This is a genomic window from Paludibacterium purpuratum, assembly GCF_004363805.1.
Lineage (GTDB): Bacteria > Pseudomonadota > Gammaproteobacteria > Burkholderiales > Chromobacteriaceae > Paludibacterium > Paludibacterium purpuratum.
This window is the reverse complement of sequence record NZ_SNZP01000006.1, coordinates 57,672-112,740: the sequence shown is the minus strand read 5'-3', so window position 1 is coordinate 112,740 and position 55,069 is coordinate 57,672. Positions and strand designations below refer to the sequence as shown.

Below are 55,069 nucleotides of genomic sequence, written 5' to 3'. Positions count from 1 at the left end.
TGCGCGTTCGCGCGCAGAACGACTACACCTTGGTGCACTCGGTGGCGGTGAGCGCCATGATGGTCACTTTTTGCTATGCCCTCAATTGCGACCGTGCCACCTTGCATCAAGCGGGTGTCGGCGGTTTGCTGCACGATATCGGCAAGGTGCGGGTGCCGGTGGAGATTCTCAACAAACCGGGCCGCTATACCGAATACGAATACGATGTGATGAAACGCCACCCGAAGCACGGGCTGGAAATTTTGCAGATGCTGGAAGGCATTCCGCACGAGGCGCTGGATGTGGCGCTCAACCACCATGAGCGGCTAGACGGCAGCGGCTACCCGCATGGCCAGGGGCGCGAGACCATCAGCCGCATGGCGCGCATGGCGGCCATCGCCGACGTCTACGACGCCATCACTTCGGATCGTTGCTACCATACCGCCATGCCGCCGACCGCGGCGCTGAAAAAAATGTGGGAGTGGAGCCGTCATCATTTCGACCCCGATCTGATGCGCGCCTTCATGACCGCCATCGGCATCTACCCGGTCGGTACGCTGGTCAAGCTGGAGAGCGGGCGTATCGCCGTGGTGGTCGAGCCGCACGAGCACGAAGTACTCAAACCCAAGGTGCGAGCCTTCTTTTCCACTCACTCCAACCTGCACATTCCCACCCAGTTGATCGATTTGTCGCGTCCGTTCGGCGCTGGCGGCGGCGACCGCATCGTCGGCTACGAAGACCCGCGCAAGTGGAATCTCGATCCGACACGCTACTTGTCGGATGCGCCGTAAATGTCGAGACGATAGCGATCGTGTTGCCGGGGCTGTCGCGCCCCGGGTCGGCAATCAATACCAATAGACGAGATAATGCGTGGGGACCGCCAGCGGGTACATCCAGCCTTGGCGAACCACGCGGATATCGACCGCTTGGCCCGAGCGGCCCTGTTGTCGCAACCAGTCCGTTGCCTGCCGTTGGCAAGATAGATCATCCGGGCGGCAGAGCAGCGCCCCCGCTTGACCGCGCCAGTTGGCCACCGGCGTCACGCCGGCCGGCAGGCGATCCGGTACGCCCGGCACCACGCGCACCGAGGTATCGGCGAAGAACGGCACGATAGCCACTTCCGGCCAACTGCCTCCCACCCAGGCCGGCGGCTTGCCCGGTCGCGCGGCCAGGATGGCGCGCGCGGCATCGGCATCGTCGCGGTAGTGGCACGCCTTGCCGCTGAACGCCTGACCGGCGTTGAAAGCCGCCGCTAGCAGCAACAGTCCCAGCCAGACGGCCGGTAGGGCACGCAGTAGTTCGCGCGCACGGGCCGGCTGCCAGTCGGTGGCGCGAGTGAGCCAGAACAGCGGGAACAGGTAGGCTAGCGGAATCGACCAGTGCAATGCGATCTTGACGTAGCCGCTGAGCGCGAACAGCGCCGTAATGGCGAGCGGCGAGAGGGTCAACCAGAACAGGACGTCGTCGCCATCGGTATGCCGACGGTACGACGCGCGCGCCCGTTCGAGCAGCGATCCCCGGAAGCCGCAGGCAAGCAGTAACAGCCATGCCAGGCCACAGTAGCCAATCGGCGAGAGCAGGAAGCTGAACAGGTGTTTCCAGTCCACATGATGATCCGCCTTGCGACCGACGTACTGCACCGTCGATTCGCCATGACGCAGCTCCCACAGCGCATGCGGTAGCAGGCAGAGCGCAAAGACGGCCAACGCCAGCCATGGTGCCGGCGTCATCAGCCAGCGCCGGCCGCTGTGCGTCGCCAGCGCCGCAATCAGCATGCTGACCAGCAGCACGCCGGTGTAGTACTTGCCAAGCATGCCCAAAGCCGACAATATGCCCAGCCCTAGTGCATAGCCCCAGTGCCTGCCGCGCAGGGAACGCACGAACATCAGTGCCAGCCAGGGCCAAATCGGCAGCAGGATACTGTTGGCGTTGAACTTGTACGCCAATGTGCTGAACGGCATCGTCAGGCTGAGCGCCATCAGGACCAGCGTACGGCGGTCGCGGGGAATGAATTCGTCGGCGAGCCGCAAGGCGCCCAGCATGCCGATCAGCACGCCAATGCAGGAGAGCAGATAGAACGCCCAAACGGTATGCGGCATGAACGCGAACCAGGCCTTGGCCACCCAGCCGGTCAGCGGCGGATGCTTGAAGGTGCCGAGCTCCCAGTTGGGGGTGAAGACATAGGCTTCGATCATGTCGCCGTAGGTATCGAGATTGGTGAACGCCACTTGGCTGATCAGATACCAGACGATGACGCTCAACAGGCAAAACAACGCCGGTCGATCGATGACGCAATCGGCAAAACGCGCCGTCCCGGCCGACCATGCTTGGCCGGCTTGTTGCCGCAGCTGCCGCCATCGGCATAGTAGCGTGTGCGCACCGAACTTCGGGGCCGTCGCCTCGCATTGAGGGCAGTCTCGTCGATGGAGTAGGGTGGTCGTCAGCGGCGTTGGCATCGTGTATCGTCTTGTGTGAAATTGGGTGGGAATAATTCCCACGCTTGGTATGTTATCGCACGTCGATACGCGGCTCAAGGTTTCAGGACAATTTCAGGACAATGTTAAGTGAACGATGCTTAACATTTGCTCAAGAATGCAACACCGCATCGAAATCATTGCCCGACTTGCCACGAAGGGGCTCCGCCACATACAATCGCCAGTCTTCACACGCTGGCTCCAGGCTGGCGTCTCTCTGCCCGAGTGGTGAAATGGTAGACACAGCGGACTTAAAATCCGCCGGCGGGAAACTGCTGTACCGGTTCGAGTCCGGTCTCGGGCACCAACATGATTATCCCCTTTGCTTGCTCTCGCGCTGCCAGTGTACGTGCTGCATTGTTCACCGACATGATTTATGCTGGTGTCACAAAAGAGGCCGCTGCCGCGCCACCAAGACAGAAATAGCCTTGCCATCGGCACGGCGAGCATCTTTCCTATCGGCGCGTTCCCGGCGTTGCCTGTCATCAAACCAGCTTGAGGGTATCGGCAGTGACCACGGCTTGTGTATCGATCTTCATTGGCGGCATTTCGCGGCTGCCGGAGTCCGGCAGTCTGACCGGCATGTACAAGGCCTTGGCGACGGGGCCGCTCGAACTGGGCGTCGAGGGCTTCGCGGGCGATGTGCAAGCCGACCGGCGCTTTCATGGCGGGCCGGAGAAGGCGGTTCATCTCTATCCTGTCGGGCATTACGAAACGTTGGCCCGCCAATTTCCCGAGGCGGCGGCCAGCCTGGTTGCCGGTTCGCTGGGCGAAAACCTGTCCGCCGATCTCGATGAGAGGCAGGTTCGCATCGGCGATATCTGGCGACTGGGCGACACCTTGCTGCAGGTCTGCCAGCCGCGCAACCCTTGTTGGAAAATCGACGAACGCTTTGCCTGCGACGGCATGGCGGCTTATATCGCACAGACGCTCAAGACCGGCTGGTATTGGCGTGTGGTGCGTACCGGCCGCGTCACCCCCGGGGGTACGCTCGATCTGGTCGAGTCCAACGCCGATGCCCATACGCTTTATGAGGCCATGTCGGTTTGGCGCGAGCATCGGCCAGCGGTCGACGCGCTTCTGCGTTTAGCCGGAACGCCTGGGATTGCGAGCGGTTGGCGCGACAAGATCGTCCAGCGCATTGCTTTTCTGAAAACAATTCCCTAAATACCACGGCAATCGTGCCGTCTATATTCGATGGCCAAGCGATTTCCCCTTCAGCCCCGCCACCCGGAGCGCATCTGCTGGGGATGCGATAAGTATTGCCCGGCCGATTCCTTGCAGTGCGGCAACGGCTCGAACTGTACCCAGCATCCCTCGGAGATTCAGGGCGAGGACTGGTACAAATATGGCGATTGGGGGTTTGATGATCTGCCGGATGATGTTCCGGCAGCATAAGCAGATCCAGAGGGATGGTTAGTCCACCCGCTCCAGTGCTGCTTTGTACGCAGCATTGCGCTCTCGTTTCCCGACCGACAGCACCAGGACCAGGATGTGCTCGTCTTGCACTTGGTACACCAGTCGATAGCCCACGGTTCGCAATTTTATTTTGTATAGATCTTTTCCTCCGTTCACCCTTGCGTTCGGTACCCGGGGGACTTCCAGCCGCTCTTTCAACTTGGCCTTGAACTGCTCGGCCGTCGTACGATCCAGTTTCTTGAATTCGGCTAATGCCTTTGGGTGGAAGACCAGTTCATAGCTCATCCAGCGAAACCTTCACCGGCTTGTTGCCATCATTCAGGCGCTTGTTGGCTATGGCGGTCAGCTCGATGTCTTCCAGTCGATCCGCAATCGCCTCCCATACCTCAGGGCTGATGATGTATCCGGCAGGTTTGTTGCGGTTGAGAATAGCGACCGGCTCCTCCGCGGCGGCAGTGAGGATTGCCGCGGGGTTTGTCTTCAGCTCGCTGATGCCGACTACCTTGTTCGCCAGAATTTTGTGCATGACCGATACCTTTATTGACCTATTGCTTGAGCTAATTATAGGTCTTTAATTTGGTATTGGATAGCGATGGCGGAGATACGTCCCCATCGATTCGATGGGGACGGCGGCTCTGTTGGCTAGTTTGCAACGGCGGCGTCGACACCCTCGATCAGCAGCACGCGGTAGTCCGCGCCCTTTAGGCGGTGCGTCAAGGCATCCTGGTAGGCCGGGCTGTGGTACCAGGCGCGCGCTGCGGCCATGTCGGGAAAGCGCAGGATGACGGCGCCCTCGATCGGCGCGCCTTCCAGCACTTCGAATTCGCCATAGAAGGCTAGCGGAGTCAAATCGTGTCCTTCGCGTGCCGCCGGCGCCTTTTGCTTATAGCGATCCAGTTCGGCGGCGTCGGTGGTGCGTTCGCGGGTAAAAACGACGTATGCGGACATGTGGATTCCTTTCAGGCTAGCAGTTTGAGTAGCGCATGCGCCGTCGCTTCGGACGAACCTGGGTTCTGGCCGGTGATCAGCAAACCGTCGGTTTCGACATGCGGTAGCCAGTCTGGGCCCTTGGTGTAGTGGCCGCCATTTGCCTTGAGCATATCTTCCACCAGGAACGGCACGATGTCGGTCAGGCCGACGGCGGCTTCTTCGCTATTACTGAACCCGGTGACCGTTTTGCCGGCTACCAGTGGTTGGCCATCGGCGCCCTTGACGTGGCGCAGTACGCCGGGAGCATGGCAGACCACCGCGACCGGTTTGCCGGCCTGGATGCTTCGTTCGATGAGCGCGATCGAGACCGGGTCTTCGGCCAGATCCCACAATGGCCCGTGACCGCCGGGGTAGAACACCGCGTCGAAATCGGCGAAGGCGACATCGGAGAGTTTCTTGCTGTGCGCCAGGGCGTGGGTGGCGCTGGCATCCGCCTCGAAACGCAGCGTGGCTTCGGTGCGGAAGGCCGGTTCGTTGCTTTTCGGGTCGAGCGGCGGTTGGCCGCCCTTCACCGATGCCAGCGTCAGTTCGGCGCCGGCATCGGTGAAGGTGTAATAGGGGGCAGCCAGTTCTTCCAGCCAAAAGCCAGTTTTTTCGCCAGTGTCGCCGAGTTGATCGTGAGAAGTGAGGACAAGCAGGATTTTCATGAGTAATACCTTTTATCCGTGATGGAAATAGAGCGTGCTGACAGCAATATACTATCGAGTAGACCGGTCGTCTAGTTGTTGTTGTCATCCTGTGGCGAATTTGAACGAACCCGGCCGCGGCCAGCCAGCGATGGCGGCGGCAACCGGGTTCTGTCTCTGTCTGCGCGGTTTTTAGATCTGGAAGCGCTCGACACCCTGATGCAGCGACTGCGACAGCTGCTCCAGGTGCGCCACCTCTTGCGCGGCATGATCCATGGCGCGGCGGGTTTCCTGCACTACGTTGGCAATGCGTTCCACTTGCTGGGCGATGTCGGTGCTTGCCTGGCTTTGTTCTCGGGTCGAGTCGGCCACGTCGCGCACGCGTGTCAACGTCAGGTTCGAGTTGGCTCGCAACTGTTGCAGCAGTTCGGCGGTGGCTTCAGTCAGTTCGGCGCCATCGCGCGCCTGCGGTACGGCATGGCTCAGCAGGTCGACCGCGGAGCGGGTTTCTTCCTGTATGGCCTGAATCATTTGCTCGATTTCGACCGTGGCGTTGGCCGTGCGCTCCGCCAGGCCGCGCACTTCGTCTGCCACTACCGCGAAGCCGCGGCCTTGTTCGCCGGCGCGCGCAGCCTCGATGGCGGCGTTGAGCGCCAGCAGGTTGGTTTGCGCGGCGACTTCCTTGATCACCGAGGTAATGGTGCCGATCTCATTGGCGCGCGCGACCAGCCCGCTGACGCTGTCGGTGGCGCCCTGGGCGGTTTGTACCAGTTCCTGGATGCGAGCGACGGCTTTATGTGCTTGTTCGGCGCCATGCCCGGCCTGTTCCGCCGAGGCGCTTGAGTCCGCTTCGGTATCGCGGGCGTTGTCGGCGATGTGATTGATCGCCACCGTCATTTCTTCCATCGCTGCGGCCATGGCACTGGTGCCGTCCGCCTGTTCGCTGGCCATTTTCAGTACGTTGCTCGACGTAGTGGCGACCACTTTGGCGCTCTTCTCCAGGTCGGCCGATGCTTGGCGCACCTCCTGTGCCAGTCCGCCCAGCCCTTGCAGCATTTCCTTCAGACGGGCTAGTACGCTGTCGGTGCCGCCGCGTACCGGGAAATGGGTGCTGAGATCGCCGGCGGCGGCGCGCTGCATGATGGCCATCAGTTGCGTCGGTTCGCCGCCCAGTTGCCGCACGATGCTGCGCGCGACGCTAAGCCCGATGCCGCCGGCCAACAGCAGGGCCAGTACCACGGCGATGGCGTAGTTGATGGCGTGGTGCATCAGGATTTCGTTGACGTCGTCGATATAGACCCCGGTGCCAAGCGACCATTGCCACTCGGGGATGGCGGCGACGTAGCCCAGCTTGGGGATCGGGGTGTCGCTGCCGGCGCGCGGGAACCAGTAGATCTCCAGGTAACCGCCGCCTTCTTTGCCCAGGCGCACGATGTTGTCCCACAGCGGATAGCCCTTGGCATCGACTTTGCCGAGCATGTTCTTGCCTTCCAGCTTGGGATTGCCGACCACCAGCTGGGCCTGGCCGTCGAAGTTGTAGATGAAGAAGTAGTCGTTGTTGCCGAAACGCATGGCGCGCACCGCTTCTATGGCTTGTCGCTGTGCTTCGGGCGTGCTGAGCTTGCCGCTTTGCGCCAACTTGACATAGTTGTTGACCACGGCGGTCGCCAGGTCGGTCAAGTGATGGATACGCGTGCGGTGAGCCTGCATTTCCGCCTCGCGCAAATTGGAGAGGGCGAATATCGAGAGGCCGATGAGACAAGAGAATGCGACTGCCAAGACAATCGCCAAGCGTGTTTTGACATCCATCCGATATAGGCGAGACATAGAACGCTCCTCAGGAGGGTATCTGACTAATACCCACTTTTATAATAGTGTTATTGAAGTGTTTGTCCTTTTGTCACCAACTGTCAACAAAAAGCATGGATTGCCATGGTCGGCGAGCCGTGCGCGGATTTCTGCATGGGCATCACTCCGAGTGGCTGTATCTATTTGTCATTGACTGCCGTTGTGATTATGCTTGGTCTGCATAAACTTTAAGGTATTACATGATGATAGAAAATGAAATGGCAACGAGCGATGTCGTTCTCACGTTGGCGGCGGATGCCGATGAAGACGCGCGCAGACTGATCAGCGACCGCCTGGACGCCTTCAACGTCGAAGAGACCGGCATTGCCGACAACCAGCCGCTCGATGTCTTGGTGTCCGATCCTGTCTCCGGCCAATGTCTCGGTGGTCTGGTCGGGCGCACGTCGCTTGGCGTGTTGTTCGTCAATTATGTGTATTTGCCCGAATCGCTCCGCGGGCAGGGCTTGGGGGGGGGGCGTCTTCTCGCCATCGCCGAGTCGGAAGCCTGTCGGCGCGGTTGTCGCGAGGCGCTGCTGTTTACCATGGAGATCCAGGCCCCTGGGTTTTACCTCAAGCAGGGGTACCGCGAGTTCGGCCGGATCGAATGCCAACCGGCAGGCAATGCCCGAGTTTTTTTGCGCAAAACGTTGATCTGACGGTACTTGTCGCAGGCAGGAAGCACAAGCTTCGAGTATGGTGAAATGGGGGGGATCTGGATCGGCGAGGCGGCGATGCGACTCATTCTGAGGCAGTGTTTATTCTGGCGGAGGGTAGGTGTCGTGATGTCGGCGATGGCGTTGGCGCTGCCGGCGTGTGCCGCGCCACCGGCCCTGCATGTGCTGTTTGGTCTGAATAAACCGCCCTACATTATAGAAGGAGAGCGCCGCGGGCTGGAGTATGAGTTGATCGACATGATCGTCTCGGACATGGGCTATCGCCTTGAGCCGACGTTTGTGCCGCCGGCCCGCTTGATCTCGCTGGTCCGTATCGGCGAATTCGACGCGGCGGCGACGGTGCGCGAAACCAGCGGCTTGCCCGGGTATTATTCCTCGCCGTACATCCAGTACCAGAACGTGGCCATCGCGCTCGCCAAGCGGGGTGTTGCCCTGCATTCGATCGACGACTTGTCCGCGTACCGCGTGGTGGCTTTCCAGAACGCCCATCTTGTCTTGGGCGAGACCTTCCGCCACATGACCGAGCACAATGCCAGCTACCAGGAAGCCTCGCCGCAATGGATCGAGAACAATCTGTTGTTCAGCGGGCATGTCGATGTGGCGATCGCCGACTGGAAAATCTTCCGCTACTTCAATGGCATTGTCGCGGGCCACGTGAATACGCAGCAACCGGTCAGCCTGTTCGCGATATTTCCGCCGACCGATTATCAAATGGTGTTCCGCGACGCGCATTTGCGCGACGTGTTCGACAAGGCGCTCGAACACGCCAAACGCGACGGGCGCTATGAGAAAATCATGGTGCGCTATTAACCCCCGCTGGCTGGAAGGCGACACAAAGCCCTAGCGCCGACAAGCCGGGGTGGTCGTCGGGGCGGCGCCCCAATGGCCAGAAGAATTTGCGCTCCTCCGCCCTGATCGGCTGGTCGTTGATGCTGGCGAAACGATGCTGCATCAAACCGTCGGCATTGAATTCCCAATTTTCGTTACCGTAGCTGCGAAACCAGTTGCCGGCGTCGTCGTGCCATTCGTAGGCGAAACACACGGCGATACGGTTTGCCGAGAAAGCCCAGAGCTCCTTGATCAGCCGGTAGTCCAGTTCTCGTACCCATTTACGTTCGAGCAGTTGCCGTGCTTGCTCCCGCCCTTGCGGAAATTCCGCGCGGTTGCGCCAGTTGGTGTCCATTGTGTAGGCCAACGCGACTTTGGCCGGGTCGCGGCTGTTCCAGGCGTCTTCCGCCAAGCGCACCTTTTGGATGGCGGTTTCGAGAGTGAAGGGAGGAAGTGGGGGACGGGTTTCCATGGTGTGCTCCAGTCGGATGGTTTATGTAGACAGGTCTGTCTACATCGCTAATGTAGCCGAGGTGGACAGACTTGTCTACAATCGGGGCATGACGACCTCACCATCCCTCCGATACGCCGATTTGCCCGCCCGCGAGCGGATTCTGCGTACTGCGCACGATTTGTTTTACCGCGATGGCATACGTGCCACCGGCATCGACCGCGTGATCGCCGAGTCCGGCGTGACCAAGGTGACGTTCTATCGGCACTTCCCGAGCAAGAACGAATTGATCCGGGCGTATTTGGATGACCGGCACGAACGTTGGATGGCCTGGTTCAAAGCCGCGCTGCAGCGTCATGGCGCCGGCGGACTGGCGGCGCTGCCGCCAGCCTTGGCGGAGTGGCTGGACGAAGAGACCTATCGCGGCTGTGCGTTCATCAATGCCGCGGTGGAGCTGGGCGGTTCGCAGCCGGCGCTGCTAGACATCGTCAAACGCCACAAACAGGAAATGACCGCCGAGATCGAGACGTTGCTGCCTGACAACGAGCGACGCACGCAGATCGCACGCCTGGCGGCGATGGCGATCGACGGCGCCATCGTCCAGGCGCAGTTCGAGGCCTCGCCCGAGAGGGCCTTGGCCAATTTGCGGCTATTGGTCGAGTCGCTTGTTTGAGCATTGACCAGGTGGGGCGATGCGACAGGGATGGCGGAGTCGTGCCTGAAGGCGCGGTGAATCATCCAAGCCTCATTACTAAACATTTTTGCTAAGCCTATTGACATAAGTGGTGGCGGTGGTAGAATGCGAGCGTGAGTTAAGCTGTGCATAAGTTGTTAAAGCCACGTAGTCCCCCTTTCCAAGCGGTACTTCCTTAGTTTTAATCCCGTAAGCGCGTGCTGTCGAACCGATGGTCTTTATGTCGCGCTCTGCCTGTTTACCTCCATTCACGAAAATTTAAATAAAGAAATGGATATTCCTATGATGATGAAAATCAGCCAATTGCGTCCCGGCTTCCGGGTCGACGAACATCACGACGATGGCCAAGTGACCTCGTTTGAAGTGACGCAAGTCCGCGAACTGGGCCGCAAGGTCGAAGTGACCTTTCGTTCCATGTTGGGCCTGGAAAGCGCCGTCTACATGGCCGATGCCTACCTGAACGCCCGCCAGTAACTGTCACGAGGGCCTTGGCCCATCCTCCTTATTCTTCCAGATGCGCCAATGCTTGGCGCAGGCGAGCCCAGAAGCGTCGGTTGATGTCGGACCACTGTTCGCGTGCCAGCGGCGTCAGCGCCAGCCTGCCTCGCGCATCCGTCTCTAGCCAGCCCAGACTTTGTAGCTTGTGCAGTTTGCGGCGCACGGTGGCGCGCGGAATACCGGTGGCCAGCGAGAGATCGTGGCATTGGTTATGACGCGCCGACGGGATGCGTCGACCGGCGTTGGTGCGGCCCAGCTCGCCCAACACCAGGGCCAGCGATAGGTCGTGTTCGAGTAGGTGATAGAGCTCGCGCAACAACGGTACCGAAGCCTCGCCTAGTTGCTGGCTGAGCATCGACAGATCGAGACGGGCTTCTGGATGATTCACGATATTCCTCGCGCATCAGGGCAAAGTCGGCGTTGCCGATACTTTATCCTAGCCCCGGATTGTCCGATTGACTGCCGAACTTGCGTTTTATGCGCGCAGGACGTTGCCGCCTGCGCTGCATAGCGGCGCGAGTAAAGCCTCGTCGCATCCCGGCTCGACCAGGATGGTACTGGCCATTTCCAGTCCGCCGATACGGTAGCGCGAGGCGGTGTGGAGTTTTTCCGTCGACGCCAAGACGATGGTTTCGGCGGCATGCGCGGCCAAGGCGCGTTTCATGTAAGCCTCCTCCAGATCGCCGGTACTCAAACCGGCACTCGGGTGCACACCCGTCACCCCCATGAAGAACAGATCGGCGCGGATCGGCGCCAAGGCGTCGAGCGCCGCACTGCCGACGCTGACAATCGAATGTTTGAATAACTTGCCGCCAATCAGAATGACCTCGATGCCGGGGTGGTCGACCAAGGCCACGGCGACGCTGGGACTGTGCGTCGCGACGGTGGCGTTGAGGGTGGCCGGTAATTGCCGTGCCAGCGCCACGGCGGTGGTGCCGCCATCGATCAGTACGGTCTGGCCGCTGTCGATCATGCGCGCGGCGGCTGCGGCAACCGCGCGTTTGCTGGCCGACTCGATCGGCAACCTGTGCGCGAAGTCGGCCGCGGCTCGCGAGGCGGGCAGCGCGCCGCCGTGCACCCGCTGCAGTTTTCCCTCTGCCGCCAGTTCGCGCAGGTCGCGGCGCACGGTATCTTCCGAGACGCCATAGCGCAGGCTGAGCGCGCCTGAGAATACTTGGCCTTCTTTGCCTAACAAGGTGAGGATGTCTTGTTTGCGCTGCTCGGTCAGCATGGCGAATTTCCTTTTTGCACGAAAATGCTTGTTATTGCACGAACATGCATGATAAGTTTTTGCCGTATCAATGACAATGGGGTATGGCATGAAGTTGGCGACTTCCGAACGCGTGCGCATTCTAAAAAGCGAAATCCTCTCCGACGATTGGTATGTGCTGAAAAAGACCACCTTCGATTTTCTGCGCCAAGACGGCGTCTGGCAGCGACAAAGTCGCGAGACCTACGATCGCGGCAATGGTGCGGTGTTGCTGTTGCACGACCGGCGGCGCGACACGGTGGTGTTGGTGCGGCAGTTCCGTTTTCCCGTCTTCGTCAATGGCCATGACGGCATGTTGATCGAGGCGCCGGCAGGTTTGCTGGACGATGCTGCGCCGGAAGAGCGTATCCGGGCCGAAGTGGCGGAAGAAACCGGCTATCGGGTGCGCGACGTGGAAAAGGTGTTCGAGGCGTATATGAGCCCGGGCTCGGTGACGGAGAAACTCTATTTCTTTGTCGCCGATTACCAACCCGCCGACAGTGTCGAATGTGGCGGCGGGGTCGAGGAGGAGGGCGAGGACATCGAGGTGATCGAGTTGCCGCTCGCCACGGCGCTGGACATGGTGCGCACCGGCGAGATCGTCGACGGCAAGACCATCATGCTGCTGCAATATGTGGCGTTACGGCGTGGCCAGGCGGCATGAGAGACTGTTTTCCGTCTATCGCCCCTGTATAATCCGCGAAATATTCCCATGCCGATCAACTTGAGCCTGCGTGCGCACCCGATAAATGATCATTCTTAACCAACGGCAACAAGAACTCCTTGGCATGGTTCAGCGCGAAGGCCATGTCACGGTCGAGGCGCTGGCCAACCACTTTGGCGTCACCCACCAAACCATCCGGCGCGACATCACGCTGTTGGCCGACAATCGGCTGCTACAGCGCATTCACGGCGGTGCCAGCGCGCAATCCAGTGTTGAGAATGTGGCTTACAACACGCGCCAGGTGATGTGTATCGACGAGAAGCGACGCATCGCCAAATTGGTGGCCGAGCAAATTCCCAATCACGCTTCGTTGTTCATCAATCTGGGCACCACCACCGAGGAGGTGGCGAAAGCGCTGCACAATCATCACGGCCTGCATGTGATCACCAATAACCTCAACGTGGCGGCGATGATGTGCAACTACCCGGATTGCGAGGTGATCGTCGCCAGCGGTGTGATGCGGCCGCGCGATATGGGCATCATCGGCGAGTCCACCATCGAGTTCATCCGCAAGTTCAAGGTCGACTACGGCATCATCGGCATTTCCAGTATCGAGACCGACGGCACGCTGCGCGACTACGATATGCGCGAGGTACGCACCTCGGATGCCATCATCAATCAGTCCCGCAATGTCTTCCTGGTGGCCGACCATTCCAAGTTCGGCCGGCCATCGATGGTGGAGTTGGGGCCGCTGTCCCGGGTGACGGCCCTGTTCACCGACCAGGCGCCGCCGGAGGAAATGGCGGCCGTCATCAAAGAGGCGCACGTGGAGTTGTACATCGCGCCCTAGCGGTCAGCCCTTCTTTTTCAATGTGCTGGCGTCGATATGGGTAAACGGCCGCCCGTAGATGAAGAGATCGGTCTTTTGGGTGTAAGACAGCGAGCCGTCGCCGTTTAATTTCATGCTGATCTCGAAGGCGCGGGTTTGCGCGTTCTTGGCGGCAAAAGAAGCCTCGGCGGCGCGCAGCATGTTGACGGCGAATTCGCCGGGATGCTTCAGCGGGCCTTCCGCCGTGATACAGACACCGCGCGGGATACAAAACGAATCGATGAGCTTTTGGTTCTTCTTATCCCAAATCCAGTAGCCGATCTGGTCGTGAAACTGTTTTTGATCCGATTTGCGAAAGACCTGCTGGTGATAAGCCACCGACACCAAATCCTGTTCGCTGGCGTTGGTGGCGCTCGGACCGTCGGTGATGGTGATACGCTCAAAATACGGGCTGGTGGCCGCCGAGCCAGGCGGCAGTCCGGTCTTTTTCTGTGCCGGTGCGACGTCGATACCGGCATCGCCCTCCCACACGCCGATCAACGGGCTGAGCGGATTGGGCGGGGCCGACGCCTCCTCGGCCAAGGCCGGGGTAGACACGGTAAACAGCAAGGCCATCGTTAAAATCATGCGCATTTTCGATCTCCATGGGGTTATCGCAATGCGCGCCATTGCAGCACAAATAATCTTTGCGGCAACTGACCCAAGAGACAGTCGTTCGACCGTTATGCAGTTTTGTTGCGTTGCATCCAAACTGACGACGTTGTCATTGTGCAACAGATTTGTCACAATGCGCCCGACCTCGACAATGGGGTGGCGCCAGCCGTGACAAGGCTTGTGGCGTAGGGCTTTTGCTCTAAATCGTCGGATTTTTGGATGGTTGCATCGCCGTTCCTGGCGTTTCCTCTGAATGGTTTTTCGTTCTATGTCAGATTGTTTTTCTTAATCTTCGAAATATTTTCCTTTTATGAGCATTTTGCCCTGTGTAGAATCCAAACCAAACATAAAACAACATGCTCATGTCATTGTCCGGGTCGGGTTCCGGGTGAAACTTGGGCGAGGATAAGCCGCAGGCGCAGCTGCGCGGCGTAATGCAGCACACTAGGAGAATGGACAATGCAAAAACAGTACATCCTGGCGCTTGACCAGGGCACGACCAGCTCGCGCGCCATCGTTTTCGACCGCATGGGTAATATCGTTTCGGTCGCGCAGAAAGAGTTTACCCAGCACTATCCGCAACCAGGCTGGGTCGAGCATGACCCTCTGGAGATCTGGGGCGGGCAAGCCGGCGTGGCGGCGGAAGCGCTGGCCTATGCCGGATTGGAGAGCGGCAACGTTGCCGCCATCGGCATCACCAACCAACGTGAAACCACCGTGGTTTGGGATCGCGAAACCGGCCAGCCGGTCTACAACGCCATCGTCTGGCAAGACCGTCGCACCGCCGATTACTGCGACAGCCTGAAGGCCCAGGGCCTGGAGGCATCGATCCGCGCCAAGACCGGCCTGATGATCGATGCCTATTTCTCCGGCAGCAAGGTCAAGTGGATTCTCGATAATGTGCCGGGCGCTCGGGCGCGTGCCGATGCCGGCAAGCTGGCCTTCGGTACCATCGACAGCTGGCTGGTGTGGAACTTCACCCATGGCCAGGAGCACGTCACCGACGTCTCCAACGCCTCGCGCACCATGCTGTTCAATATCCATACCCTGAGCTGGGACGAGGATCTGCTCAAGCTGATGGACATTCCCGCCAGCATGCTGCCGCAGGTGCGCTCGTCGAGCGAAGTGTACGGCACGACCCAAGGGACGCAACTGGGCGCCGGCATTCCCATCGCCGGTATCGCCGGCGACCAGCAGGCCGCACTGTTCGGTCAGCTCTGTACCCGGCCGGGCATGGTCAAGAACACCTACGGCACTGGCTGCTTCCTGATGATGAACACCGGTACCCGACCGACCGAATCCAGCAACAAGCTGTTGACCACGGTGGCCTGGCAGGTGAAGGGGGAAACCCACTACGCGCTGGAAGGCTCGATCTTCATCGGCGGTTCGGTGGTCAAGTGGCTGCGCGACGGTTTGGGCATCATCAAGCACTCCGGCGATGTGGACGAACTGGCGCAACAAGTGCAGGACAGCGGCGATTTGTACCTGGTGCCGGCTTTCGCCGGTCTGGGGGCGCCGCATTGGAATCAGAGCGCGCGCGGTTCGCTGTTCGGCGCGACGCAAGGCACCACCGCCGCGCATGTGGCGCGCGCCGCACTCGAGAGTATCGCTTTCCAGACCATGGACGTCCTCAAGGCGATGGAAGCCGATGCCGGTATCGCCGTGCCGGAATTGCGCGTCGACGGCGGCGCCACGGTCAACAACCTGCTGATGCAGTTCCAGGCAGACATCCTCTCCATCGATGTGATCCGCCCCAAGGTGACCGAAACCACCGCGCTCGGCGCCGCCTATCTGGCTGGCCTGGCGGTCGGCTACTGGAACGGCCTGGACGACGTGCAGGGGCAATGGCAGCTGGATCGCCGCTTCAAGCCCGATATGTCGCCGGCCAAGGTCGAACACCTGGTCAACGGCTGGCACCGCGCCGTCAAGGCCGCGATTGCTTGGGCCGATGCCTGATTCCTCTATAGATAAAGGATAACAATATGACTCCCTTGATCGCCGAATTCATCGGCACCGCGCTATTGGTCCTGTTGGGCAACGGCGTGGTGGCCAACGTGATCCTGAAACAAACCAAGGGCCACAACGGCGGCCTGATCGTTATCGCTTTCGGCTGGGCCATGGCGGTGTTCGTGGCGGTGTTTTGCGTGGCGGCCTATAGCGGTGCGCATCTCAATCCGGCCGTGACGCTGGCGCTGGCGGTGGCCGGCAAGTTCGCCTGGGCGCGCGTGCCGGGCTATATGTGCGCCCAGATGCTGGGCGGCATGTTCGGCGCCTTCCTGGTCTGGGTGATGTATCGCCAGCATTTCGCCAGCACCGAATGCCCGGACACCAAGCTCGCGGTGTTCTGTACCGGTCCGGCGATCCGCAGCCTGCCGGGTAATCTGGCCTCCGAAGTGATCGCCACCTTTGTGCTGGTGTTCGCCGTGCTCAACATGGTGTCGCCCACCGCTTCGCTCGGCGCGCTCAATGCCTTGCCGGTCGGCTTGTTGGTATTGGGCATCGGCGTATCGCTCGGCGGCACGACGGGCTACGCCATGAGCCCGGCGCGCGATCTGGCGCCGCGCATCATGCATGCCATCTTGCCGATTCCGGGCAAGCGCGACAGCGATTGGGGTTATGCCTGGGTACCGGTGGTCGGTTCGCTGATCGGCGGCACGCTGGCGGCGCTGCTCTATAGCAAACAATTCATTTGATCTTGGATGGTGCGCGCTCCTCGCATGGAGCGCGCTTTTTTTGCGCTTTTGACGAACATTTTCGAAAATAAATACAACATAAAACAACATTAAATGTTGTATCGGCCATGAGTTGTGACTAAGATTTCGTCTGCAAGTAACGGAAAAATCAGAGGAAAGTAGCGTGGAGAATCAAACCTGGGACTTGGTGGTGGTCGGCGGCGGCATCAATGGCGCCGGCATCGCCCGCGATGCCGCCCTGCGCGGCTTGTCGGTGCTGCTGTGCGAACGGGACGACTTGGCGCAGCATACTTCGTCGGCCAGTACCAAGCTGATTCATGGCGGCTTGCGCTACCTCGAATACTACGAGTTCGGCCTGGTGCGCAAGGCGCTACAGGAGCGCGAGGTGTTGCTGCGGTTGGCGCCGCACATCATCTGGCCCTTGCGTTTCGTCATGCCGCACGACGCGAGCCAACGGCCGGCGTGGATGATCCGCTGCGGCTTGTTCCTATATGACCACCTAGCGCGGCGCGAATTGTTGCCGGGCTCGGTCGGGGTCGATTTCGCCCGCCACCCGTCGGGCAGCCCGCTCAAGCGCGGCTTTAAGCGTGGTTTCGAGTACTCGGACGGTTGGGTACAAGATGCGCGGCTGGTGGTGCTCAACGCGCTGGACGCCGCCGAACACGGCGCGACCGTATTGACCCGTACCGCCTGCATCGCGGCGACCCGTGAACAGGGGCTGTGGCGTTGCACGCTACGCGATGCGAGCGGGGCGGAGCGCACGGTCTCGGCGCGCGCGCTGGTCAATGCCGCCGGACCATGGGTCGATCGCTTCCTGCGCGAGCAGGCCAAGGTACGCGTCAGCCAGTCGGTGCGCTTGGTCAAAGGGAGTCACATCATCGTGCCGCGCATGTTCGAGCATAGCTACGCCTATATTTTCCAGAATCCGGACAAGCGCATCATCTTCGCCATTCCTTACGAGCGCGATTTCACCCTGATCGGCACCACCGATATCGAATACCGCGGCGACCCGGCGCAAGTGGGCATCGACGACGACGAGATCCGCTACTTGTGCACGATGAGCAATCGCTATTTCGAGCGCCAGATCGGCCCGGAGGATGTGGTGGCCACTTACTCGGGCGTGCGGCCGCTGCTGGACGACGAATCGGATAATGCCGCCAGCGTGACGCGCGATTACTTCCTGTCGCTCGACAGCGACGAGGGGGCGCCGCTGTTGTCGGTGTTCGGCGGCAAGATCACCACCTATCGCAAATTGGCCGAGCAGGCCGTCGATATGCTGGCGCCGCAGTTGGGTTGCACGCGGGCTTGCACGAGCGGCCATTCCCCCTTGCCGGGCGGCGACCTGCCGCAGGCCGACTTCGCCGCCTGGTTCGAGCGCATCAAGGCCAGTTACCCGTGGATGCCGCTCGAACTGCTGATGCGCTATGCGCGTGCCTACGGTACCAGGCTTGCGAAGGTGATCGGCGCGGCCACAAGTCTGGCGGAGTTGGGCGCCGAGATTGCCCCGGGGCTATATGAAGCCGAGGCGCGCTATCTGGTGGACGTGGAATGGGCCTGCGGCACCGACGACATGCTGTGGCGGCGCAGCAAGCTGAAGCTGCACCTTGACGCCGAGCAGGTGGCGTCCGTCGCAGCGTGGCTGGCCGCTTATCGGCCGGCGGTCAAGGCCCGAAAGATTGCCCTTGAGAATGGCGCACCGGCATGAAATCCGCGGCGGGCGTTGCTGGACTGTAGTAATACTACGACATTAGACCGCAACGCCTTTGCTTGGCGCAAAACTGGCAAAAAGGCCTGATTGGCTTGTCCTTATTGCATTATGGCCAGTGTGTTAGTGGCGGTGCTGTACTTGAGCTGAAGCAAACTTTTGCAAAATTACAGTGTTTTCTGTTGGATCGATGGCGCATATTCTGTGGGAATATGATTAAAATTTGCCAGTGGCATAGCAATGCAACGGAAGATTGCATGTGCCTTGCCACTCAGGCGTTCGTTACTCACAGAGGAAAATAAGATGTCTTCGATTACACTCGTCGCGCCCTTCAGCGGTTCTGTCGTTGCCCTGGCCAATGTGCCGGATCCGGTGTTTTCCGGTCTGATGATGGGCGACGGCCTGGGCCTCAATCCCACTTCCAATACCCTGATCGCCCCGTGTGACGGGACCATCACCCAAGTGGCGCGCACCGGCCACGCGCTGACGCTGACCGCCGCCAACGGCGCCGAAGTGCTGATGCACATCGGTATCGATACCGTGAAGCTGAACGGCCAGGGCTTCAAGCCGCTGGTTCGCCAAGGCCAGCAAGTGAAGAAAGGCGACAAACTGATCGATGTCGACTTCGCCGGCATCAAGGGCAAAGTGCCGTCGTTGACCAGCGTGGTGGTGATCGCCAACAGCGACGAATACACCCTGTCGGCCAAGGCGACCGGTTCGCTCAGCGCCGGCCAGTCGGCATTCATGACCGTGACCTCGCGCTAAGCGTTCACGCCGTTTCGTCCGAAAGGCCCTCCGGCGAGCGAAATGCTGCGGAGGGCCTTGTCGTATCCGGCCGTGGGCCGGAGCAGGCTTGAAGGAGAGGGCATGTCGATCAGGATTCAAGTGTTGCTGCTGCAGTTGCTTGGCACAGGCGCGATGGCCGGGCTGGCGCTGGCCGCCGGTGCCGGACAAGGTGTGTGGCTCGGCGCCGTGGCCGTGGTATTGCTGGTGTCGCTGGCGCTGGCCTTTTGGCTAGGCGGGCGATTCGAACGGCCGCAAGACCTGCTTGCGCAGCAAGTCGCCGCGTTGCAGGCCGAGTTGCGCGGTCTGGCCGATCAGGCGCGTCTCAGCGCGCAAGCGGCGACCGATGCCGCGCATGCGCTGGCCGGTATGACCGACCAGGTGGGCAGTAGCGTGCAGCAACAAGCCGACTCGACGCGCGAGGCGGCGGCCACCATTCAGCAGATGACCGTCAGCATCAATCAGGTGACCAACAGCTCCGGCAAGGCATCGCGCATGGCGCGCGAAGCGGGCGAGATCGCCAGCCAGCGGGTGCAGGAAGTCATGGCCTCCTCCGAGCAGATGCGCGCGGTGGCCGACAAAGTGCAGGCGACCTCGCATCGTATCGAGGCGTTGACCGGGCAGGTGGAGAAGATCGGCAATATCGTCGGCGTGATCGTCGATGTGGCCGAGCAGACCAATCTGTTGGCGCTAAATGCCGCCATCGAGGCGGCGCGCGCCGGCGAATTCGGCCGCGGTTTCGCCGTGGTGGCCGACGAGGTGCGCAAGCTGGCCGAACGCAGCGCGGTGTCGGCGCAGGAAATCACCACCATGATCCAGACCATCCAGCAGGAAGCCGGCTCGGTGGTCGACAGCATGCAACAGAGCCTGTCGAGCGTCTTGGAAGTCAGCCAGGGCGCGGCGCAAAGCGCCGAATCGATGCAGGGTATTCAGGAAAGCTCGCAGACAGTGGTGGGCTCGATCGAAACCATCAACGGCAGCTTGCGCGAACAGCGCATGGCCAGCATCGAACTGGCGCAGAAGGTGGCGTCCACGGCGCAACTGGCCGAATCCAATATCGAGGTGGTGTCGCAGCTCAAGAGCACCTCCGGCGCCTTGCTGCAATTGGCCGATCAGTTGTCGACGAGCGCCAGGGGGATCGCGCCGGTGGCCGAACCGGCGTAGTACCGCGCCCGCTGTCCGGCATGTCTGCTAACGAGGCCCTGAGGGGCCTCGTTTTGATTGGGGTCTAAAATACCTGTTCGTTTGGATGGGGCTGGTTGTTGATGACGCCTCTTGGGAGGGCGGTTTGGGGTTTGCCTGCAACAAGCGGGCCTGACCCTTTTCTCGGGCTGCAGGGCGAGATTAGCTTCTAAGATGAAAGCGCTAGTCGTCCAGTCAGGAGACTTTATGAAACGCATTCTCTGCGCTCTGCTTGTCGCCACCTTGCCGTTGGGTAACGCCCTCGCGGCGGAGTCGAAGAACGCCAAGGTGACGCTCGTCTACCAGCACGAGTTGCCGAACGTTCCCGGAAAAAGCATCAAGGGCGTGCTCGTGGAATACGGCCCGGGCGGCTATTCGCCGGGGCACATGCATGCAAAATCCGCCTTCATTTATGCGACGGTGCTGGAGGGGGCGATCAAGAGCCAAGTGAATGATGGGCCGGTGATTGTTTACCAGGTCGGACAGAATTTCGCCGAGATGCCCGGCGACCGCCATGCGGTCAGTGCCAATGCCAGTGAAACGCAACCCGCCAAGCTCCTCGCGGTGTTTGTGGTGGATACGAACGAGGCGACGCTGACGACCCCCCTCGCGAACTGAGATCCGCTCCCTCTAAAGGGTCAGGCGGATCATCACATTAGACCAGGCCCTCGACTTTGTAGCTTAAAGCTAAGAGCCGATGCAATCTATCCGGTCTGAACGGCACTCATCTCTGATTTGGCATAGCGCCCGGGGGGCATGCCCACGTACCGGGTGAACGCGACCCCGAAGGCACTGACCGAGCCGTAGCCGACGCGCTCGGCTATCTCGGCAATCTGGAATTCCCTCCGCCGCAGCAGCTGCTTAGCGATCGCCATCCGCCAGGCCAGCAGATATTCCATCGGAGCGACGCCCACGGCTCGACTGAAACGCTCAAAGAAGGCCGAGCGCGACATTGCCGCCTCGCGTGCCAGCTGTGCGATGCTCCACGGAGACGCGGGGCGCTCGTGCATGCGGCGCAGAGCCAGCGACAGCTTGGGATCGGATAAGCCACGTAGCAAGCCGGGCGACGCCGCAGTGCTGGCTGTCGAGCGAAGGGCTTCGATCAGCAGCACCTCGAGCAGACGGGCCGTGACGATTTCGCGTGCGGGCCGATCGGCGCGGGATTCTTCGCCGACCAGCTGGACCAGCGTCGACAGACGCTGCTCGCCGCGAACATGCACCCATTGCGGCAGCAGCGACACTAACAACGCGGCATCCGGCGATCCGAACTCGCAATTGCCGACGAGCATGCGTACATCCACCGCGCCGTCCGGGTCGCCGACTCGTGCGCCGCCAGGCATCGGCACGATGGGGGTAGAGATGGCCTCGCCCTCTAGAGGCGGCTGTCGGTCGAGGCTGGATGTCGCGACCCCGCGCGCGGCCGGAATCAGCACAAAGTCACCTTCATGCAGCGTGATCGTGTCGCTGTGCTCCGGGCTATCGACCGTCAGATGGCAGCCGCCCTCGAGCACGACGAAGTAGAACGGCCGGCCCATCTCGGCGCGTCGAACCGCCCAGGGGGCCGTCGCCACGACGAGCTTCGAGAACGGAGCGCTCGGCTGCAACAAGGAAACGACTTCGGCCAGCGGATCGGTCATTTCGGACTGTCTCTACAAAAACATGGACTTGGAATTATAGATGATCCTGATTCGGCGCTCTACCATGGGAACCGTCATTCAACACACAGGAGATTCCGATGTCCAACTCACCCACTGTCCTGATCACTGGCTGCTCGTCCGGTTTTGGCCTTGAGACCGCGCGGCTGTTTCTCGACAAAGGCTGGCGTGTCGTCGCGACGATGCGTACGCCGCGTGAAGATCTGTTGCCGCGTTCCGACCTGTTACGCGTTCTGCCGCTCGACGTCACCGACATCGAAAGCATCCGCCGCTGTGTCGAGGCGGCCGGGCCGATCGATGCGTTGGTCAACAACGCCGGCGTTGGTATGCTGAGGCCGTTGGAAGGCACCACGCTGGACAACGTTCGCGAGGTCTTCGAGACCAACATGCTCGGCACGATCGCGATGACGCAAGCCGTGTTGCCACAGTTCCGCCAGCGGCGGGCTGGTGTCGTCGTGAACGTCACGTCGACCGTGACGTTGAAGCCGCTGCCGCTATTGTCGGTCTACACGAGCAGCAAGGCGGCGGTGAACGCCTTCACCGAGTCGCTCGCCTTGGAACTGGCTGCGTTCGATGTCCGCGTTCGGCTGGTGCTGCCGGGGCGCGCGCCCAGCACGAGCTTTGGCAGCAACGCCCGCCGGTTGATGGGCGATACCGTGCCGGATGTCTATGCCGAATTCATGCAGCGCGAGTTCGCCGCCGTGCAGGACACGAATACGCCGGTCACGCATGCGCAGGATGTCGCCGAAGCCGTGTGGCAGGCGGTGACCGATCCGGCCGCGCCGATGCGGATTCCGGCGGGGGCAGATGCGGTCGCCCTGGCCGGCGCCTGATGGATGGGCGGCGGATTGGTATTGGTGAACGTGGCAAGTCCCCCTCGGCGGCCCGGCCTTTGCTAACGCGTCAACATGGCGTTTGACCGCATTGCCCCAACGCAAAAAACCGCACGGCGTGCGCGACGCCGTGCGGTTTTCGTTGCTGGCCCGCAGGGTTACTGCAGCTTGGGATTGCGTTTGATTTCTTCCACCAGTTTGGCCTCCAGATCATCCGCGGCGCGGTTGCCTGCCAAGCCAAAGTTGCTCTTGAACTCGGAGAACTCGGCGCTGCCGCTGCCGACGGTGCGGATCTGCGTCACCAGTTGCCCGGCGCCGTCAAAGACATTGACGGCCATTTCGATGCGGAATTTGGTCGGCGGCCAGGTAAACAGCGACGGCGACTCGGAGGTGGTGGTGATTTCCGGCACAAACACGTACGACACTTGGTGTGCCTTCAAGACTTCAAGATTGCCCTGCTTGTCGACGACGGTCACATCCTTATAGGCCACATGCAAGGCATCGCGAATGGCTTTTTCCAGGTCGCGGTAGGGGTAGTAACTGATTTTGTCGCCACCGCCTCCGGGGGTGATCACCTCTTTGCTGCGGTCGGCATCGCTCATGACATAGGCTACATTCTTGCCAATGGGGTTGGCAGACTGCGGGTGCATGGCGTTGCTGGGCGAAATCATAATCGGATGGGCACAACCGGTCAGCAGGCCAGCCAACAGTACCAAGACCGCACTTAGGAAGCGTTTTTTCATTATTTCACTGCACTTTGTTGAAGAACATCAATAAACTGGTGATCGCTGTAAATGGTGGATAACAGCTTTTTCACCAGGCCGGGGTAGGCGTTTTGGCCATTGGGAATGGCCAGGGCGGCGGCAAAGGACGAATCAAATTGCGAATGGGCCGAATACTTTTTGTCCAACACCACCTTGCCATGCTGAAGGACTTGCAGGTTCACGACCAGCACCCCGGTGCCGGTGGCGAAGCCGGCGACATTGATGTCGTTTTCCAGCAGTTCGATCACCAGCTTGGTATCCGCGTTGGGGTCATAGACCCCGGCTTCCGTCAGGTCGCTGGTGATGGCTTGCTGCAAGTAGCTGGCGAATGTGCCGCCTTCCACCGTCAGGTGGCTGCCGCGCAAGTTGATGTGATTGACATCCGCCGCCGGATCTTCCGGTTGGACGGTGTTCACCGCGACTTTGCCGATTTGAGCGGCTTTTAAGGCGTCGATGGCGTTGTAGTCGGGGGTGTAACTGGGCGTGTTGAAACTGGCACACCCGCTCATGGTTGCGGCGCAAGCCAGCGCGCAGAGGGTGGATTTGATGTTCATCTGGAGATGATCCTGCTTGGGTTCACAAAGTCGATACGATGTCTTGAGGATTTTCTTTTGGACGCGAGCTTTGCCGCGCCACGTCTAACCGGGGGCGATCCTCATCGCGGGGCGCAACGCCCACAACAGATGCCTTCTTAATACAATATAATAATATGTAATAAATGGTCAAATAACCGACTTGCCCAGGGTTAACCGGGCGCACCGCTTGTCACCCAAGCCTGATTTAGCGCAAGACATGCCAAGGCGGATGGCTGGCGCCAGCGCTGTGTTGTCGCCGCACGCGGACTGCACTGGGCTGGTGGCGCATGCAACAGAAAGACCTGATAAACATCTAGCCATAAATCGCCGACCTCCGTTCACAGGAGCTATTGTTTGGTTGCGAAACGAACAATTGCACCCACGAAGGAGGCCGACATGGAACTGTACGCCGGAATAGACCTGCACTCCAACAATAGCGTGCTGCTGGTTATGGATGAGCAAGATCGCACGCTTTTTGCTAAGCGGTTGCCCAATCAATTGGGCGGCATTATTGATGCACTACGCAGCTGCTCTGGAACGGTGCGCGGTGTCGCAGTCGAGTCGACCTACAACTGGTATTGGTTGGTGGATGGCTTGCAGGATGCCGGCTTTGCGGTAAGCCTGGTTAATACGGCCGCGGTAAAACAGTATGACGGCTTGAAGTACGGCGGTGACTTCAGTGATGCCCGTCACCTGGCCCACCTGTTACGGCTGGGCATTCTGCCGACCGGCTATATTTATCCGCGCGAGCAACGCGCCTTACGTGATTTGCTTCGCAAGCGTAGCCAATTGGTTAGCCAGCGCACTTCGCAGATACTCGGCATCCAGAATCTGCTAGCCCGCAACCTGGGCGTTCAGCTAAGCGGGAATACCATCAAACATTGGACAGAGAAAGAAATCGCCACCTTACCCCTGTTCGAAGAACAGGCCCAAGCGCTGCAGGCCAACTTGGCGGTGATGAATTGTATCGATAAGCAGATTACCGGTTTGGAACGAGGCATCCTCGCCAAAGCATCACAGAGGGAAGACTTTAGTGTGCTGCAGACCGTCTGTGGCATTGGCAAGATTCTGGCGCTGACCATCGCGCTTGAGGTCGGTGATATTAACCGCTTCGCCAATGCCGGCCACTTTGCCTCCTATGCGCGCACGGTCAACAGCCGACGCGAATCCAATGGCAAGAAGAAGGGCGAAGGCAATGCAAAATGCGGTAATCGATATCTGGCATGGGCCTTCATCGAAGCAGCACATTTTGCGGTGCGCTATGACCCGACGGTAAAGCGTTGGTATCAACGCAAGTGCACGTCAGCACTCTCGGTGGTAGCGATCAAGGCGGTGGCGCACAAACTGGCGCGAGCCTGTTATCACGTTATCAAAGATGGCGTGCCATTCGAGGTCCAGAGGGCTTTCGGATGAAAAATTGACGCTCAATGGGACGATGTCGGCAGCGTCGCTATGGGGTTGGCAAAACCACCAGACCTGATTGCGCGCCGACATCGATCCCGCCCGTCGTTGACGAGTTCGTTGCGTCCGCGTTGTGAACCAACTGGGGTTGGAGCGCCAAATTGGCGCAGCCATAGACCTGTGCGATTGCTGTCTTGATCGCCTGAATTGGGCGCGACGGGGAACAGAGGGTTTTCTGGGGCTGCACAGGCAGCCAGGGGCCGTGGGGTAAGCATCACTCCCTGACTGAGCCTTGATCCTGATGGGTGACTGGTGCGCAGCGGCGACACCAAAACATCGAGAACCAAGAATGCAGCGGCATTGACGGCAGGAAAGAATCACTGCAGCAAGAATGCGACGGACGATCGCAGGTATTTGACCGTCCCTATTGACGGAGGGGCTAATGGGTGACCCTTTTGCCTCAACGCGGCACTCTGCGTTGCACAGGATAAAAGGCGCAGCCGAGTTCTTATGGATTAGCGATTGTTTGCGAGAAAGTCGGCCAGAGCGGCCGCGACGACAGGTCGGCTGTGCAGGTTGCCTTGGGATAGATTGCAGCTCAGGCTTTTCAGGAATCTGAACTGTGCTTCGGTTTCAACCCCTTCAGCCAAGACCTGCATATGCAGGTTCTGTCCCAAGGCGATTATGGTCTTGGTGATCTCGATGGCGCTCTCGTCATGTGGGATATCGCGCATGAAACTCTGATCGATCTTGAGCGTATCGATTGGAAATCGCCGGAGATAAGCGAGCGAAGAGTAGCCCTTGCTGATCACGATGCCGACCGGGCTGGCCTGGAAAACCGTCGCGAACCGCTCCTCGCTGCTGCGCAACGCCATTTCTGCAAGCTTGCGCTCGGTGATAACGTCGAAAACGGCCACGAAGTGCTCAGGTTTTGGGCTGTAGATCGAAATCTCGAACCACATCTGGAGGGCTTCGACGTAAGTCTCGAAGGTCTCGGGTGGCCCTCCGCGCGCAACACGGCCATAGATTTCAAACAGCTCCGGGTCGGCCTCCCGAATGCCCGGGATGACCTCGCTCACCCGGTGGCCCACAACGTCCTGAAGGCCCGTCTGCGCACCGAATGCTTGGTTGACGCTCAGATAGATGAAATCGACCGGCCGATCCCCCTCATACAGCATCCGGCAGTACGCCAGACCATTGAGCATGTGATCGAACAAGGATGTGTAAAGCTGTTCGGATTCCGATGGAGCGCTGTTTGCGTCACTCGTGGAAGACGGCGGCCGCGGACGTGCTTCGTGTGTGGGAGCGGTGGAGTCTTCGATTGACATCAGTCTGAGGCTTTCGTGGCACAGGTTGCTTGGTTGCCACCGTTGAAATCGCATCGATGGCCCCTAATCAGCGAGACTTCGCTCACTATAGCGCAAGTAGAGTGACTGCTTTGGAGTACAGGGCCGCAATGGCGGCTCCTGGCCGATAGTAGACCTTCGCGACATCCAGAGGCATTGTCGGCAATGGCCAAACCGCCGCCCCCACACACAAATTTTCAGCCTTTTCCGACAGCCGCGCTCGGTTGTCTATTTGCGTCTTGCTGGCTAAGGTAGCGGGTGCGGCGTTCGCCGCGAAGAGGCGCGGGCCCAGGGTGCTGTCACACCGCTGGGCCCGCTAACCAAACCAACTCGCTTCAGGAGTCAGAATGGCTACTCAAGATGGTAATGCAACCCTCGTTTCTTTTCCAAACCCGGATTCCCGCCAACAGCAGTTACTTTCCCTGATTTCCGTGTTGTGCTTGCCGCGCGGCAGTCGTGCAAATTCCGACAAGTGCCGTTTGATTGTCGATAGCCGCTTGCCGTGGGCGTTCGAGCCGATCGATGCCAACACTTCGTGGTTGTATCTGCCCAAGGCTGCGCAAGCGCGTCATATGGCGGGTTGCCTGGTGCTAACGGCCGACTAAGGCCATCAACCGGAGGCGAGGGGCGTAGCCCCTCGGCCGGGTAGGAGCGGTTTTAACCGCGACCTCCCCAAACCCACCGATCAGAGAATCGCGACGCCGATCAGACGTTGGTGCAGCACCAGGATGAAGGTCAGCCACGCCACCACGCCGATGGCGCAAACCAGCAGGTCGCGGCTGAGGCGGCCCTCCGGGTATTGCACGCCAGCGGCGCGGTCGCGCCGAAGTGACACCACCGTCAGCGTCAGCGACCAGGCGAGGAATGCGCCGAACAGTACCAGCGCGGCCGGACGGCCGTTGAACAGCAGGTGCATGCTCGACCACAACACCAAGCCCAGACTCATTGGATGGCCCACGCGCTGCTTGATATGCGAGCCGGGAACCTGGCTGGCGGTCAGTAGAATGAACGACAGCAGCATCACCAGCAGCATGCCATGGCGGGCGGCAAAGGGCAGTTGCCAGTACACGCCGGGCAGTGCGCGCGCTTCGGCATAGCCTTTGACGATCAGCACCAGGCCAACGAGTGCCGCCAGCGAATGGATGGCTCGCCAGTAAAGCCAGCCCAGGCGGGTGATCTGCGCTCCGCGCCAGGCGGGTGCCCAGATGCGCACCGAGTGCATTCCGATGAAAACCAGCAAACCGAGCAGCAATAGCATCATGGTGGCGATTCCCCGTATGGTGTCAGGCCAAAGCCTTTGCCAGCGCGCGCGCCAAGGCGGCCGGTTGGTCGTGCGGGATCGAGTGGCCGCAGTTGGCGATGAGGCCACGCTCGACCCCCAGTTCCGGCAGGCGGTCGTATTGCGCGTCCGGCAAGGTCTGTTCGCCATACAGCACCGTGCGCGGCATCGGCAACGCCTTCAATTGCTCTCCCCAGCAGGGTTCAGCACCGGTAATCAGGCCCTCGGCCGAACGGTAGATCGCCAGCGGCGACGCGCATTGCATGGTGCCGGCCCATTGCGAGTTGTCGGCGACGCGGATCAGTTCTGCGTGGCCCTGGCTCAGGTAGCGTTCCAGCGGCTGGCCGGCGATGTGTTTGCTGAAGGTGCCGCCGCCGTTGGCCAGATTCGGTTCGGCCAGCACCAGCCGGCGGATGCGCGCCGGGTTGAGCCGGGCCAGTTCGATGGCGACCGCGCCGCCCATGCTGTGGCCGAACAGGTCGATTTGCGTCAGTGCCAGCGTATCGAGCAGGGTGCTCAGGGTGTCGGCGTGCGATGCCGGGCGGTAGTCGAAGTCGACGGGTTTGTCGCTATAGCCATGGCCGAGTAGGTCGATGAGCAGGCAGCGTCGGCCGGCCAGCGCCGGATCGGTAACCACGCGCGGAAAATCGCTCGAACCGGCGCAGCCGATGCCATGCACCAGCATCAGCGGCACACCGTCGCCCGGAATGTCGTGGTAACGCAGAAAAGCATCGGGGTGTTGCAGCTTCAAAACTTGCACTGAAGAGCTCCTGGATAGAGGTGTTATTGTGCCTTGAGCGTCAACAGGCCGGCGCCCATGGCGACGAACAGGCTGCCGGTCGCGCGGCGAAAGCGGGCGGATTGCATGGTGTTGACCATATTGCCGCCGACCAGCTGACCCGCCAGCGCATAGGTCATGAGCGCGCTGAACGACATGGCCATGAAGGTCAGCGATAGTAGGATCAACTGCGGCAACAGTGGCTGGTCGCGCACGATGAACTGCGGAAACAGGGCTGTGATGAACAGGATCGCCTTGGGGTTGGAGAGCGCCAGCAGCAGGCCCTCGCGGTACAGGCTCAGCGATGCAGGCGGGCTGTCGGGGCGGGCGGCGAGTTGCCGGGCCTTGGCGCCGCCGGCACGCCACTGCTTGATGCCCAGGTAAATCAGATAGCCGGCACCGCACAGTTTGAGCAGCAAGAACAAGGTGGCGGAGGTGCGCAGCAACGCGCCAAGTCCGATGGCGCTGGCGCTGATCAAGACCAGCAAACCGGAAATATTGCCCAGCGACGACAGCGCGGTGCGGCGCCAGCCGTAGAGGGTACTGTTTTGCAGCGCCAGCATGACGGCCGGGCCGGGCGTGAACACGGCGGCCAGGGCGGTGGCGCAAAAGAGTAGGTAAAGCGGGGTGTTCATGCGGTTGTCCTAACGTGTGGATAGCGACAGTCTACCGCCGAATAGTACATAGGTGTAGAGGCCAGCATTTGGAACCGGCCCAGCTCGTAACCAGCGGCTCGAAGGGGGCAGACAAACATGACGGCACTGTCGATTGAACGGCTTGGCACCATGACGCCTGACGAAGAGCGGCGCTTCTGGAAAATTTTCGAGAGCACGCTGGCGAACGATGACGGTCAGGCGGCCAAGATGCACCTGTCGGCCGGACGGCCGATCTACTACTGCGATGACTTCTACCCCGACGACTTCATTCGCAAGTGGCCCGACGGCCGCCGAGAGTTGGTTGCGGTGGATTGCGAAGGTAATGTTTCTGTGATCCGTCCGCTGTGAGACCACTGCTCTGGGGGCCGGCCTGTATGGCGCCGGCAAGAGCACGCTGACCGACCGCTACTTGATTGGCCGAGTGTCGGTTAGCAACCCCGACAACATCGTCTGTGAGAACCCTGTATCGGCGTGATCCAGGCAGGCAAGATCGCAATCTGGTTTCAGCTGCAGCATTGGGCTACGCGTGACAATTTTGTCTGGGAAACAACGTTATCCAGCCACCGTGAACTCATTCGTTGCTTCGCGAACGCACGCTGCCCGAAAGACATTTCCTTGGCGCTTGTTAGCTACTGCCACGCACCATCAGACGGAACCCAAGATCGAGGCTCTGCGGTTGATCCTGGCCATCGATCGCCGCGCGCAACATGCGCGCCGCCAGACGGCCGATGTCGTAGCGTGGCGTGGCGATGCTGGTTAGTGCCGGATGCGTCCAGGCCGAGGCCGGCAGGTCGTTGAAGCCGCCGATCGCCAGCCGGCCCGGCACGTCGATGCCGCGCCGCTGGCACTCGTACAGCATCCCTTGCGCCAGGTCGTCATTGCAGCAGAACACCGCATCGCAATCGGGGTGCTGATCCAGTAGCTGCGCGAGTAGTGCCGCGCCCAATCCCACCGACGAGGGGGTTGCCACCCAGATTTCTCGGCGCGATCCATCGAGCCCTGCGTCAGCCAGGGCCGTGCGATAGCCTTCGGCGCGCTGCAGGGTGCGCGGATCGGATTGCGCCGCCACATAAGCGATGCGGCGATAGCCGCGTTCGATTAGATGGCGGGTCATGGCCAGGCCTGCCGCGCTTTGCGACAAGCCGACCGAGCGGCTGTTCGGGGTGGCGTCCAATTCCATCATGGTGACGGTGGGGCGTTGGCTTTGCGCCAGCAGCGTGCGGGTGTGCGCGCTGTGGTCGATGCCGGTCAGCAGGATGCCGTCCGGGTTGTGGCCGAGGAAGGCTTCCAGTTGCCGCTCTTCTTCCTGCGCCGAGTAGTGGGTATTGCCGATCAGTATCTGCGTGCCGTGCGGCTGAAGTTCGTCGTGGATGCCGTCGAGCACGTCGACGAACACGGCATTGGTCAGCGAGGGAATCAGCACCAGCACGTTACCGGAACGGGCGGTGGCCAGCGCGCGTGCGGCGTGGTTGGGCCGGTAGCCGAGTTGGCGGACGGTCTGGTCGATACGTTCGCGCAGCGCCGGCGAGACCCGCTCCGGGGTCTTCAGGGCGCGCGAGACGGTGATGGCGCTGATGTCGAGGCGCTCTGCCACATCTTGCAGCGTGACGCGGCCCGTGGCGCTGTTTCGGGGTTTTCGTTCGGCCATGAGGCAGATTTTACTGGAATCGTCCCGGCTGGAACATCTTGTCGAAAAACCGCTTTGCAATTACCGATGTTAGCGCTAACATTTGGTCGAATATCTTTATGGAGACGCGGCACGATGACTTCGCAATGTCTGGTGGTGATGGGAGTTTGCGGCAGCGGCAAGAGCGAGATCGGCTCGCGCTTGGCGGCGAGCCTGGGCTGCCGCTTTATCGAAGGGGATGACTTCCACCCACAGGCCAACCGCGACAAGATGCACGCCGGCACGCCGCTTAACGACGACGACCGGCGCGATTGGCTGCTGAGCCTTGCCCACGAATTGGCCGCCGCCCGCGAGCAGGGCGAGAGCGTGGTGCTGGCTTGTTCGGCGCTTAAGCGCCGCTACCGCGATCTGTTGCGCCAGGGCGATGCCTCGCTACGGCTGGTGTATCTGCGCGCTACGCCGCATCAGGTTGCGACGCGCATGTTGGCCCGTCAGGGACATTTCATGCCGGTCGAACTGGTGGCCAGCCAGTTCGCCGATCTGGAGCCGCCGCAACACGACGAGCGGGCACTCAGTTGCTCGGTCGATGCGGCGCCGGCGCAGATCGTCGAGTCGATTATGGTGGCGTTGGCAGCCTGACAGCCGCGCCGGTTTCGCAGCACATGGGGGGAGAGAATATGCATCAGGGCAATCAGGCCGCGGTTCCACGACTGCGCTGGGGTATCGGCGCTTTGCTGGGCATGGGCGTATTGATCAACTATCTGGATCGCATCAGTGTTTCTGTCGCGGGGCCGCAACTGCAATCGGCATTCGGTTTGAGCAACCAGGAGCTTGGTCTGCTGTTCAGCGCCTTCTTCTGGACCTACGCCATGCTGCAAATCCCGGTTGGCATGGTGTTGGACAAGTTCGGCGTGACCCGCATCGGTCGCTGGGGGGCTTTTTTGTGGGTGGTGGCGTCGAGCATTACCGCACTGGCCGGCGGCTTTGGCGGGCTGTTCGCCGCGCGTGCCCTGTTGGGCATCGCCGAGGCGCCGGGTTTCCCGGCTAGCGCCAAGGCGACCGGTTACTGGTTTCCGCGCCGCGAGCGCGCGATGGCCACCGCGCTGTTCGATGCCGCGGCCAAGTTCTCCAGCGTGATCGGCGTGCCGCTGGTCGCCTATGCCGTGGTGACGCTGGGCTGGCGCTGGGGTTTCGGCGTGACGGCTTTGCTGAGCTTGGCTTACTTCCTGGCCTTCTGGGCGTTTTATCGCGATCCGAGCCACCATCCGCGTTTGTCCGCGGCCGAAGCCGACTATATCCGCCAAGGCGGCGCCACGGCCGAGGGCGAAAGCCAGACCGGTTCGCTGGCGACGTTGGGCTATCTGTTGCGTCAACGCAAAATGTGGGGGCTGACCATCGGTTTCGCCGCCTACGGCTATTCCTTCTATCTGTTCCTGACCTGGCTGCCGGGGTTTCTGGTGCAGAGCATGCACATGAGCATCTTGAAATCGGCCAGCTTCGCCGCCGTGCCCTGGATGTGCGCCACAGTGTCCGACTTGCTGGTCGGCGGCTGGTTGATCGATCACCTGGTACAGCGCGGACTGGATGAAACGCGCGTGCGCAAGGGGGTGCTGGTGACCGGCATGTTGTTCGGCCTGTCCGTGTTCGGCGCGGTGTGGACGCACGACCCCTATTGGGCCATCGCCTGGATTTCGCTGGCCTTGTCCGGCCTGGCCGCCGCGGCGCCGGTCAGTTGGTCGCTGCCTTCGCTGATCGCGCCCAAGGGCGCCACCGGAACCGTGGGCGGCATCATGAACTTCGCCAACAATATGATGGGCGTGGTGGCGCCGATCGTGACCGGCTTCTTGGTCGGCGCGTCGCATTCGTTCACCAATGCCTTCTTGGTGGCGGGGCTGGTGCTGTTGGTCGGCATCTTTGCTTTCATCGTGCTGCTCGGCCGTATCGAACCGATCGCCGAGCCCTGAGCGCCATCTCGGCCGCAGATCATGCATACTTCATCGGATAAAGCGCATGTCATAAGACAGAGGAGATCCGATGAACACCCGTGCCGGCCTCGATTGGCCTAAAGCCCTACAACTTCATGCGCGCGAGCGCGCGGCCTTCGCCTCGGCGCGCCCGCGTTCGCGCGAATTATCGACGCAGGCCGCCGATCATTGGTTGTTCGGTGTGCCGCTACATTGGATGGATGATTGGTCGACGCCATTTTCCCTGTATGTCCGCACTGCGCAGGGCGCCGCTTTCGAGGACGTCGACGGCCACCGCTACAGCGACTTCTGTCTGGGCGACACCGGGGCGATGTTCGGCCACTCGCCGGTGCCGGTGGCGCGGGCCTTGGCGGAGCAGGGCGCGCGCGGTTTGACGGCGATGCTGCCGACCGAGGACGCGGTTTGGGTGTCGGCCGAGCTGGCGCGCCGTTTCGGTCTGCCGTTCTGGCAGTTCGCCATGACCGCCTCGGACGCCAACCGCTTCGCGCTGCGCTGGGCGCGCGCCATCACCGGGCGGCGCAAGTTGCTGGTGTTCAATGGCTGCTATCACGGTACCGTGGACGACGTGTTCGTCGATCTGGCCGACGGTCGACCGGTGGCACGCGCGAGTCTGCTGGGCCAGGTGGTGGATCTGACGCAAAACACCCGCGTGGTGGAGTTCAACGATCTGGCCGCCTTGGAAGACGCGTTGCGCGACGGGCAAGTCGCTTGCCTGTTGGCCGAGCCGGCGATGACCAATATCGGCATGGTGCTGCCGCAAGCGGGGTTCTGGCAGGCGGCGCAGGCACTGTGTCGGCGCTACGGTACCTTATTGATCCTGGATGAAACCCATACCATCAGCAGCGGCCCTGGCGGTTACACCCGCGCCCATGGGCTGGCACCCGACATGCTGGTGGTCGGCAAGCCGATGGGCGGCGGTGTGCCGTGCGCGGTGTACGGTTTTTCGGCCGAGGCGGCCGAACGCGCACAGACCGCCAAGCGACAGGCGCCGGTCGGGCATAGCGGCATCGGCACCACGCTGACCGCCAATATGCTGGCCATGGCGGCGATGCGCGCCAACCTGGCCGAGGTGATGACCGACGAGGCGTATCGCATCATGTTCGAACGGGCCGAACAGCTGGCGGATGGCCTAGAGGCGGCGATTGCCCGCCAGGGCGTGCCGTGGTGCGTGACGCGCATCGGCGCACGCACCGAATGCCAATTCACCCCGCATCCGCCGCAAAACGGTGGCGAAGCCGAGGCGATACTGGACGACGAGCTGGCGCACATGCTCCATCTCTATTTGCTCAATCGCGGTCTATCGATCACGCCGTTTCACAACATGATGCTGGTGTGTCCCGAGACCGCCCCCTCCGACGTGGATCGGCTGGTGGCGGCCTTCGAATCCTTCATTGCGGCGATTCGGGCCTAACGCCTATCGCACGTCGCGGTAGGCGCTGGTGCTCGGCCGCTTCAACACGACTTCGGACATGAAATTGACCACATAGCGCATGGCGGTGGTGACAAAGCCTTCTTCGTCGAGGCGGCGCGCCGAGGTCGGCATGACCAAGCCGAGGTCGAACAGCACCTTACCGACTTCCGCCAGCCGGCGCGCGATATTGGTGTCCTCGCCGTAGAAAGCGATGTTGGTGTCGAAGCCGCCGATACGCTCGAGCGCATCGCGCCGGGCGGCGAAGTTGCCGCCGACGGCCATGTACTGGGTGAACAGATAGGTCGGCTTGGCCAGCATCAGCCAGTAGAGCCGTACCAATGCGCTTTTGAACTTGGCCAGGTCGTAGTAGGTATAGGGACCGCTGACGCACACGGCGTCGGGGCGGGCTTGGTAGAGGTCGAGTACGCGGCCGAGCCAGCCGTGCGCCATGCGCGTGTCGGCGTCGATGTACGCCAGTATCTCGCCGCGCGCCTCGGCCAGTCCTCGTTGGCGCGCGTGGGTCAGCCCTTTTTTCTGCTCGGTCACCACGCGTACCGCGGGAAAGCCGGCGGCGATCTCGGCGGTGCGGTCGGTGCTGGCGTTGTTGATCACGATGACTTCGAACGGTCCTCGTGCCGATTGGCGCGCCACTTCGGCCAGGACGTGACGCAGGCAATCGGCCAGGTAACCCTCTTCGTTATAGGCCGGAATGATCAGGCTAAGCTTCATGCGTGGGCTCCTAGGGGGGGAAATCGAAATGCGGCGTCGTTGGCCGTGCGCGCGTAAACCGCCTCCCAGGCGGTGACGATGCTGTCGACCGAATAGCGTCGGGCGCGCCATGAGGCGTTGTCGCCCAATTGCCGGCATAAGACCGGGTCGGCGAGCAGCTCCGTCAGTTGCCGGGCGAAGTCTTCGGCATCGCCCGGCGCGGCCAGCCGACCGCAGTGGTTATCGACGTATTCTGGCAACGCGCGCCAGCGCGCCACCACGGCCGGCAGCCCGGCGCTCATTGCCTGCAGCATGACCATGCTCTGAGTTTCCGAGGTGCTGGCCAGTACGAAGATCTCGGCGGCTTGAAAGGCCTGGGCCAACGATGCTTTGTCGAGCGTGCCGAGAAAGCGCACGCGCTCGCCCACCCCCAGCTTTTCCGCCAACAGGCGCAAGTTTTCCCGCTCGCCGCCATGCCCGGCCAAAGCCAGCACGACATCCGGATGGCGCGCCGCCAACGTCGGCAATGCGCGGATCAGCACATCGATGTTTTTTTCGCGCGCTAGCCGACCGGCGTAGAGCAAGGTGGCGTCGCTGAACCCCCAGCGGGTTTTCAGCGCTTGACGCGCGTCGGCTGCGACCGGTGTGAACAGTGTGGTGTCGATGGGGTTGGAAATGACCTGGGATGCACTTTTCAGACCGTACTGCCGCATTTCGTCGATCACCGAGTGCGATGGGCCGCTGACCAGCCGGCAATGATTGTAGAACGCGGTGACCGCCTTGAGGCTGGCGCGCCGCACCCAGGCGGCGGGCAACGGCACGTAGCCGCTGAACTCGCCGATGGCCCAGTGATTGGTGCCGATCAACGGCACGTCGAGCCGGCGGGCGGCGATGCGCGCTTCCAGACCGGCGCCAAGGAAGGTGTGGGTGTGGATGACCTCAGGGCGGAAGTCGCGCAAGCCACGCCAGCAGCGCCCGGTCGGCAGCAATAGGCGCGATTGACCGGTGGAGCTGGCCACGGCGATCGAGGCGCGGCGCACGATGCGAATGTTGTCGCCGAGGTCGACCTCGCGCGGCGGCACTTGCGCCAGGCGATAGTCGTTGCGGGAGGCGCGCGGCGCGACGATGACCACCTCATGGCCGCGTTCTCCGAGCGCTTTGCCGGTCGCCAGGATCGAGTCCTGGATGCCGCCGAGTTCGGGATAGAAACTGTCGGTAAAAACGGCGATGCGCAAGGTTCAGTCCTCCGGGAGATAGGGCAGGATGCGGTAGCGCAGCCAAGCGCCGGCGACGACGAGGAGGGCGGCGAAGGCGGTGCAACCGAATAGCCATAGATAAACGTCGATGCGTTGGTAAGCGGCGCCGCCGAAGAAGCCCAGCAGGGCGAACAGCGCGGCCTTGGGTAAGGTGGCCATCAGGTTCCAGCCGAGGAAGGGCAAAAACGGCAGCCGCGCCGCGCCGGCGGCGATCAACACCAGAAAACCCAGCGCATGGGTCCATTTGCCGGCGATCAAGAGCCGTCCGGCATGCTGGCGTAAATGCGCTTGTAGCCATAAGGCGCGCCGTCGGCGCCGCAAACCGCGCGCGCCGCGCCATAGCCGAGTAGGAACGCGGCCGAGCCGGCCCAGCACATATAACAGGGTGTCGCCGGCCAGATCGGCGGCAATGGCCAGTAAGTAGACTTGCGGGAGGCTAATGAGGCCGCGCGAGGCGAGGAAGGCGCCCAACACCGTGGCGAGCGGGCCTTCCAGCACCATGGCGGCGAACAGGGCGGGCTGGCCATAGACGGGCAAGGCGGCGGGCAGCCAGGCAGTCAACGTCAATGCCTGGCCTCCTGGGGGCGGGGTCTAACCAACATGGCCTCCTCCTTGTTATGGATATCGCAAGGCCATGCTAGTCAGGATTTGTTTCAATTCCGAGAAGGTTGGGTGCAACGCCTGCGGCATTGCACTTGTCGCATTGCCTTCGGCGAAGGCGACCTACACGTAGGTGCGTTCGCGTAGGATGCGTTCGCGAAGCAACGCATCTTCCCGCCACCCCCGGCTAATGCTTGATCATGATATGCCGCGCCACGCTGTAATCCTCCAAGGCATACAGCGACAAGTCTTTGCCGTAGCCGGAGCGCTTGAGCCCGCCGTGCGGCATTTCGGTTACTAGCATGAAGTGGGTGTTGATCCAGGTGCAGCCGTATTGCAGCGCCGAGGAGACGCGCATGGCGCGGCCAACGTCGCGGGTCCATACGGAGCTAGCGAGGCCGTAGTTGGAGTCGTTGGCCCAGGCGATGGCTTGCGCCTCGTCGTCGAAGCGGGTGATCGATACCACCGGGCCGAACACTTCGCTGCAGACGATTTCGTCGCCTTGGCGCGCGCCGGCGATCACGGTGGGCTCGAAGAAGAAGCCCGAGCCGGGCGCGCGTTTGCCGCCGGCGGTGATTTCCATATGTGTCTGCTGCTGGGCGCGCTCGACGAAGCTGGCGACGCGGTTGAGCTGGCGTTCGGAGATCAGCGGGCCCATTTCCACGCCGTCGTCGTGTTGTTTGCCGAAGCGGATGCCGGACACCGCGCTCGACAGTTCGGCCACGAGCTTGTCGTAGATCTTGCTGTGAACATACAGCCGGCAAGCGGCGGTGCAGTCCTGGCCGGCGTTGTAATAGCCGAAGGTGCGAATGCCGGCCACCACTTCTTCCAAGTCGGCGTCGTCGAATACCAGCACCGGCGCCTTGCCGCCGAGCTCCAGGTGGGTGCGCTTGAGCGACTTTGCGGCGGCTTCCAGGATGCGAGTGCCGGTCGATACGTCGCCGGTGAGCGAGATCATGCGTACTTGCGGCTGGGTGATCAGCGGGCTGCCGACGGTTTCTCCGCGGCCGAGCACCACGTTGAAGACGCCCGGCGGCAGGATGTTGGCGCAGTATTCCGCCAACTTCAACGTGGACAGCGGGGTTTGTTCCGAAGGCTTGAGCACCACCGTGTTGCCGGCGGCCAGCGCCGGCGCCATTTTCCAGGCGGCCATCATCAGCGGGTAGTTCCACGGGGCGATCGAGGCCACCACGCCGAGCGGATCGCGGCGGATCAGGCTGGTGTGGCCGGGCAGATATTCGCCGGCCAACAGCCCGGTTTGCGCGCGCACGGCGCCGGCGAAGAAGCGGAACACGTCGACCACGGCGGGGATCTCGTCGGCCAGTACCAGTGCATAGGGTTTGCCGCAGTTGAGCGATTCCAGGCGGGCGAACTCGGTGCCATGGGATTCGATGGCTTCGGCGATGTCCAGCAACATCTGTGAGCGCTCTTTCGGCGTGGTGCGCGACCAGGCGTTGTATGCGGCGTCGGCGCTGGCCACCGCGGCCTGGACTTGCTCCAGCGATGCCTCGTGAATGCGGGCGATGTTTTCGCCGGTGGCCGGATTGACGATGTCTTCGCTATTGCCTTCGCCTTGGACGAACAGGCCGTTGATCAGTAGGCAGGTTTGCAGGGTTTTTTCCATGGTGCAGCCTCTTGATGGTCAGGGTTATTTGCCGCTACCGGCAATATCTTCGGTGCCGCTGGTCAAGCGCCAGGCGGCAATGATCGGCAGCGTGGTCAACAACATCACGATCATGGCGACCACGTTGGTGACCGGCACGTCGCGCGGCCGGGTCAATTGGTTGAGTAGCCAGATCGGTAGCGTCACCTCGTTGCCGGCGGTGAAGGTGGTGACGATGATTTCGTCGAAACTGAGTGCAAAGGCCAGAATACCGCCGGCCAACAGCGCGGTGGCGATCTGCGGTAGCAGGACATAGCGGAAAGTCTGCCAGGGGTCGGCGCCAAGATCCATCGACGCTTCGATCAGGTTGTGGCTGTTACGCCGCAAGCGGGCGACGACATTGTTGTAGACCATCACCACGCAGAAGGTGGCGTGGCCGATGGCGATGGTCCAGAACCCCGGCTGGATGCCGCCAAGACGGAAGGCCGACAGCAGCGACAGACCGGTGATGATGCCGGGCAGCGCGATGGGCAGCACCAGCATCAAGCCGATGGCTTCCTTGCCGGGGAAGGTATGCCGGTATAGGGCACCGGCGGCCAAGGTGCCGAGCACCAGCGCAAGCAAGGTGGCGACCAGCGCGATCTTGAACGACAGCCAGATGGCGGCGAGCACGTCGGGGTTGGCGAAGGCGACGCCGATCCAGTGCAAGGTGAAGCCTTTGAGCGGAAAACTGTAGGCCGAGGTTTCGGTGTTGAAGGCATAGAGCGCGATCATGGCGATCGGCAGATGCAGGAAACCCAATCCGCCCCAGGCCAAGAGGCGCAGCCACCATGGGGCCCGGTCGGCGCGGTTTTGGTCAGAGTGCATCGAAGGCTCCCAGTCGTTTGGCGATGCTCAAGTAAAGCGCGATGATCAGCACCGGTACCAGGGTGAAAGCGCCGGCCATCGGCAGGTTGCCGATCGCGCCCTGCATGGTGTAGACCATGGTGCCGATGAACAGGCCGGAGGGGCCGAACAACTGCGGAATGATGTAATCGCCGAGCGTGAGCGAGAAAGTGAAGATGGAGCCCGCCACCACACCGGGAAACGCCAGCGGCAGGATGATGGTGCGAAAGGCTTGCCACGGCGTGGCGCCCAGGTCGGCCGCCGCCTGTACCAAGCTGCCCGGTACGCGCTCCAGCGCCGCCTGGATCGGCAGGATCATGAACGGTAGCCAGATGTAGGTGAAGACGGTAAAGCGTCCAAGATTGGAGGTGGCCAGCGTGCCGCCGCCGATACCCGGCAGCGACAGCAGCCAGTCGACGACGCCGGAGAGCCCGAAGCTGCGGTAGAACCAATACACCAGTCCGCCCTTGGCCAGGATGACGGTCCAGGAGTAGGCCTTGACGATGTAGCTGGCCCACATGGGCAGCATGACCGCCACGTAGAAAAAGCCCTTCTTCCAACCGCGCGCATAGCGCGCCATGTAATAAGCGAGCGGGAACGCCAGGATAGCGGAGGCCAACGTCACCGCCGCCGCCATGCTCAGGGTGCGCAGGATGACATCGAGGTTGGCCGGCGAGAGCAGGGCGCGGTAATTGTCGAGCGTCAACACCGTACTGACGTTCATGGTGAAGTCGTCGAAACTGAAGAAGCTTTGGACCAGCAGGGTCAGTAGCGAACCGATGTAGACCAGGCCGAACCACAAGAGCGGCGGCGCGAGCAATAGGCACAGCCATAGGGTGGGGCTCAGGTAGACCCGGTCTGTCAGCCGCGACAAGCCGCGGCGGGCGGTGTCATGCGGCATGGCCGTTCTCCCCGGCATCGAGCGGATGCATGGCGCGCTTGGGCCAGGATAGGCGCACGGTGGCGCCGATGGCTTGCCCCACGTCGAGGTCGTCCTGATTGGGGTTGACCACGGACAGGATCTTGCCGTTGCCGGCCCGCACTTCGAAACGGCTGGTGGCGCCCAGGTACTGAATGTCGATCAGTTCGCCCGTCAGCCCGAGCTCGTCGTCGCGCGGGCTGTCCTGTCCGATGCGGATGCGCTCCGGACGGATCGAGAACGGGATGTCGCAGCCACACAGCGTGAGCGCGGCCGCCCGGTCGAAAACGTTGGAGGTGCCGACGAAATCGGCGACGAAGGCGGTCGCCGGTTGGGTATACAGCACACGTGGCGTGGCGACTTGTTCTATGCCGCCGCGGTTGAACACCGCCACGCGATCCGACATCGATAGGGCTTCGCCCTGGTCGTGCGTGACGTAAATGAAGGTGATGCCAAGTTGACGTTGCAGGCTCTTGAGTTCGATCTGCATTTGTTCGCGCAGCTTAAGATCCAGTGCGCCAAGCGGCTCGTCGAGCAATAGGACGCGCGGTTTCTTGATCAGCGCGCGCGCCAGCGCCACCCGCTGACGCTGCCCGCCGGATAGGGCGGCGGGGCGGCGGTCGCCGTAGTCGCCGAGTTTGACCAGTTCGAGCATGGCCTGGGCTTGCCGTTGCCGCTCGCGTTTGTCCACGCCCTGAACCATCAGGCCGTAGGCGACGTTGTCCGCCACACTCATATGCGGGAACAGCGCGTAGTCCTGGAACACTGTATTGACGTCGCGGCGGTAGGGCGGCAAGCCGGCGGCCTCCTGGCCGAAAATGCGCACCGAGCCGGCGCTGGGTTGTTCGAAGCCGGCGATCAGTCGCAGGCAAGTGGTTTTGCCCGAACCCGACGGGCCGAGCATGGAGAAGAATTCGCCTTCTTCAATCTGTAGGCTGACATTGTCCACGGCCCGCACTTTGTCGAAGGTGCGGCTCAGATGCTGAAACTCGACGGCGTAGGTCACGATTTAGGCCTCGATCGGGAAGATACCGCCGGCCAAGCGGCCGGCGGCGATACTCAGCGGCCGCCCATGACGGCGATATAGTCGGCCGTCCAGCGGCTGTAGGAAACACAGCGCCCCTGTTTGCACTGCGCGGTCGGCGTTTTCCAGAAATGGATCTGGGCGAACTTGTCGAAGCCGTTGCTCTTGCAGAAGTTGCTGCCGCCCGGCGCTTTGGTGTTGCAGGCTTCCGGCACGACCGGGTTGGAGCCGAACCATTCGGCCAGCGCCGATTGCAGATTCTTGTTCAGCGACCATTCCATCCACTTGTAGCTGCAGACCGGGTGCTTGGCGTCGGTGGCCAGCATGGTGGTGTCGGCCCAGCCGGTGGCGCCTTCCTTCGGGATGGTCTCGCCGATGGGGAATTTGTCGGCGGTCAGCGAATTGACGGTATAGCCCCAGGCGCTGGTGGCGGCGATGCCCTCGTTCTTGAAGTCGTTCATCTGCACGGTGACATCATGCCAATAGCGGTGGGCCAGCGGTTTTTGCTGGCGCAATAGCTTGAGCACCGCGGCGTACTGGGTTTCGTTCAGTTCATAGGGGTCGGTAATGCCGAGCGACGGATTTTTGGCCATCAGATACATCGCGGCGTCGGCGATATAGATCGGCCCGTCGTAAGCTTGCACCCGGCCTTTGTTCGATTTGCCGTCCGGCAGTTGCATCGGTTCGAATACCACGTTCCAACTAGTCGGCGCGGTCTTGAAGATGTTGCTGTTGTAGGCGAGGAAGTTGGCGCCCCACTGGTAGGGGGTGCCGTAGTGTTGGCCATTGACGGTGAACCAATTGCCGTTTTGCAGCCGTTTGTCCAAGGTCTTCCAGCTGGGAATCAGCGCCGTATTGATCGGCTGGACTTTTTTGCCGTAGATCAGCCGCAGAGAGGCATCGCCCGAAGCGGTGACCAGGTCGTAGTTGCCCGAGCCCATCAGCGAGACCATCTCGTCCGAGGTGGCGGCGGTTTTGACGTTGATCTGGCAGCCGGTCTGCTTCTCGAAGGCCGTTACCCAGTCGTAATTTTTGTCGCTGGCGCCGCGTTCGATATAGCCGGGCCAGGCGAGGATATTGAGTTGTCCCTCGCCGGTGCCTAGATGAGTCGGCGGTGCGGCCTGCGCGGCGGCGGCCAGGCCGCTTAACACCCAAAGCCCCATGCGGGGATGCATCGTCTTGAACATGTTTCTCTCCTGTGTCTCACGATATAGAGCGAATCGACATGCAAAAGCGTGGCCGATCTATGTTGGCCTATGCCTATAGCATCATATGCAAGGTGGATAGAACGAGCTAATGCAATGAGCCTATCGAGTCGTTCGCTTTTTTCGAATTCACAGGGCGGTCGCCGGCGAACCTTCGGCCAAGGGCGTCGAGGGAGGAGAGATGGGCGTGTGCCGCACAGGTTGCGGTCGTCGAGCGCGATATATCGTTCTGATTTGCCGAATGATGTTGGTGTGTATTTGGAAAAACAGATGGCTTGAGCGGCGTTTCAACCGCGACCGCGGCTGTGCTCGCGCGCAATCAGCAGAAAATTGCGCGTGGCCTCGGACAGGGTGGAGCCGCGTCGCCAGGCGATGCCCACCTGTAGCGAGGGCATGGATTCTTGCAGGCTGCGCACTTCCAGCCGGTCGCCGTCCAACGACCAGGGACGATAGAGCATGTCGGGCAGGATGGCCAGCCCTTCGCCGCTGGCCACCAGGCTGCGCGCGCCTTCGACCGATTCGGTGCGCAGCACCACATTGGGACGGTGCCCGGCCTGGCGCCACGAGGAGCTGATGCTGTCTTCCAATTCATCGAGCCGCAGCATGACCAGCGGTTCGTTGGCCATTTCATCGATCGAAATCGAGCCGAGCTCCAGCAGGGGGTGGTGGGTGGGAAGCCACAGCCGGTACGGCGAGGCCATCAGCGCCTCGGATTCGATGGCCTGGCGGTTTTGCAGGTTGGACACGATCAGCACGGCCGCGTCCAACTCGCCATTGACCAGCAAGTGCTCGATATAGTCGCGCTGATCCTCGAAGACCTTGATGTTCACCTTGGGAAAAGTGCGGCGGTAGCGGCCGAGCAAGTAGGGCAGAAAATAGCCGGTGACCAGGCTGGTGACGCCGATATTCAATTCGCCGGTCATGGTGTCGGGACGGGCGGACAGGGCTTGCTGGGCGTTGCGCACGCAGCCGAGGATCTGGTGGGCATGGCTGAGGAACTGGTGGCCGGCGTGGGTCAGCACCATGCCGCGGGCGTGGCGCTGAAACAGCGAGGCGGCCAAATCGGTTTCCAAGGCCTTGATGGCTTCGGTCAGCACCGATTGCGAGACGTTGAGCTCATGCGCCGCGCCGGTGATCGACTCGGCCTCGGCCACGGCGATGAAGTAACGGATGTTTTTTAGAGAGAGCGCCATGGTTGGGGGCTAACGGACGTGTACCGGCATGATCTCGGCCGACAATTGCACGTAGACGCCCATGCCATAGTAGTAATAAGTGGGTTGCGATACGGTGCGCAAGAACTGGAATAGCCGCAACCGCAGCCGCTTGACGCCGCCCATGGCGCGCGAGGGGAACAGGTTTTCGTGCGCGACGTGCACGATCCAGCGCCGGCGGTCGGTCGGCAGGGCGATTTCTTTTAGCTGGGCCATTTCCTCCAACAAGTTCTCCACGTTGGGTTCTTCCATGAAGCCGAAGCTGACATTCACGCTCAGGATACTGCCGCGGCCGGGCGTTTGCTCGAAGACCGTGATCTTGTAGCGATTGCCGTGCACATAGGGCGTTTTCTGATGATTGACGGTGACGAAAATCAGATTGCGCGGTAGGACGCCATAGCGATTCCAGATCAACTGCAGCAGTGCCGGCGTATGGTCGTGTGGTTTATGCGGTGCGCGCGGAATCATCAAGATGGCGTTGCGCTCGACGAAGTGTTCGCTGCCGCGATGTAGTTCGATCAGCTCGGTGATGTTCATGGTTTGCTTGCGCGTGTAGGCGGCCGAGGTGGCCTGACGTCCCCATTGCCAAGTGGCCATGATGACGAAGACCACCAGGCCGATACTGACCGGCACGTAACCGCCCTCCAGGAATTTGAGCGAACTGGCGGCCAGGAAAGTGCCGTTGAACGCGGTCAGCGGCCACCAAACCAGCGCTGCGCGGCGTGCCGACCACTGCCAGTGCTCGCGCGCCACCGGGTACATCGCCAGCGAGGTGATGACCATCACGCCGGACACCGCCAAGCCGTAGGCGGCGGCCAGATGGTTGCTCGAACCGAAAGAAACGGCCAGGACGATGCAGCCGAGATAGAGCGACCAGTTGATGAAGCCGATGTAGGTCTGCCCCGTGTGCTCCGCATGGGTGTGCACGATGTGCAGACGGGGAAACAAGCCGAGTCGCACGGCTTGGGTCATGAGCGAGAACGCACCCGAGATCAGCGATTGCGAGGCGATGATGGTGGCGAGGGTGGCCAATATCACCATCGGGTAGAGCGCGGCGCGCGGCACCATGCCGTAGAACAGGTTGTTGCCGGCGACGACCGGGTGCGTCAGTTGGAATGCCCCTTGACCGAGGTAGTTGCATATCAGCGACGGGAAAACCAGCACGAACCAGCCAAGCCGGATCGGCCGCGCGCCGAAGTGTCCCAGGTCGGCGTACATCGCCTCGCCGCCGGTGACGCACAACATGACGGCCCCGAGCGTCAACAGGTCGCCGTACAGATTGCCCCCGATCAGAAACCGTATTGCCCAGATGGGGTTGAACGCCTGCAGTATTTGTGGCGCGGCCAGGATCTGGCGTAGGCCGAAAAAGGCGATGGCCAGAAACCAGATAATCAGTACGGGGCCGAAAATTCTGCCGACGCTGCTGGTGCCGCGCGCCTGTAAGGCAAATAGCGCGGTCAGCAGCAGCACCGCGATCGGCAGGATGAACGGCGCGGTGCTGGGTGTGGCGACCGAGAGGCCCTCCACGGCCGAGAGCACGCTGATGGCCGGGGTGATGATGCCGTCGCCGAACAACAGACCCGCGCCCATGATCAGCGACAACAGCAATGCGCGGCTATTGTGTTTGCGCGTTTCGCCCGACATGAGGGCGTAGAGCGCGAACAGCCCGCCCTCGCCATCGTTGTCGGCGCGCAGTACCAGTAGTGCGTACTTGATCGCCACAATGACGATCAGCGACCAGATGACGAGCGATATGCCGCCAAGCACGGTGGCGTGATCCGGCGTTAGTCGGGCCGGGCCGTGAAAGATTTGGTTGAGCGCGTACAGCGGCGAGGTGCCGATGTCCCCGTAGACAATGCCGATGGCGCCCAGTGTCGTCATGGCGAGTTTGCGATGCGATGACACAGAATGGTCCCCGTCCTGTTGCCTTGGGCCGAATGGCGGCAGCGGCGTTTATGGTTCTGTTTGGATGATAGCCGCGTTTTATTCGGTTGCGCTATGCGCTCGACGGGTTTTTTGTGGCGGCACCGACGGCGGAGGAAAAAGCAAAGCGGGCGGCAAAACTTGCCGCCCGCTTTGCCGTTTGTCGATTGTCGGATGAGGTATCTTTGGGTTTTTATTTGAAAACAGTATGTTATTGGGTATTTATTTGCTGGCACGGTATGTGCTTATTGTTGGGGACTCAGGAGGGAAGCATGCTCGACAAACTCGCCAACGATTTCAAGTTCGACCAGCGCGCATTGAATCTGCGGGCTTATCGCACTGAGGTGCTGGCCGGCAATATGGCCAACGCCGAAACGCCTTATTACAAGGCGGTCGATTTCGATTTCGCGTCGGCGATGAAGTCGCAGATGAGTGGTAATGGTAGCGGCAAGGAGCTGGCGCTGATGGCGACCAATCCTCGGCATTTCAGTACCAATCCGGGCGATGGCAACGGCGCGGTGCCGCTGCAATACCGGGGTGCGGTACAGCCGAGCGTCGACGGCAACACCGTCGATATGGATCTGGAGCGTGGCGCCTTTATGGATAACGCCTTGCAGTACCAATCGACGCTGACCTTTCTGAATCATCGTATTTCGCTGCTGAATTCGGCCTTGAAGGATTGATCGCCATGTCACTGTCCAATGTGTTCTCTATCTCCGGCTCGGCGCTGACGGCGCAATCGATGCGTCTGTCGGTGGTGGCGAGCAACATCGCCAATGCAGAGAGCGCCACCAGCTCGACCGGTCAGCCTTATCGCGGTCGGCACGTGGTGTTTACCGCCATTCCGGTTACGGCTACGGATCCGAAAGTCGCCGGGGTGCGCGTGACTTCGGTGGTGGAAGATCAAAGCCCGCCGATTCTGAAATACGATCCGGCCAATCCGCTGGCGGATGCCCGCGGTTACGTCAATATGCCCAACGTCAATCCGGTGGAAGAGATGGCCGACATGATCTCGGCTTCGCGCTCTTATCAGACCAACGTTGAAGTGATGAACACCGCCAAGACCCTGATGCAGAAGACCCTGCAGCTTGGCCAGTGATTCTGAAAGGAAGCCATCATGACTGTCCCGTCCACCAATCAAAACAATAACTCCAACCCGTACGCGGTTCTGAACGGCAATACCGGTTCGTCCGGTTCGTCCGGCTCTTCCTCTAGCGGCAGCACGGTCGATCCGACCAGTGCTCAGGCTATCCAGGATCGCTTCTTGAAGTTGCTGACGACCCAGCTGCAGGCGCAGGACCCGATGAATCCGATGCAGAACAGCGAGATCACCAGCCAGATGGCGCAAATCAGCCAGGTGACCAGCATGTCGAATCTCAATACCACCATGCAGTCGATGCTGCAGTCGCAGATGGCGTCGCAGTCGTTGATCGCTTCGACCACGGTCGGGCATTCGGCGCTGGTGGCCGGCAATACCATGGGCTGGGATGGCAATACCACCGGCAACAAAACCATGGGCGCGGTGTCGCTGGCCGGTTCGGCGCAGCAACTGACCGTCGCGGTGCAGGATGCCAACGGCAATACGGTGCGGACGATCGATGTGAAGAACCCGCAAGCCGGTATGAATAGCTTTGCCTGGGACGGCAAGGATGCGCAAGGCAATATTCTGCCGGCCGGTAATTACTCCTTCGTCGCCACGGCAAGCAATCCCGGCACCACCGCAGCGCAGAGCGTCAAGGCGACGGCCTACAACTACAAAACCATCGCCGCGGTCAGCTTCACCAGCGGCGGCGCGCCGCAACTGGTGCTCAACGACGGCAAGACAGTGCAGATGTCCGACGTGGCGCAGATTTCCTGATTGAGATGACGGTATAGAGATCGGAGTAACAACATGGGTTTCCAACAAGGTCTGAGCGGTCTGAATGCCGCCTCCAAGCAGCTGGACGTGATTGGCAACAACATCGCCAACGCCAGCACGGTGGGTTTCAAGGGCTCGCGCGCCGAGTTCGGCGACATGTACGCCAACAGCTTCTACGGCGTTTCCGCCACCCAGGCCGGTATCGGCGTGCAAACGCTGGATGTGGCGCAGCAGATGACCCAGGGCAACATCACCACCACCAACAACAACCTGGATATCGCCATCAACAACAATGGCTTCTTCATGGTCAAGACCGGGGCTTCGACCAGCGGTACCAGCACCGGTACGCTGGAGTACACCCGTAACGGCGAGTTCCAGGTGGACAACCAGGGTTATATCGTCAACGGCGCCGATCGCCTGCAGGGCTGGGTGGCGAACAATGGCACGGTGACTCAGGGGGCGACCGGCGACTTGCAACTGCAGACCGCGCTGATCGCGCCGAACAAGACCACCAAGATCGCCATGGGGGTCAACCTCGATTCGCGCAGCACGCCGCCGGCCGTGGCATTCAATCCGACCGTACCGGCCTCGTACAACTGGTCGAACTCGACCGCGGTCTACGACAGCCTGGGCAATGCGCACAATCTGACCATCTACTACGTCAAGGGTACGCCGACCGCCGCCGGCACCCCCTGGACCGCCTATACCTACGTGGACGGTTCGGCGACCGCCACGCCGTCTTATAGCATCGGCTTCAATACCTCCGGTGCGCTCGATGCCGCGACCACCGCGGCTCAGCCGTTAGCGGTTTCTTTTACGCCGGCGTCGCCGACCGGTTCCGCTTCGCCGATCGCGTTCACGCTCAATTACACCGGGTCGACCCAATACGGTCAGACCGCGGGCACGACCTCGCTGACCAACGACGGTTATGCGGCGGGTACCGTGGCGTCGATCAACATCGACAGCACCGGCATCATGCAGGCGACTTATACCAACGGCCAGACCAAGACCATCGGCCAGATCGCGCTGGCGAACTTCACCAACCAGCAGGGCTTGCAGCCGCTGGGTAACAACCGCTGGCAGCAGACGTTCTCGTCCGGCCCGGCGCAGGTGAACGCACCGGGTTCCGGCACCGCCGGCACGCTGCGCGATTCCGCACTGGAGGCGTCGAACGTCGACTTGACCACCGAACTGGTCAACTTGATTACCGCGCAGCGCTACTACCAGGCCAATGCGCAGACCATCAAGGCCGAAGACACGATCCAGCAGACCCTGGTGAACCTGTAAGACTGCGATAGGAAAGCCCTGACCCATGGACCGGATGCTGTTTTTGGCGATGAATGGCGCGAAGCATGTCGAATGGCAGCAAGCGACCACCTCGAACAACCTCGCCAACGTCAACACCAACGGCTTCAAGGCCGAACAGGTTTCGTTCCGCGCGTTGCCGGTGATCGGCGACGGCGCGCCGACGCGAACCTACGTGGTCGACAATACCGTCGGCACCGACATGACGCAGGGCGCCTTGCAGCAAACCGGCAACCAGAACGACTTCGCGCTGGGTACGCCGGGCTTTTTCGCGGTACAGGCGCCGGACGGCACCGAGGCCTATTCCCGGGCGGGCGGCTATGTGATCGACAACGCCGGCACGCTGCGTACCCGCAGCGGCCTGCCGATTCTGGGCGATGGCGGCCCGATCGTGGCGCCGGCGGCGAGCAAGGTTCAGATCATGACCGACGGCTCGGTGGTGGCGATCCCGTTGGGCGAAAGCAATCCGACGCCGCAGACGCTGGGCCAGATCAAGCTGGTCAATCCCGGCGAGCGCACGATGTACAAGGGCGAGGACGGACTGTTCCGCATGAACGACGGCTCGACGCCGCAGGCCGACCAGAACGTCAAAGTCGTTGTCGGCTCGCTGGAGGCCAGTAATGTCAACGCGGTCGACAGCCTGGTGCAGATGATTTCGCACGGCCGCATGTTTGAAATGAATGTCAAGCTGATGACGACTGCCGAGCAGAACGATCAGCAGGCGACCCAGCTGCTCTCGATGAGCTAAACCGGATAAGAATAAGGAACCGACGCTATGATGCGCTCGCTGTATATCGCCAAAACCGGCATGGATGCCAGCCAATTCAAGCTGGACGTGATCTCCAACAACCTGGCCAACGTCAATACCGTCGGTTTCAAGCGTTCGGTGGCCGAGTTCGAGGATCTGTACTATCAGACGCTACGTCAGCCGGGTGCGCAGTTGCCGAACGGTTCGAACACGCCGACCGGTTTGTTGGTCGGTACCGGTGCCGCCGCGGTGTCGACTTCGCGCGACCACACCCAGGGGACGCTGACCAGCTCGACCAACTCCTATAGCCTGGCGATTTCCGGCGACGGTTTCTTCGATATCACCATGCCGGACGGCTCGACCGCCTATACCCGAAACGGCGAATTCCGCCGAGACAATAACGGCAATATGGTAACGCCGCAGGGGTATCAACTTAACCCGAATATCAATATTCCGGCCACGGCGACCAGTATCACAGTGTCGTTATCCGGGGTGGTGCAATATTACGTGACCGGCAGTACCACGCCGCAGACCGCCGGCCAGATTCAGACCAGTACCTTCATCAATCCACAAGGCTTGCAAAGCCTGGGCGAGAATCTCTATTCGCAGACCGCGGCCTCCGGCGATCCGCAGACCGGGAACCCCGGCACCGACGACCGTGGCCAGATCAAACAGGCTTTCCTGGAGGCCTCCAACGTCAACGTGACGCAGGAACTGGTCGACATGATTACCGCGCAGCGGTCGTTCGAAATGAATTCCAAGGCGATTACCACTTCCGATCAGATGCTGCAGCGTCTGACGCAGATGTAATAGCGACCCTAACGGAGGGGAGATGAAAATCAGTCGTTTAGGGGCTTTGTGCTTGTCGGTGTTGTTGGCTGGCTGTGCTTTTCAGGATCCGCCGCTGGTGCAGGGTCCGATGACCGCCCGGCCGCAGCCGCAGCCGCAACTGCAGGCCAATAACGGTGCGATTTTCCAAACCGGCAACTATCGCGCGTTGTTGGAAGACAATCGCCCGAGCCTGGTCGGCGATACGCTGACGGTCAACATCCAGGAGCAGACGACCACCTCGGCCACCGAGCAGGTGACCGAAAGCCGCGCCTCGACGCTGACCGAATCGGTCACCGGCGGGGTCAATCTGCCGTTTCTGCCGTCAGGCGCCGCATCCGGGCTCGCCGGTACCAACCTGAGTACCGCCGGCGGCGCCACGCAAAGCGGCAAGGGCAGCAATGCCTTGGCCACGTCGTTCGTCAGTTCGATCTCGGTGACGGTGATCGACGTGCTGGCCAACGGCAACCTGGTGATCAGCGGCGAGAAGCAGGTGCGCATCAACGGCGACGTCGAATCGATCCGCTTGTCGGGCGTGATCAATCCGCGCGACATCGATGCCACGCGCTCGATTTCCTCGCTCAAAGTGGCCGACGCTCGTCTTGAACAGGAAACCAAGGGCACCAACCGTCTGTATAATGAGCCGGGTTGGCTGACCAAAATTTTCCTGTCCATTCTGCCGTTCTGATTTTTGGCGACGCGCTATGAAAAAACTGATCTGTCTATTGTTGGGCTTGTTGCTGTCGGCGCCGGTGTTGGCCGACCGGCTAAAGGATTTGGCGAATATCGCCGGCGTGCGTCCCAACCAATTGACCGGTTACGGTTTGGTGGTCGGCCTGGATGGCACCGGCGATAAAAACACCTCGTCGCCGTTCATGGGCCAGTCGCTGACCAATATGTTGTCCCAATTGGGCGTGAATGTGCCGACCGGCACCAAGGTCGATCCGAAAAACGCGGCGGCGGTGGTCGTGACGGCCACGCTGCCGCCTTTTGCGCGCGCAGGTCAGGTGATCGATGTGACCGTGTCGTCGATCGGCGATTCGAAGAGCCTGCGCGGCGGTACGCTGATCATGGCGCCGCTCAAGGGGGCGGATGGCCAGATCTATGCCATGGCGCAAGGTAACGTGGTCATCGGCGGCGCCGGCGCGTCGTCCGGCGGCAGTAGCGTCGTGGTCAACCAACTGAGCTCCGGTCGAATTCCGGATGGTGCCACCGTCGAGCGCGAGATTCCGACCGCGCTGGGTTCTGGCGATTTCATCCGGCTGGAACTGGTCAATGGCGACTTCACCACGGCCGAACGCGTGGTGCAGGCGATCAACCGTAATTTCGGTTCGGACACCGCACGCGCGATGGACGGCCGGACGATCCAGGTGCGCGCCCCGTTCGATGCCAACGATCGGGTGCAATTTCTGGCTCGCATGGAAAATCTTGCCGTCGACCCGGCAGAAGTTTCCCCTCTGGTGATCATCAATGCCCGCACCGGTTCGATTGTCATGAACCAGGGCGTGCGCTTGACGCCCTGCGCGGTGTCGCACGGCAATCTTTCGGTGACCGTCAGCAATACGCCGCAGGTCAGTCAGCCCAACCCGCTTGCCCAGGGGCGTACCACGGTCACCAATCAGGCCAATATCAACGTCAAGACTGATAACGGCAAGGTGTTCAACGTGCCCGGCAGCGCCAATCTCGGCCAGGTTGTGAATGCGCTCAACGCGCTGGGCGCCACGCCGCAGGATCTGATCTCCATTTTGCAGGCGATGAAGGCGGCTGGCTCGCTCAAGGCCGATTTGCAGATCATTTGAGCGGCGCAGCTTTTAACGGCAAACGGCCCGTTTCGGGCCGTTTCATTTTCTGGCATGCAACTTGCTATAACTCCGGTGGGAGGATGCATGGGCATTTCGAACTTATCTGACAACACGATGGCGCAGACGCTGGCGGCGGATCCGCAGGCGCTGTCCAACATCTCGGCCAAGATCGGCAAGGATCCGAAGGCGGCCGTGCATGAAGTGGCGCAGCAGTTCGAGGCCATGTTCCTGGACAACCTGCTCAAGGGCATGCGCGAAACGCATTTCAGCGACGATGACCAGAGCAACGAGATGCAAACGTTCCGCGGGTTGTTGGATCAGCAGATGGTGCAGTCGATGACTTCGGGCCAGGGGCTGGGGTTGACCAAGGTGTTGGAGCAGCAGATCGGCCGCTTGGCGCACCTGGACGACGATGGCCAGGGCGTACAGCCGACGTCGCAGGTCGTGGGTGGCACGCCGCTGCCCGCTCGTGCGCTGGCAGCCTATCGGGCGGCATTGGCGCAAGTGCAGTCGGCACAGCAAGCGGCGACCAAGCCGGCGGCGACAGGCGCCGTCGACACGAGTTCGCCGAGTGCCGTTGGCGCCAGCGGCTTTGCGCGCGCCTTGCTGCCGCAGGCATCGACAGCGGCCGCCCGGCTGGGCGTGGCGCCCGAACTCTTGGTGGCGCACGCGGCGCTGGAGAGCGGTTGGGGCAAGCGCAGTATCAAGAATGCCGACGGCAGCGATAGCCACAATCTGTTCGGCATCAAGGCCGGTAGCGATTGGCGCGGTGCGACGACCAATATTGTGACGACGGAATATGTGAATGGTGTGGCGCAGAAAAAGGTCGATACCTTCCGCGCTTACGGTTCGTACGGCGAAGCTTTTTCCGATTACGCCAATGTGCTGAGTACGTCGCCTCGTTACCGCAACGTGCTTAACCAGGGGCGGAACATCCAGGGCTATGCCCAGGGATTGCAGAATGGCGGTTACGCCACCGACCCGCGTTATGCGCACAAATTGGTGGATGTCATGTCGTCTTTGGCGCAGTACATGACGCAGGCCTAAACGCTCGCCGCGACTCAAGCTCGGGCGAATCGGGTCGATAAGATTCTTGGAGGATTACCATGGCGGATATTTTCAGCATTGGCGTGACAGGGTTGAATGCCGCGAACGTGGCGCTCGCCACCGTGAGCCATAACATCTCGAATGCCAACACCACGGGCTATACGCGCCAGACGGTGCAGCAGTCCGCGCTGGTGCCGCAGAATCTCGGCTCCAATTTCGTCGGCATGGGCGTATCCGTCGATTCGATTACCCGCCAGTACAATAAGTATTTGAGCGACCAAGTGTTGACGGCGCAGTCGAGCAGCAGCTACTACTCGGCCCAGCTCACCCAGCTCAACCAGATCGACAACATCATGGCCAATACCTCCGCCGGCCTGAGCCCCAGTCTGCAGAACTACTTCACTAGTCTGCAGACCTTGTCGCAGAATCCGGCGTCGGTGCCGAGCCGCCAGAACGTGCTGGCCAGCGCCCAGGCGCTGGTGTCGCAATTCCAGTCGATCGACAGCCGTCTGACTCAGATCCAACAGGGCACCAACACCCAGATCGTTTCGGCGGTGGGGCAGATCAACACCTTGGCCGGCACCATCGCCAACCTGAACAAGCAAATCTCCGGCCTCGCGCCGGCCGGGGCCTCCAACCAGCCGAACGATTTGCTCGACAAGCGCGATCAGGCGATGAGCGACCTGAATAAGCTGGTCGGTGCGACCTATGTGCAGGAATCGAACGGCGCCTACGATGTTTTCATCGGCAACGGCCAGACGCTGGTGCAGGGCTTTAACACCCTGCCGCTGTCGACCCAGCCCAATGCCACCAATCCGGCCAACGTCGATATCACACAGCCGAATCCAAACGGCACGGTGACGGTCATGCCGGATTTCCTGTTCTCCGGCGGCTCGCTCGGCGGTTTGCTCAACTTCCGCGACAATACGCTGCTGCAAACGAAGCAGACGCTCGGCAACATCGCCATCGACTTCACCACCTCGATGAACTATCAGTCGAAGCTGGGTCTGGATTTGAACGGCAACGCCGGCACCAATATGTTCACCGACCTGAGCGGCTATGCCGGCCATCCCGAGAATGCCATCGCCAACCTGCAGTTGCTGACGGGCGACCCGCGCTTGATTGCCGCGGCGTCGGACATGAAACCCGGTACCATGACCTACACCGCGGGGGCCAGCGCGGGCTCGAATACCGGTATCGGCGTGACCAGCGTGTCGCCGACCTTGCCGGCCTCCTACGGCTGGACGGCGGCGACCCCTGCCGGCGCGCCGCAAGCCAGCACCCACCCGTCGCTGAACTTCACCAATATCCAGGTCAGCTCGAATGCGGGCGGGACGATCACCGCAGTGCTGACCAATGGCGCGGCGACCACCAACTACAACGTGGTGGTCGATCCGACCCGGCAGAACGGTTACAAGCTGCAGACGCTGGCCGGGGCCGATGCGGGCATCGCCTTCACCTTGTCGGCCCAGATGCCGAACAGCGCCACGTTCACCATTACGCCGAACACCGCGGCGACCATGGGCACCGGCGACAACAGCAACTTGTACCAGATGCAGAACCTGCAGACCAAGGCGGTGGTCGACCCGAACCGAAA

General features: G+C 61.3%; 60 protein-coding genes and 1 tRNA gene (2 of these 61 only partly in view). 33 read left to right on the top strand and 28 right to left on the bottom strand.

What is annotated here, in order from left to right; genetic code table 11:
- Positions 1–770, top strand: partial view of an HD-GYP domain-containing protein gene (locus DFP86_RS08745; protein WP_133680225.1) — the 3' portion only. 454 nt of this gene lie to the left of the window's left edge; 770 of the gene's 1,224 nt are visible here — the last part of the coding sequence; the start codon falls outside the window, past its left edge; the stop codon is at positions 768–770.
- 54 nt (positions 771–824) lie between these two features.
- Here the strand turns inward: DFP86_RS08745 and DFP86_RS08740 are convergent, their stop codons facing one another.
- On the bottom strand, positions 825–2,435 hold the full coding sequence (locus tag DFP86_RS08740) for a glycosyltransferase family 39 protein (RefSeq protein WP_133680223.1): 1,611 nt from the start codon (positions 2,433–2,435) through the stop codon (positions 825–827).
- A gap of 237 nt (positions 2,436–2,672) precedes the next feature.
- Here DFP86_RS08740 and DFP86_RS08735 point away from each other — a divergent pair.
- The 3 genes from DFP86_RS08735 (at position 2,673) to DFP86_RS08725 (ending at position 3,851) form a co-directional block, all read left to right on the top strand.
- Positions 2,673–2,760 (top strand) — tRNA-Leu (locus tag DFP86_RS08735).
- Between the two features lie 203 nt (positions 2,761–2,963).
- Complete coding sequence (locus DFP86_RS08730) at positions 2,964–3,620, top strand: MOSC domain-containing protein (protein ID WP_208108274.1); 657 nt, start codon at positions 2,964–2,966, stop codon at positions 3,618–3,620.
- 30 nt (positions 3,621–3,650) lie between these two features.
- Entirely contained in the window at positions 3,651–3,851 is a 201-nt protein-coding gene (locus DFP86_RS08725; RefSeq protein WP_133680221.1) for a DUF3079 domain-containing protein, read from the top strand.
- A gap of 18 nt (positions 3,852–3,869) precedes the next feature.
- Here DFP86_RS08725 and DFP86_RS08720 read toward each other — a convergent pair whose 3' ends face one another.
- From DFP86_RS08720 to DFP86_RS08700, 5 genes are all read right to left on the bottom strand, one after another.
- The gene (locus DFP86_RS08720) at positions 3,870–4,157 is read right to left on the bottom strand and encodes a type II toxin-antitoxin system RelE family toxin (protein WP_133680219.1); all 288 of its coding nucleotides are present in this window, start codon (positions 4,155–4,157) and stop codon (positions 3,870–3,872) included.
- Complete coding sequence (locus DFP86_RS08715; protein WP_133680216.1) at positions 4,147–4,398, bottom strand: type II toxin-antitoxin system prevent-host-death family antitoxin; 252 nt, start codon at positions 4,396–4,398, stop codon at positions 4,147–4,149. The genes DFP86_RS08720 and DFP86_RS08715 overlap by 11 nt, the downstream gene beginning before the upstream one ends.
- A 116-nt stretch (positions 4,399–4,514) precedes the next feature.
- Positions 4,515–4,820 (bottom strand): DUF1330 domain-containing protein, encoded by a 306-nt coding sequence (locus DFP86_RS08710; RefSeq protein ID WP_133680215.1) that lies wholly within the window; start codon positions 4,818–4,820, stop codon positions 4,515–4,517.
- 11 nt (positions 4,821–4,831) lie between these two features.
- Positions 4,832–5,509: a type 1 glutamine amidotransferase domain-containing protein gene (locus DFP86_RS08705; RefSeq protein ID WP_133680213.1), complete on the bottom strand. Its 678-nt coding sequence runs from the start codon at positions 5,507–5,509 to the stop codon at positions 4,832–4,834.
- Positions 5,510–5,680: 171 nt separating this feature from the next.
- Positions 5,681–7,315, bottom strand: coding sequence for a methyl-accepting chemotaxis protein (locus DFP86_RS08700; protein WP_133680211.1), 1,635 nt, complete (start codon positions 7,313–7,315; stop codon positions 5,681–5,683).
- A 239-nt stretch (positions 7,316–7,554) separates the two neighbouring features.
- Here DFP86_RS08700 and DFP86_RS08695 point away from each other — a divergent pair, with 239 nt between their 5' ends.
- Positions 7,555–7,992: an N-acetyltransferase gene (locus DFP86_RS08695; RefSeq protein ID WP_133680209.1), complete on the top strand. Its 438-nt coding sequence runs from the start codon at positions 7,555–7,557 to the stop codon at positions 7,990–7,992.
- A gap of 126 nt (positions 7,993–8,118) precedes the next feature.
- Entirely contained in the window at positions 8,119–8,820 is a 702-nt protein-coding gene (locus DFP86_RS08690; RefSeq protein WP_243729354.1) for a substrate-binding periplasmic protein, read from the top strand.
- On the opposite strand, the gene DFP86_RS08685 is transcribed toward DFP86_RS08690, so the two are convergent.
- Entirely contained in the window at positions 8,804–9,310 is a 507-nt protein-coding gene (locus tag DFP86_RS08685) for a nuclear transport factor 2 family protein (RefSeq protein WP_133680204.1), read from the bottom strand. The genes DFP86_RS08690 and DFP86_RS08685 overlap by 17 nt on opposite strands.
- 88 nt (positions 9,311–9,398) lie before the next feature.
- Here DFP86_RS08685 and DFP86_RS08680 point away from each other — a divergent pair, with 88 nt between their 5' ends.
- The gene (locus DFP86_RS08680; protein ID WP_133680202.1) at positions 9,399–9,962 is read left to right on the top strand and encodes a TetR/AcrR family transcriptional regulator; all 564 of its coding nucleotides are present in this window, start codon (positions 9,399–9,401) and stop codon (positions 9,960–9,962) included.
- A gap of 303 nt (positions 9,963–10,265) precedes the next feature.
- Entirely contained in the window at positions 10,266–10,457 is a 192-nt protein-coding gene (locus DFP86_RS08675) for a hypothetical protein (RefSeq protein WP_243729347.1), read from the top strand.
- 28 nt (positions 10,458–10,485) lie between these two features.
- Here DFP86_RS08675 and DFP86_RS08670 read toward each other — a convergent pair whose 3' ends face one another.
- Both DFP86_RS08670 and DFP86_RS08665 read right to left on the bottom strand, forming a co-directional pair.
- A complete protein-coding gene (locus DFP86_RS08670) occupies positions 10,486–10,869 on the bottom strand; it encodes a helix-turn-helix domain-containing protein (RefSeq protein WP_133680200.1) in 384 nt (127 codons plus the stop codon).
- Between the two features lie 87 nt (positions 10,870–10,956).
- Complete coding sequence (locus tag DFP86_RS08665) at positions 10,957–11,712, bottom strand: DeoR/GlpR family DNA-binding transcription regulator (RefSeq protein ID WP_133680198.1); 756 nt, start codon at positions 11,710–11,712, stop codon at positions 10,957–10,959.
- An 88-nt stretch (positions 11,713–11,800) separates the two neighbouring features.
- On the opposite strand from DFP86_RS08665, the gene DFP86_RS08660 reads away from it, so the two are divergent.
- Both DFP86_RS08660 and DFP86_RS08655 read left to right on the top strand, forming a co-directional pair.
- Positions 11,801–12,394, top strand: coding sequence for an NUDIX domain-containing protein (locus tag DFP86_RS08660; protein ID WP_133680196.1), 594 nt, complete (start codon positions 11,801–11,803; stop codon positions 12,392–12,394).
- An 85-nt stretch (positions 12,395–12,479) separates the two neighbouring features.
- Positions 12,480–13,244, top strand: a complete 765-nt coding sequence (locus tag DFP86_RS08655) for a DeoR/GlpR family DNA-binding transcription regulator (protein WP_133680194.1) — start codon at positions 12,480–12,482, stop codon at positions 13,242–13,244.
- A 3-nt stretch (positions 13,245–13,247) separates the two neighbouring features.
- Here DFP86_RS08655 and DFP86_RS08650 read toward each other — a convergent pair whose 3' ends face one another.
- On the bottom strand, positions 13,248–14,009 hold the full coding sequence (locus DFP86_RS08650) for a heme-binding beta-barrel domain-containing protein (RefSeq protein WP_208108273.1): 762 nt from the start codon (positions 14,007–14,009) through the stop codon (positions 13,248–13,250).
- Positions 14,010–14,336: 327 nt separating this feature from the next.
- Here DFP86_RS08650 and glpK point away from each other — a divergent pair, with 327 nt between their 5' ends.
- The 6 genes from glpK to DFP86_RS08620 all read left to right on the top strand — a co-directional run bounded on the left by glpK (position 14,337) and on the right by DFP86_RS08620 (position 20,858).
- Entirely contained in the window at positions 14,337–15,833 is a 1,497-nt protein-coding gene (gene glpK, locus DFP86_RS08645; protein WP_133680193.1) for a glycerol kinase GlpK, read from the top strand.
- 26 nt (positions 15,834–15,859) lie between these two features.
- Positions 15,860–16,570 (top strand): MIP/aquaporin family protein, encoded by a 711-nt coding sequence (locus DFP86_RS08640; protein ID WP_133680191.1) that lies wholly within the window; start codon positions 15,860–15,862, stop codon positions 16,568–16,570.
- Positions 16,571–16,733: 163 nt separating this feature from the next.
- The gene (gene glpD, locus DFP86_RS08635; RefSeq protein ID WP_133680189.1) at positions 16,734–18,275 is read left to right on the top strand and encodes a glycerol-3-phosphate dehydrogenase; all 1,542 of its coding nucleotides are present in this window, start codon (positions 16,734–16,736) and stop codon (positions 18,273–18,275) included.
- 303 nt (positions 18,276–18,578) lie between these two features.
- Positions 18,579–19,040, top strand: coding sequence for a PTS sugar transporter subunit IIA (locus DFP86_RS08630; RefSeq protein ID WP_166642201.1), 462 nt, complete (start codon positions 18,579–18,581; stop codon positions 19,038–19,040).
- 102 nt (positions 19,041–19,142) lie between these two features.
- Entirely contained in the window at positions 19,143–20,222 is a 1,080-nt protein-coding gene (locus DFP86_RS19740) for a methyl-accepting chemotaxis protein (protein WP_166642200.1), read from the top strand.
- Between the two features lie 225 nt (positions 20,223–20,447).
- Positions 20,448–20,858: a cupin domain-containing protein gene (locus DFP86_RS08620; protein WP_133680183.1), complete on the top strand. Its 411-nt coding sequence runs from the start codon at positions 20,448–20,450 to the stop codon at positions 20,856–20,858.
- An 86-nt stretch (positions 20,859–20,944) separates the two neighbouring features.
- Here the strand turns inward: DFP86_RS08620 and DFP86_RS08615 are convergent, their stop codons facing one another.
- On the bottom strand, positions 20,945–21,877 hold the full coding sequence (locus DFP86_RS08615; RefSeq protein ID WP_133680181.1) for an AraC family transcriptional regulator: 933 nt from the start codon (positions 21,875–21,877) through the stop codon (positions 20,945–20,947).
- A gap of 98 nt (positions 21,878–21,975) precedes the next feature.
- On the opposite strand from DFP86_RS08615, the gene DFP86_RS08610 reads away from it, so the two are divergent.
- Positions 21,976–22,728, top strand: a complete 753-nt coding sequence (locus tag DFP86_RS08610) for an SDR family oxidoreductase (RefSeq protein WP_133680179.1) — start codon at positions 21,976–21,978, stop codon at positions 22,726–22,728.
- 158 nt (positions 22,729–22,886) lie between these two features.
- On the opposite strand, the gene DFP86_RS08605 is transcribed toward DFP86_RS08610, so the two are convergent.
- Positions 22,887–23,471: a hypothetical protein gene (locus DFP86_RS08605; protein ID WP_208108272.1), complete on the bottom strand. Its 585-nt coding sequence runs from the start codon at positions 23,469–23,471 to the stop codon at positions 22,887–22,889.
- On the bottom strand, positions 23,471–24,046 hold the full coding sequence (locus DFP86_RS08600; RefSeq protein WP_133680177.1) for a hypothetical protein: 576 nt from the start codon (positions 24,044–24,046) through the stop codon (positions 23,471–23,473). The genes DFP86_RS08605 and DFP86_RS08600 overlap by 1 nt, the downstream gene beginning before the upstream one ends.
- 417 nt (positions 24,047–24,463) lie before the next feature.
- On the opposite strand from DFP86_RS08600, the gene DFP86_RS08595 reads away from it, so the two are divergent.
- On the top strand, positions 24,464–25,480 hold the full coding sequence (locus DFP86_RS08595; RefSeq protein ID WP_133680175.1) for an IS110 family RNA-guided transposase: 1,017 nt from the start codon (positions 24,464–24,466) through the stop codon (positions 25,478–25,480).
- Positions 25,481–25,983: 503 nt separating this feature from the next.
- Here DFP86_RS08595 and DFP86_RS08590 read toward each other — a convergent pair.
- A complete protein-coding gene (locus DFP86_RS08590; RefSeq protein WP_208108271.1) occupies positions 25,984–26,796 on the bottom strand; it encodes a PAS domain-containing protein in 813 nt (270 codons plus the stop codon).
- Between the two features lie 365 nt (positions 26,797–27,161).
- On the opposite strand from DFP86_RS08590, the gene DFP86_RS08585 reads away from it, so the two are divergent.
- Positions 27,162–27,419 (top strand): hypothetical protein, encoded by a 258-nt coding sequence (locus DFP86_RS08585; RefSeq protein WP_133680171.1) that lies wholly within the window; start codon positions 27,162–27,164, stop codon positions 27,417–27,419.
- Between the two features lie 80 nt (positions 27,420–27,499).
- Here DFP86_RS08585 and DFP86_RS08580 read toward each other — a convergent pair whose 3' ends face one another.
- The 3 genes from DFP86_RS08580 to DFP86_RS08570 are packed head-to-tail and all read right to left on the bottom strand — an operon-like array spanning position 27,500 to position 29,506.
- On the bottom strand, positions 27,500–28,075 hold the full coding sequence (locus DFP86_RS08580) for an NnrU family protein (protein ID WP_133680169.1): 576 nt from the start codon (positions 28,073–28,075) through the stop codon (positions 27,500–27,502).
- Between the two features lie 22 nt (positions 28,076–28,097).
- Entirely contained in the window at positions 28,098–28,853 is a 756-nt protein-coding gene (locus DFP86_RS08575; protein ID WP_243729345.1) for an alpha/beta fold hydrolase, read from the bottom strand.
- Positions 28,854–28,876: 23 nt separating this feature from the next.
- The gene (locus DFP86_RS08570; protein ID WP_133680168.1) at positions 28,877–29,506 is read right to left on the bottom strand and encodes a LysE family translocator; all 630 of its coding nucleotides are present in this window, start codon (positions 29,504–29,506) and stop codon (positions 28,877–28,879) included.
- A gap of 117 nt (positions 29,507–29,623) precedes the next feature.
- On the opposite strand from DFP86_RS08570, the gene DFP86_RS08565 reads away from it, so the two are divergent.
- Positions 29,624–29,875, top strand: coding sequence for a hypothetical protein (locus DFP86_RS08565; RefSeq protein WP_208108270.1), 252 nt, complete (start codon positions 29,624–29,626; stop codon positions 29,873–29,875).
- A gap of 277 nt (positions 29,876–30,152) precedes the next feature.
- Here the strand turns inward: DFP86_RS08565 and gntR are convergent, their stop codons facing one another.
- Positions 30,153–31,175 carry an HTH-type transcriptional regulator GntR gene (gene gntR / locus DFP86_RS08560; RefSeq protein ID WP_133680166.1) on the bottom strand — a complete coding sequence of 341 codons (1,023 nt, stop codon included), beginning with the start codon at positions 31,173–31,175 and terminating at the stop codon, positions 30,153–30,155.
- A 114-nt stretch (positions 31,176–31,289) separates the two neighbouring features.
- Between gntR and DFP86_RS08555 the strand changes: the two genes are divergently transcribed.
- From DFP86_RS08555 to DFP86_RS08545, 3 genes are all read left to right on the top strand, one after another.
- Entirely contained in the window at positions 31,290–31,793 is a 504-nt protein-coding gene (locus DFP86_RS08555) for a gluconokinase (protein WP_208108269.1), read from the top strand.
- Positions 31,794–31,831: 38 nt separating this feature from the next.
- Entirely contained in the window at positions 31,832–33,118 is a 1,287-nt protein-coding gene (locus DFP86_RS08550; RefSeq protein WP_133680164.1) for an MFS transporter, read from the top strand.
- 70 nt (positions 33,119–33,188) lie between these two features.
- Positions 33,189–34,550, top strand: coding sequence for an aspartate aminotransferase family protein (locus tag DFP86_RS08545; protein ID WP_133680162.1), 1,362 nt, complete (start codon positions 33,189–33,191; stop codon positions 34,548–34,550).
- 3 nt (positions 34,551–34,553) lie between these two features.
- On the opposite strand, the gene DFP86_RS08540 is transcribed toward DFP86_RS08545, so the two are convergent.
- From DFP86_RS08540 to DFP86_RS08495, 10 genes are all read right to left on the bottom strand, one after another.
- Positions 34,554–35,279, bottom strand: coding sequence for a glycosyltransferase family 2 protein (locus tag DFP86_RS08540; RefSeq protein ID WP_166642199.1), 726 nt, complete (start codon positions 35,277–35,279; stop codon positions 34,554–34,556).
- The gene (locus DFP86_RS08535; RefSeq protein ID WP_133680158.1) at positions 35,276–36,493 is read right to left on the bottom strand and encodes a glycosyltransferase; all 1,218 of its coding nucleotides are present in this window, start codon (positions 36,491–36,493) and stop codon (positions 35,276–35,278) included. The genes DFP86_RS08540 and DFP86_RS08535 overlap by 4 nt, the downstream gene beginning before the upstream one ends.
- Positions 36,494–36,496: 3 nt before the next feature.
- Positions 36,497–37,081 (bottom strand): DedA family protein, encoded by a 585-nt coding sequence (locus DFP86_RS08530; protein ID WP_133680156.1) that lies wholly within the window; start codon positions 37,079–37,081, stop codon positions 36,497–36,499.
- Between the two features lie 220 nt (positions 37,082–37,301).
- Positions 37,302–38,738 (bottom strand): gamma-aminobutyraldehyde dehydrogenase, encoded by a 1,437-nt coding sequence (locus DFP86_RS08525; protein ID WP_133680154.1) that lies wholly within the window; start codon positions 38,736–38,738, stop codon positions 37,302–37,304.
- Between the two features lie 24 nt (positions 38,739–38,762).
- A complete protein-coding gene (locus tag DFP86_RS08520; protein ID WP_133680152.1) occupies positions 38,763–39,584 on the bottom strand; it encodes an ABC transporter permease in 822 nt (273 codons plus the stop codon).
- A complete protein-coding gene (locus DFP86_RS08515; protein ID WP_208108268.1) occupies positions 39,574–40,503 on the bottom strand; it encodes an ABC transporter permease in 930 nt (309 codons plus the stop codon). Before DFP86_RS08515 ends, DFP86_RS08520 begins: the two co-directional genes overlap by 11 nt.
- A complete protein-coding gene (locus tag DFP86_RS08510; RefSeq protein ID WP_133680148.1) occupies positions 40,493–41,527 on the bottom strand; it encodes an ABC transporter ATP-binding protein in 1,035 nt (344 codons plus the stop codon). Before DFP86_RS08510 ends, DFP86_RS08515 begins: the two co-directional genes overlap by 11 nt.
- 53 nt (positions 41,528–41,580) lie before the next feature.
- On the bottom strand, positions 41,581–42,732 hold the full coding sequence (locus tag DFP86_RS08505; RefSeq protein ID WP_243729344.1) for an ABC transporter substrate-binding protein: 1,152 nt from the start codon (positions 42,730–42,732) through the stop codon (positions 41,581–41,583).
- A 305-nt stretch (positions 42,733–43,037) separates the two neighbouring features.
- Entirely contained in the window at positions 43,038–43,943 is a 906-nt protein-coding gene (locus DFP86_RS08500; protein WP_133680146.1) for a LysR family transcriptional regulator, read from the bottom strand.
- 9 nt (positions 43,944–43,952) lie between these two features.
- Positions 43,953–45,866 carry a KUP/HAK/KT family potassium transporter gene (locus DFP86_RS08495; RefSeq protein WP_166642198.1) on the bottom strand — a complete coding sequence of 638 codons (1,914 nt, stop codon included), beginning with the start codon at positions 45,864–45,866 and terminating at the stop codon, positions 43,953–43,955.
- 290 nt (positions 45,867–46,156) lie between these two features.
- Here DFP86_RS08495 and flgB point away from each other — a divergent pair, with 290 nt between their 5' ends.
- The 10 genes from flgB to flgK all read left to right on the top strand — a co-directional run.
- Complete coding sequence (flgB, locus tag DFP86_RS08485) at positions 46,157–46,567, top strand: flagellar basal body rod protein FlgB (RefSeq protein ID WP_133680140.1); 411 nt, start codon at positions 46,157–46,159, stop codon at positions 46,565–46,567.
- Between the two features lie 5 nt (positions 46,568–46,572).
- Positions 46,573–46,983 carry a flagellar basal body rod protein FlgC gene (gene flgC / locus DFP86_RS08480; RefSeq protein ID WP_133680138.1) on the top strand — a complete coding sequence of 137 codons (411 nt, stop codon included), beginning with the start codon at positions 46,573–46,575 and terminating at the stop codon, positions 46,981–46,983.
- A gap of 18 nt (positions 46,984–47,001) precedes the next feature.
- Positions 47,002–47,742 carry a flagellar hook assembly protein FlgD gene (locus DFP86_RS08475; RefSeq protein ID WP_133680136.1) on the top strand — a complete coding sequence of 247 codons (741 nt, stop codon included), beginning with the start codon at positions 47,002–47,004 and terminating at the stop codon, positions 47,740–47,742.
- Positions 47,743–47,775: 33 nt separating this feature from the next.
- Entirely contained in the window at positions 47,776–49,029 is a 1,254-nt protein-coding gene (gene flgE, locus DFP86_RS08470) for a flagellar hook protein FlgE (RefSeq protein WP_133680134.1), read from the top strand.
- Between the two features lie 25 nt (positions 49,030–49,054).
- Positions 49,055–49,795: a flagellar basal body rod protein FlgF gene (locus DFP86_RS08465; RefSeq protein WP_133680132.1), complete on the top strand. Its 741-nt coding sequence runs from the start codon at positions 49,055–49,057 to the stop codon at positions 49,793–49,795.
- A gap of 27 nt (positions 49,796–49,822) precedes the next feature.
- Entirely contained in the window at positions 49,823–50,605 is a 783-nt protein-coding gene (flgG, locus tag DFP86_RS08460) for a flagellar basal-body rod protein FlgG (protein ID WP_133680130.1), read from the top strand.
- A gap of 22 nt (positions 50,606–50,627) precedes the next feature.
- Positions 50,628–51,311 carry a flagellar basal body L-ring protein FlgH gene (locus DFP86_RS08455; protein ID WP_133680128.1) on the top strand — a complete coding sequence of 228 codons (684 nt, stop codon included), beginning with the start codon at positions 50,628–50,630 and terminating at the stop codon, positions 51,309–51,311.
- 16 nt (positions 51,312–51,327) lie between these two features.
- Complete coding sequence (locus tag DFP86_RS08450) at positions 51,328–52,422, top strand: flagellar basal body P-ring protein FlgI (protein WP_133680126.1); 1,095 nt, start codon at positions 51,328–51,330, stop codon at positions 52,420–52,422.
- Between the two features lie 87 nt (positions 52,423–52,509).
- Complete coding sequence (gene flgJ / locus DFP86_RS08445) at positions 52,510–53,472, top strand: flagellar assembly peptidoglycan hydrolase FlgJ (protein ID WP_133680124.1); 963 nt, start codon at positions 52,510–52,512, stop codon at positions 53,470–53,472.
- Between the two features lie 59 nt (positions 53,473–53,531).
- Positions 53,532–55,069: the 5' portion of a flagellar hook-associated protein FlgK gene (gene flgK / locus DFP86_RS08440; protein ID WP_133680122.1), read on the top strand. 268 nt of this gene lie beyond the right edge of the window; the window shows 1,538 of its 1,806 coding nt (coding positions 1–1,538); its start codon is at positions 53,532–53,534; its stop codon lies off the right edge, out of view.

Excerpts from the sequence above, each read along its gene's own strand:
- DFP86_RS08455 (WP_133680128.1), top strand. The coding sequence starts at position 50,628 with ATGAAAATCAGTCGTTTAGGGGCTTTGTGCTTGTCGGTGTTGTTGGCT.
- DFP86_RS08500 (WP_133680146.1), bottom strand. The coding sequence starts at position 43,943 with ATGGCGCTCTCTCTAAAAAACATCCGTTACTTCATCGCCGTGGCCGAG.
- DFP86_RS08580 (WP_133680169.1), bottom strand. The coding sequence starts at position 28,075 with ATGATGCTATTGCTGCTCGGTTTGCTGGTTTTCATCGGAATGCACTCG.
- DFP86_RS08585 (WP_133680171.1), top strand. The coding sequence starts at position 27,162 with ATGGCTACTCAAGATGGTAATGCAACCCTCGTTTCTTTTCCAAACCCG.
- DFP86_RS08555 (WP_208108269.1), top strand. The coding sequence starts at position 31,290 with ATGACTTCGCAATGTCTGGTGGTGATGGGAGTTTGCGGCAGCGGCAAG.
- DFP86_RS08695 (WP_133680209.1), top strand. The coding sequence starts at position 7,555 with ATGGCAACGAGCGATGTCGTTCTCACGTTGGCGGCGGATGCCGATGAA.
- DFP86_RS08620 (WP_133680183.1), top strand. The coding sequence starts at position 20,448 with ATGAAACGCATTCTCTGCGCTCTGCTTGTCGCCACCTTGCCGTTGGGT.
- DFP86_RS08740 (WP_133680223.1), bottom strand. The coding sequence starts at position 2,435 with ATGCCAACGCCGCTGACGACCACCCTACTCCATCGACGAGACTGCCCT.
- DFP86_RS08680 (WP_133680202.1), top strand. The coding sequence starts at position 9,399 with ATGACGACCTCACCATCCCTCCGATACGCCGATTTGCCCGCCCGCGAG.
- DFP86_RS08520 (WP_133680152.1), bottom strand. The coding sequence starts at position 39,584 with ATGCACTCTGACCAAAACCGCGCCGACCGGGCCCCATGGTGGCTGCGC.
- flgC (WP_133680138.1), top strand. The coding sequence starts at position 46,573 with ATGTCACTGTCCAATGTGTTCTCTATCTCCGGCTCGGCGCTGACGGCG.
- DFP86_RS08660 (WP_133680196.1), top strand. The coding sequence starts at position 11,801 with ATGAAGTTGGCGACTTCCGAACGCGTGCGCATTCTAAAAAGCGAAATC.
- glpK (WP_133680193.1), top strand. The coding sequence starts at position 14,337 with ATGCAAAAACAGTACATCCTGGCGCTTGACCAGGGCACGACCAGCTCG.
- DFP86_RS08710 (WP_133680215.1), bottom strand. The coding sequence starts at position 4,820 with ATGTCCGCATACGTCGTTTTTACCCGCGAACGCACCACCGACGCCGCC.
- DFP86_RS08690 (WP_243729354.1), top strand. The coding sequence starts at position 8,119 with ATGTCGGCGATGGCGTTGGCGCTGCCGGCGTGTGCCGCGCCACCGGCC.
- DFP86_RS08570 (WP_133680168.1), bottom strand. The coding sequence starts at position 29,506 with ATGAACACCCCGCTTTACCTACTCTTTTGCGCCACCGCCCTGGCCGCC.
- DFP86_RS08590 (WP_208108271.1), bottom strand. The coding sequence starts at position 26,796 with ATGTCAATCGAAGACTCCACCGCTCCCACACACGAAGCACGTCCGCGG.
- flgB (WP_133680140.1), top strand. The coding sequence starts at position 46,157 with ATGCTCGACAAACTCGCCAACGATTTCAAGTTCGACCAGCGCGCATTG.
- DFP86_RS08630 (WP_166642201.1), top strand. The coding sequence starts at position 18,579 with ATGTCTTCGATTACACTCGTCGCGCCCTTCAGCGGTTCTGTCGTTGCC.
- flgJ (WP_133680124.1), top strand. The coding sequence starts at position 52,510 with ATGGGCATTTCGAACTTATCTGACAACACGATGGCGCAGACGCTGGCG.
- DFP86_RS08725 (WP_133680221.1), top strand. The coding sequence starts at position 3,651 with ATGGCCAAGCGATTTCCCCTTCAGCCCCGCCACCCGGAGCGCATCTGC.
- DFP86_RS08705 (WP_133680213.1), bottom strand. The coding sequence starts at position 5,509 with ATGAAAATCCTGCTTGTCCTCACTTCTCACGATCAACTCGGCGACACT.
- DFP86_RS08465 (WP_133680132.1), top strand. The coding sequence starts at position 49,055 with ATGGACCGGATGCTGTTTTTGGCGATGAATGGCGCGAAGCATGTCGAA.
- DFP86_RS08610 (WP_133680179.1), top strand. The coding sequence starts at position 21,976 with ATGTCCAACTCACCCACTGTCCTGATCACTGGCTGCTCGTCCGGTTTT.
- DFP86_RS08475 (WP_133680136.1), top strand. The coding sequence starts at position 47,002 with ATGACTGTCCCGTCCACCAATCAAAACAATAACTCCAACCCGTACGCG.
- DFP86_RS08565 (WP_208108270.1), top strand. The coding sequence starts at position 29,624 with ATGACGGCACTGTCGATTGAACGGCTTGGCACCATGACGCCTGACGAA.
- DFP86_RS08665 (WP_133680198.1), bottom strand. The coding sequence starts at position 11,712 with ATGCTGACCGAGCAGCGCAAACAAGACATCCTCACCTTGTTAGGCAAA.
- DFP86_RS08540 (WP_166642199.1), bottom strand. The coding sequence starts at position 35,279 with ATGAAGCTTAGCCTGATCATTCCGGCCTATAACGAAGAGGGTTACCTG.
- DFP86_RS08595 (WP_133680175.1), top strand. The coding sequence starts at position 24,464 with ATGGAACTGTACGCCGGAATAGACCTGCACTCCAACAATAGCGTGCTG.
- DFP86_RS08615 (WP_133680181.1), bottom strand. The coding sequence starts at position 21,877 with ATGACCGATCCGCTGGCCGAAGTCGTTTCCTTGTTGCAGCCGAGCGCT.
- DFP86_RS08525 (WP_133680154.1), bottom strand. The coding sequence starts at position 38,738 with ATGGAAAAAACCCTGCAAACCTGCCTACTGATCAACGGCCTGTTCGTC.
- DFP86_RS08600 (WP_133680177.1), bottom strand. The coding sequence starts at position 24,046 with ATGAACATCAAATCCACCCTCTGCGCGCTGGCTTGCGCCGCAACCATG.
- flgE (WP_133680134.1), top strand. The coding sequence starts at position 47,776 with ATGGGTTTCCAACAAGGTCTGAGCGGTCTGAATGCCGCCTCCAAGCAG.
- DFP86_RS08545 (WP_133680162.1), top strand. The coding sequence starts at position 33,189 with ATGAACACCCGTGCCGGCCTCGATTGGCCTAAAGCCCTACAACTTCAT.
- DFP86_RS08715 (WP_133680216.1), bottom strand. The coding sequence starts at position 4,398 with ATGCACAAAATTCTGGCGAACAAGGTAGTCGGCATCAGCGAGCTGAAG.
- DFP86_RS08700 (WP_133680211.1), bottom strand. The coding sequence starts at position 7,315 with ATGTCTCGCCTATATCGGATGGATGTCAAAACACGCTTGGCGATTGTC.
- DFP86_RS08685 (WP_133680204.1), bottom strand. The coding sequence starts at position 9,310 with ATGGAAACCCGTCCCCCACTTCCTCCCTTCACTCTCGAAACCGCCATC.
- DFP86_RS08505 (WP_243729344.1), bottom strand. The coding sequence starts at position 42,732 with ATGTTCAAGACGATGCATCCCCGCATGGGGCTTTGGGTGTTAAGCGGC.
- DFP86_RS08720 (WP_133680219.1), bottom strand. The coding sequence starts at position 4,157 with ATGAGCTATGAACTGGTCTTCCACCCAAAGGCATTAGCCGAATTCAAG.
- gntR (WP_133680166.1), bottom strand. The coding sequence starts at position 31,175 with ATGGCCGAACGAAAACCCCGAAACAGCGCCACGGGCCGCGTCACGCTG.
- DFP86_RS08640 (WP_133680191.1), top strand. The coding sequence starts at position 15,860 with ATGACTCCCTTGATCGCCGAATTCATCGGCACCGCGCTATTGGTCCTG.
- DFP86_RS08550 (WP_133680164.1), top strand. The coding sequence starts at position 31,832 with ATGCATCAGGGCAATCAGGCCGCGGTTCCACGACTGCGCTGGGGTATC.
- DFP86_RS08655 (WP_133680194.1), top strand. The coding sequence starts at position 12,480 with ATGATCATTCTTAACCAACGGCAACAAGAACTCCTTGGCATGGTTCAG.
- flgG (WP_133680130.1), top strand. The coding sequence starts at position 49,823 with ATGATGCGCTCGCTGTATATCGCCAAAACCGGCATGGATGCCAGCCAA.
- DFP86_RS08605 (WP_208108272.1), bottom strand. The coding sequence starts at position 23,471 with ATGAAAAAACGCTTCCTAAGTGCGGTCTTGGTACTGTTGGCTGGCCTG.
- DFP86_RS19740 (WP_166642200.1), top strand. The coding sequence starts at position 19,143 with ATGTCGATCAGGATTCAAGTGTTGCTGCTGCAGTTGCTTGGCACAGGC.
- DFP86_RS08515 (WP_208108268.1), bottom strand. The coding sequence starts at position 40,503 with ATGCCGCATGACACCGCCCGCCGCGGCTTGTCGCGGCTGACAGACCGG.
- DFP86_RS08450 (WP_133680126.1), top strand. The coding sequence starts at position 51,328 with ATGAAAAAACTGATCTGTCTATTGTTGGGCTTGTTGCTGTCGGCGCCG.
- DFP86_RS08675 (WP_243729347.1), top strand. The coding sequence starts at position 10,266 with ATGATGATGAAAATCAGCCAATTGCGTCCCGGCTTCCGGGTCGACGAA.